The following is a 55,971-nucleotide window of genomic DNA, read 5'->3' as shown; positions in this document are numbered from 1 at the left end:
GGGCCGCGGCCCGCGGGCCGAACGCGGTGACGTTCAGGCCGTGCTTCCGCGTACCTGTTCCAGCAGCTCCTGCAGACGCAGGCCCCGCCGCGCGTCCGGGTCCGCGGAACGCCTGCCGCGCACGGCCTCGGCGAACTCGCGGCGAAGCACCGGCCAGCCCTCCTCCGGATCCAACTCCGCGGCGTCGTAGACCAGTTCCTCCTCTTCGCCGTAGAGCTCGATCCTGGTGCGGGCGCGGGCGAGCCGTATCGCTCCGGACAGGGACGCCTGGCTGACCGCGCCGTTCTCGTGCTCGCAGGTCAGCTCGATCCACCGCCGCGAGTCCCCCGTACCGCGCACCTCGGCTATGGGGCCGACGGCGAGGTCGAGCAGGTCCAGGAGATGAGGCCCCAGATCGAGCAGCGCACCGTGCTCCAGACGCCAGGCGGTGGCCATCTCCCCGCCCAGGAAGGCTCCGTGTATGTAGCAGGAACGGGCGCCGGCGACCTTCAACCGCCGTGCCCGGGACAGGAATTCGCGGGTGCCGGGGTGGTACCGCTTGCTCAGGACGAGCTGCGAGACGGCTCCGGCCTCGTCCACGGCGTCGGCGAGCGCACGGGCCGAAGCGAGGTCCTCCCCCAGTGGCTTCTCCAGCAGCAGCGCCCGGCCTGCCCGGGCGGCACGTACGGCCAGCCCGGCCTGGACCGCGGGCGGTACGGCGAAGGCCACCGCCTCGCACACGTCGAGGAGTTCGGCGAAGGAGGCCGCCACGGACGCCCCGTACGGCCCGGCGACCTCTGCCGCGGCCTCGGGCCTGCGCGCCCACACCGACACCAGTTCCGTCTCCGGACCTGCCGCCAGCATCCGGGCGTGCATGGTGCGGGCCCAGGGCCCGGCGCCGACGAGTCCGACGCGTACGGGGTCACCGGTCCACGGCTCGGCCCCGGTCGTCCCGGTCCCGTGCCCGGGCTCGGGTTCGGGCTCGGTGGCCGCGCCGGTCCCTGCCCCCGCCCCGGCCTCCGTCACGGTCTCCGTCTCCGTCATGGGCGTTCCTTCCGGGATCAGCGGCCGAGGGCGGCGAGACGGGCGTCGGCCCGCTCGGGCGAGTAGAGGTCCTCGACGACGACGGCGGCGGCCCCGAGAAGACCGGCCCGCTCGCCGAGCCGCGAGGTGACGACGCTCAGATGTGCGGTCGTGCGGGGCATGGCCCGCTGGTACAGCAACTCCCGTACGCCGGTGACGAACGGCGTGCCCGCGAGATCGCCCGCGATCATCAGCACACCTGGGTTGAGCAGCGTGACGACGGTGACGAGCACTTCACCGACCCTGCGTCCCGCCTCCCGTGCGAGCCGCACCGCGTCCGGCTGTCCGGCGGCCAGATGGTCGCGTACGCCCGTGCCCGAGGTGGTGGTGACGCCGGCGTCGGAGAGCTGGGCGGCCAGTGCGCGGCCGCTGGCGACGGCGGCCAGACAGCCGTAGGAGCCGCACATGCACAGCGCCTCCGGGCAGTCGTGCAGCCGGATGTGGCCGATGTCGCCCGCGCCGCCGTCGGTTCCCCGGTAGAGCCGCCCGTCGGCGACGACACCCGCGCCGATGCCGGTGGAGACCTTCACCAGCAGGAAGGCCGTGCAGTCCGGGTGGCCGGCGCGCTGTTCGGCGTAGGCCATCAGGTTGGCGTCGTTGTCGACGAGTACGGGCACCTCCGGCACACCGGCCACGGGCCCGTCGGCGGCGGTGTGCCGCGCCCACGCCTCCTGGAGTCTCCGCCGGATCGGGTATCCGTCCCAGCCGGGCATGATCGGCGGCTGCACGACCAGACCGGAGGCCCAGTCGACGGGGCCCGGTACGGACAGTCCCATGCCGCACACCCGCTCGTGCGGCGTGCCCGTCTCCTTCAGCAGAGCGGCGAACCACTGCGCGAGGACGTCGAGTACGTGCTCCGGGCCGTCCGCGATCAGCATCTCGCCGGAGCGTTCGGCCAGCACGTTGCCTGCGAGGTCGACGACGGCGGCGCTCGTGTGCCGGGTGCCGAGGTCGGCGGCGAGCACGACGGCGTGTTCCGAGTCGAACTCCAGCCGTGTGGAGGGCCGTCCGCCTCCGGAGCTCTCGACCGGTGCCGCCTCGCCCTCGCGCAGCCAGCCCGCCGCGAAGAGCTGGTCGAGGCGGTGTCCGACGGTGGACCGGGAGAGCCCGGTGGCCCGTTGCAGGGCACCTCGGGTGGTGGCGCTGCCGTCCCGTACGAGCCGCAGCAGATGTCCCGCGCTCGCCTGGTTCCCGGTCGCCGCCTTTCCGGCCACGGGCTTTCCGGTCGTCGTCCTTCCGGCTGTCGGCTTTCCGGTCATCGCTCCTCAGCTCTTGTCCGCACCGCTGGTGAGGCCCTCCGTCAGCAGCCGTTCCGCGGCGAGGAAGAGGAGCACCACGGGAACGGTCAGCACGACCGATCCTGCCATCAGCACGGTCTTGGACACCTCGATGCCGTTGGCCAGTTGCTGGAGACCGAGCGAGACCGTCCAGTTCTCCGGCGTGGCCGCGAGGAAGAGCAGAGCGAAGAGGAACTCGTTCCAGGCGATCATGAAGATGTACAGGCCGGTCGCCATCAACGACGGTGCGGCGAGCGGCAGTACGACCTTGCGGATCGTCTGCAGGCGCGAACAGCCGTCCAGGGCGGCGGCCTCCTCGATGCTGAAGGGGATCGTCGCGAAGTAGTTCCTGAGCATGTAGATCGAGACGGGCACGGTCTGCGCGATGTAGACGATCGCGAGCCCGACGATGCTGCCCTGCAGCCCGATCTTCGCGAACATCACGAAGAGCGGCACGGCCAGCAGCGTCGCCGGGAAGAGGTAGACCGCGAGGAAGAGCGCGCTGAGATGCCGCCCGCCGAAGAAGCGCAGCCGGCTCACCGCGTACGAGCCGGGAATCGCCGCGAGCAGTGTCAGCACCACGGCGCCGACCGAGGCGAGCGCGGAGTTGTAGAGCATGTCCAGGAATCCCTGGCCGCCCTCGGCGGTCGGCCTGAGGACCTCCTCGTACGTGCTCAGGGTGAACTCCTTCGTGGACACCCACAGCCGGCCGGGGTCCAGCAGGAGCGCGTCGATGGGTTTCACCGACAGCAGCACCATGTAGTAGAAGGGCACCAGCGTGATCAGTGCGAGGAAGACGATCACGACCCAGCGGAGCACGCCGAAGAGACGCTCTTCGAACCGGGCCCGGCTGAAGGGGACTTGGGTGCTCACGAGGACTCCTCCTGGACCTTCCTGCCGAAGAACGCGAAGTAGAGGCCCAGCAGCGCCATCAGGATGACGGCGAGCACCAGCGCCTGGGCCGCGGCGGCGCCCACGTCGAAGCGTGCGGTGAGGAATTCGTAGACGCGCACGGCGACGACGTCGGTGCCGGAGCCGCCGCCCGTCAGCAGATACACGTCGTCGAACTTGTTGAACTCCATGATGAAGCGCAGCACGCACAGCAGCGCGACGACGGGCATCAGCTGCGGCAGCAGGACGTGCCGGAAGCGCTGGGTGGGCGCCGCGCCGTCGACCTTCGCGGCCTCCTCCAGGCTGTCCGGCACCGCCTGGAGACGGGCCAGCAGGAAGAGGAACGCGAAGGGGAAGTAGCGCCAGGTCTCGAAGGCGATGACGGTCAGCAGCGCGAGCGGCACCTCGAAGTCGAGCCCGAGCAGTGAGACTTCGTAGGAGCGGGTGGAGAGGAAGGCGACGGGGTCGTCCCAGCCGAGCAGCTTCGCACCCCACTCGTTGACGATGCCGAACTGCGGGCTGAGGGCGATCTCCCAGACGAACGCGACGGCGACGACGGGCGCCACGTACGGCAGCAGCATCGAGCCGCGCACCAGGCCCCGGCCCCGGAAGGGCTTGCGCAGGGCCAGCGCTGCGACGAGGCCCAGCGCGATCGAGCCGGCCGTCGAGCCGACGGTGTAGAGCAGCGTCGTCCACAGACTGGTCCAGAACCCGGGAGAGCCGAAGACGGCCTGGAAGTTCTCCAGCGTCCAGTCCCCCAGCAGCCCCATTCCCTGGATGTCGACGAGCCTGGCGTTCTGGAAGGCGAGCAGCACCGTCCACAGGATCGGCAGCACGACGACGACCGTCACGACGACCACGGTGGGCGTGACGAAGGCCAGCCCGGCGCGGTTCTCCCGGCTGCTCGCGGTGAGCGGACGGCGGGGGCCGCCGGGACCGCGCGGGCCGGGGAAGCGGCGGGGGCGCCGTCCGTCCGCGGCGGCGCCGGCACCGGACGCGTCGCCGGGACGCGGGGCGCCGTCCGGTGCGGTGGTCGTGGAATGCGTCATCGTGTGCGTACCTCGGGTGTGTGCGTACCTCGGGTGTGCGTACTTCGGGTGTGCGTGCCTGGAGTGACGTGGGTGCGGGGACCGCTCATCGCAGGGACTGCCGTAGCGCGTCGACCTCGTCCTGGGACTCGCGGGCCGCCTCCTCCGGCGTGGTCTGGCCACTGGTCATGGCGCCGACGGCCTTGGGTACGGGCAGTTCGCCGTTCGTGGCGCCGACGAGCGCGCCCTCGCCCTGGGTGAACCCCCAGCGGCGCATCACGCTGACGCCGTCGGCCAGTTCGTCCAGCAGCTCGTCGGGATAGATCGAGTTCAGCGGCTTGCGGACCTCCGCCTCGACGCCGAGGCGGCTGGAGTGCCAGGCCCGGGTGTACTTGTCCGGGTCGTCCGGAGTGCCTTCCCGCACGGGGATCTTGCCTTCGGGGGCCATCCCGAACCAGTCCTCGTAGCCGTCGCTGAGCATGTACTTCACGAACTCGCCGGCGGCCCCGGTCTCGGCGGTGCGGGTCAGCGCCCAGGAGGTGATCTCGCCGAACTGGACCGGCTTACGGCCGTCCGGTCCCTTCAGGGCCGTGGTGATGCCGCTGTTCTCTGCGAGGAACTCCTTGTTCTCCTTGCACTCCTGGCAGTTCGGCACGGCGTCGGCGCGCTGCCCGGACAGCTCGTCGAGCAGGAACGAGGACCACACCATCATCGGTGACCTGCCCGCGAAGTAGGTGGCACGGGTGGTGTCGACGGTCTGCGTCCCGGGAGCTCCGTGCTCACGGGCCAGTTGGTCGTACGTGGCGAAGGTGCGGCGGCACGCCGATGAGTCCAGCGCCACCTCGCCCTCGGTCACGAGTTGGCAGTCGTTGGCGAGCGCCAGGTCCTCGAAGCTCTGCTGGGTGAAGGCGTCGGAGGGGTCGGTGGCCAGCGAGATGCCGTGCATGCGGCCGCGGTCCAGCTTCCGGGCGGCCTTGAGGATCGTCGCGTAGCTGTCGGGTGCGGGAAGACCGGCCTTCTTCAGCAAGTCCTTGCGGTAGACGAGGAGTTGGAGCCACGCGTCGGACGGGACGGTGAGCCGGTCCGGGCCGCTGGAAGTCAGCTCGAGGGCGTTCGGGTTGAAGGTGCCGCGGCCCAGCTCCTTGACGATGTCGGCGGGGGCCTTGGTGTTCAGCAGCCCGTTGCCGTACATCTGCCAGGCCTGGCCGAGCGGCAGCGAGCCGATGACGTCGGGCAGATTGCCGGACGCCGCCGCGGACATGATCAGCTGCGGGAGCTGGCCCTCGTCCACGCCGACGAGTTCGACGCGCACTCCGCTCTTCTTCTCGAAGCGGGCCACCATCTTCTTCTCCGCCGCCATGCGAGCCGGCAGGTTCTCCAGCGTCCACACGGTGATCCGGTTGTCCGCCTTGCCGGGCCCGGCCTGTGCGTCGGCCGAACATCCCGCGAGCAGCGCGGCGCTCAGCGATACGGCCACGGCTGCCGCGGCCGGCTTCCTCGCGCTCGAACGCCGCCTCCACATACGCACCTCTGCCTCGTACTCATCAGGCTTCCGCTTTATCGCCATGCATCTCAGCACCACTTCTGTCTTTTAACAAGACGTAACTCTCATGTACCTTCGACGGAACTTGAGAGGCCCACGTCAGAGCCCCACGTGAGAGAACCAAGTCTTCGGAGTGCGTTGTGGAGCAAGTCGTCCAGTTCACCGGCCCACGGCAGGTGGAGGTCGCGGAGCACGAACGAGTGCCGCTGCCGTCCGGCCATGTGCGGCTCCGCACGCTCTACTCGGGCATATCCGCGGGCACCGAACTGACCGCGTACCGGGGCACGAACCCGTATCTCACCCGCACCTGGGACCCCGAGGCCCGGCTCTTCCGGGACGGCGCGGCCGGCATCGAGTATCCGGTGACCGGCTGGGGCTACTCCGAGGTCGGCGAAGTCACCGAGATCTCCCCCGAGTCGGCGGAGCTGCCCGGCATGCCCCACGTCGGCGACCTGGCCTGGGGCATCTGGGGCCACCGCAGCGAGGGCGTCGTACCGGCGGAGCGGCTGGCCGGGCACACGCTTCCCGCCGGGCTCGAACCTCTCGCCGGGGCGTTCGCCCGCGTAGGGGCCATCGCGTACAACGCGGTGCTCGGCACCGGCATCAATCTCGGCGAGGACGTGGCGGTGTTCGGGCAGGGCGTCATCGGTCTGCTGACCACCCGCCTCGCCCGGCTCAGCGGCGCCCGCGTGACCGCCGTCGACGCTCTCGGCGTACGGCTGCCCGTCGCCCGCCGCTACGGGGCGGACGTCACCCTGGACGCCCGTGAGGACCAAGTCGCCGAACGCATACGGGAGTCGACCGACGGCCGGGGCGCGGACGCGGCCATCGAGATCAGCGGCTCCTACGCCGCGCTGCACGAGGCGCTGCGATCGGTCGCGGTGGGCGGACGCGTCGTCGCATCCGGCTTCTACCAGGGCGATGGTGCGGGGCTGCGCCTCGGCGACGAATTCCACCACAACAGGGCGCAGTTGATCTGTTCGCAGATCGGGGGCGTACCGCAGGAGCTGTCCGGGAGGTGGAGCGTGGAGCGGCTTCAGCGGACGTTTCTGCGGCTGGTCGCCGAGGAGCGGGTGGATGTGAAGTCGCTCGTCAGCCATGTCGTCCCGGTCGCGGACGCGGCGGACGCCTACGCCCTGCTGGACGAACGCCCGGCGGACGCCCTGCAGATCGTGCTCGCGTTCTGAGCCCGGCGGGACGGGCGTCCGCTCCGTTCACGCCCACGGCCATCCGGCCACCCGACCCACCCGACCCACCTGATGCACCTATGCACCGACGCACCCCGCGAAAGGCCCGGCCATGTTCACAACCGCCTGCCAGGAGCAACTGCTCCCGGGCGAGACCCTGCAGCAGAAGTGGGAGGTGGCCCGTGCCGCGGGCTACGGCGCCATCGAGCTGCGCGGAAGGGGCGACTTCGCGTTCCGCGACCGGCTGCCCGAACTGCGCCGGGCGCTGGCGGACGGCGTCGTCATGCCGACGGTGTGCGTGGAGATGCGGCACTTCTTCGGCGCCTTCGACGAGGACCTGCGGCGCGACGCCGTACAGCAGATGAAGTCGCAGCTCTCCGTGATCGGTGAACTGGGCGGCCGCGGGGCGATGACCCCCGCCTCGTACGGGATGTTCTCGCGGCGCCTGCCGCCCTTCGAGCCGCCGCGCAGCGAGGAGGAGGACCGCGAGGTGCTGCTCGCCGGGCTGACCGAGCTCGGTGAGCACGCACGCCGCGAGGGCGTCGCGCTCTTCCTCGAACCGCTCAACCGCTACGAGGACCACATGGTCAACAGGCTCGGCCAGGCAGTGGAGTTGATCCGTGAGACGGGGCTGGACTCCGTACGCGTCGGCATCGACAGCTACCACATGAACATCGAGGAGGCGGACCCTCCGGCGGCGATCCTCGCCGCGGCTCCCTACATCGGACACGCCCAGGTCAGCGACTCCAACCGCTTCCAGCCGGGCGCGGGGCACCTGGACTGGCCTGCCTGGCTCGGCGCGCTGGACGCCGCGGGATACGAGGGAGAGCTGGCCGTCGAGTGCCGGCTGACCGGCGATCCCGCCGAAGCGGTCGGCTCCGTACCGGCGTTCCTCGCCCGGGCCGCAGCGTGAACGCCGCCGCGCCGGCGTCCGCGTCGGCGACGTCGGGGACCGCGCACAGCACCGCACCCCCCGACTCGCTGCCCCCGCACCGGTTTCCGGGGAGTGCGGAGCGGGCCCGCATCAGACGCGGCGCGCACCGCGTGCTGCTGGGCAACTGGACCGGCGCCTCGACGGTGCCGTCCCGCGGCCTGTATCCGCACCAGTGGAGCTGGGACTCGGCGTTCATCGCGATCGGGCTGCGCCATCTCTCGGCCGTACGGGCACAGCGCGAACTGGAGACGCTGCTGGGCGGCCAGTGGGAGGACGGCCGCATCCCGCACATCGTCTTCAACCCCCGTGTGCCGCCCGACGCCTACTTCCCCGGTCCCGACTTCTGGCGTTCCTCCTCGGCGGGGGCCGCCGCGACCGGTGGCACGGGCGCGGCGAGGGGTGGTCCGGGCGCACCGCGCGGAGTCGAGACCTCCGGGATCGTCCAGCCGCCCGTGCACGCGCTCGCGGCCTGGCTGGTGCATCTGGCGGACCCGGCGACCTCCCGGCGCCGCGGCTTCCTGGGGCGGGTGCGCCCGCGGCTGGCCGCCTGGCACCGGTACCTCGCCGAGCGGCGCGACATCGGCGGGGGCGGGCTGGCCGCGGCGGTGCATCCGTGGGAGCCCGGCATGGACAACAGCCCCTGCTGGGACGGTCCGCTGGCCCGTGTCGAACCGGCCGCCGCGGATTCCTTCCGCCGCGCCGACCTCGCACACGGCGCCGCAGCCGACCGGCCCACCGACCTGGACTACGGGCGTTACGTGGCCCTCGCCGCCGGCTACCGGGACCACGGGTACCGCGACGCGGACGCGCCCCATCCGTTCGCCGTCGAGGACCCCTCCTTCAACAGCCTGCTCATCCTCTCCGAGCACGCGCTCGCCGCCATCACACGAGAACTCGGCGGCGACCCAGCACCCCACCGTGAGCGTGCCGCCGCGCTGACGGACGCCCTCGTGCGGCGGCTGTGGTCGCCGGAGGCGGGCCAGTTCCTCTGCCGGGATCTGCGGGACCTGCGCGGCGGACCGCGCGGCGGCGGGCCGGACCAGCGCCCGGCGAGCCCCCCGTCAAGGGCATCCCGCACAGCGCCTGCGGGCGCGCTCGTGGACGCACGGAGCGCCGCGGGACTCCTCCCGCTGATCGTGCCGGGCCTGCCGCGCCACATCACCGCCGCCCTGCTGCGCACCCTCGCCGGTGAGCACTTCGGGCTGGGCACGAGCGTGCGGCTCCTTCCCAGTTACGACCTGCGCGGTCCGGCCTTCGATCCGTCCCGCTACTGGCGCGGCCCGGCCTGGTTCAACGTCAACTGGCTGCTGGAGCGCGGTCTCCGCCGCTGCGGCGAGACGGAGCGCGCCGACACGCTGCGCGCGGACGTGCTCGGTGCGGCAGCCGCGTCCCGCTTCGCCGAGTACCTCGACCCGTACACCGGAGCGGCCCGTGGCACCCGTGACTTCAGCTGGACCGCGGCGCTCGCCCTCGACCTGCTGAAGGAGCCGGATTCAGGCCATGAGTCCGTACCGGAGGTTCAGCAGGCCGGATTCACGTCAATGAGCCCAGCAGAGTCCACGCGTGAGTCACCCCAGTCGTCCGAGTCCAAGCCCGAGCCCGAATCCGAGTCCGAGGAAGGACCCGACCTGTGAACGCGACCGAGCACCGCCTGCTCGTGCACGAAGGCACCTTCGCCGTACTGGGCCCGTCCGGGGACGTGAGCGGACCCCCGGGCCGGTTCCTGTCCAGTGCGCAGTCCGAAGGCACGGTCCCCGAGGGCCTGTTCGTGCGTGACGCGCGGCATCTGAGCCGCTGGCAGCTCACGGTGGACGGCTCGTCCCCGGCGGTCCTGGTGTCCGCATCCGAGGGTGGCGCCGCCGTGCTCACGCCGCACGGCACCCGCGAGGAGCCGCCGGCCTACACGGTCTTCCGCGAACAGGCCGTTGTGAGAGGCGAGTTGACCGAACGCATCCGGCTCACCAGCAACCTGGGCGAAGCCACGACCGCGCGGCTCACGCTCACGGCCGACGCCGACTTCGCCGACCAGTTCGAGCTGCGCTCGGACCACCGCTCCTACGACAAGCCGCACTCGGTCCGTACGCACGAAGTGCTGCCGGACGGCGTGGAGTTCGGCTACCGGCGCGGCGAGTGGCATTCCCGTACGAGCATCACCGCGGACCCCGCGCCGCTCACCGTCGAGGAAACCGGCAGCTCCGCACGGCAGTTGAGCTGGCTTCTGGAGCTCCCGCCGCACGGCACGGCCGAGTTGACGCTGCGGGTCACGGCACATCCGCACGGCGCCCCGGTGCACGGCGGTCCGGCGACGGTGCGGGGCGGTTCCGCGTCCGCACCGGCGGGCGACCCGGCCGCCGCCGTCTCCTGGCTGCGGGCGCGCACCGAGGAGTTCACCTCAGCGGAGCCCGTACCCTCACGGCTCACCGACTGGCCGGAGCTGGCCCGGGCCTGCGAACAAGGGCTCGCCGACCTGGCCGGTCTCCGCGTGACCGCACGCGGCCCCGAAGGCGAGGAACTGCTCATACCCGGCGCGGGAGTTCCCTGGTTCCTGACCCTCTTCGGCCGGGACTCCCTCCTCACCTCGCTCTTCGCCCTCCCCTACCGGCCGCAGCTCGCCGGTCCCACGCTGCTCGCACTCGCCGCCTCCCAGGCGCGCGAGGAGGAGCCCGGACGTCTCGCGCAGCCCGGCAAGATCGTGCACGAGCTGCGCCACGGGGAACTGGCCCACTTCGGGCAGGTCCCCTACGGGCGCTACTACGGCTCCGTGGACTCCACGCCGCTCTTCCTGATCCTCCTCGGCGCGTACAGCGAACAGCTGCGCGGGAACGGCGCGGGCACCCCGGACGACGGGACCGGCTCTCCGGGCGGGACCGCCCTCGCACGCCGTCTCGAACCCCATGCACGCGCCGCCGTCGACTGGATGTTCACCCACGGCGGCCTGGACGAACACGGTTATCTCGCCTACCACGCACACGAAGGCGGCCTCGCCAACCAGAACTGGAAGGACTCGCCGGGCGCCGTGTGCACCGCCGACGGCACACGCCCCACGGGCGCCGTCATGGTCGCCGAGGTGCAGGGCTACGCGTACGACGCGCTGTGCCGCACCGCAGGGCTGGCCCGTACGGTCTGGCAGGACGAGGCATACTCCGAACGGCTGTCCAAGGCGGCAGCGGCGCTGCGCGAACGCTTCGAGGCGGACTTCTGGATGCCGGAGCAGGACTTCCCCCTCCTCGCACTCACCGGAGGCGCCCCCGGCCGGAATCCAGCGGAAGGCGGCCGCGCCGACATCCTCGCCTCCAACGCGGGCCATCTGCTCTGGTCCGGGATTCTCGGCCAGGAGGCGGGCGAGCGGGTGGGCCGCCGGCTGCTCCGGGAGGACTTCTTCTCCGGCTGGGGCGTACGCACGGTGGCCGCCGGCCAGGCCCCGTACCACCCGCTCTCCTACCACCGGGGCAGCATCTGGCCGCAGGACAACGCCGTCATCGCGCTCGGGCTCGCCCGGTACGGGCTGCACGAGGAGGCCCGCACGCTCGCCGGCGGCATGGTCGAGGCCGCCGCCAGGCAGAACTACCGGCTGCCCGAGGTGCTCGCCGGCTACGGGCGAGGCGACCACCCGGACCCCGTCCCCTATCCGCATGCCTGTTCTCCGCAGGCGTGGGCCGCCGCCACGCCGCTCGCGCTGCTCACAGCCGTGGGGGACGCGCCGGGCACCTGACACCCCCGCGCAGTCCCTCACCCGCCGCCCCTGGCCGCCGTCCCCCCTGCGGCCGGGGGCGGCCTCTTCGGCGGCCTCTTCGCGTCCGCGGCTCCCGGTGCTGCGTATTCCGGGCAGATCCGGGCACCGGGGAGGAACACACAGGACGAACGAGGCCTGCGGAGGTCCGCATGAGCGAGCACACCTACCGGGTGACCGAGATCGTCGGCACGTCCCACGCGGGCGTGGACGCCGCTATCCGCAACGGGATCAGCCGTGCTTCGGAGACCCTGCGCCATCTGGACTGGTTCGAGGTCACGCAGGTGCGCGGCCAGATCGAAGAGGGGCAGATCGAGCACTACCAGGTCTGCATGAAGGTCGGGTTCCGGCTGGAGGACGGCGAGTCCGCAGGAGGCTGACACGCCCGCCCGGACCGGCCGTCGCTTGACTTCAACTTGAGTTCAACTTCTAGGTTCGCTCTCGTCAGCCGCGCACACGACGACGGAAGGACGAGGGCGGACCATGGAGTTCTCACACCCCGACACGGAACTGGCCGGCCAGCCGATCGGCTACTGGAGCTGGGCGGCGCACAAGGCCGTCGTCGGTCACATCCGCGAGGCGCTCGCGGCACACGGGGTCAGCCAGCCTCAGTGGTGGGTACTGGCGCAGCTCGCCGGAAGCGAGCACGGCCGCACACGCGAGCAGTTGACGGCCGTCCTCAGCGGCTACCTGGACGTGGGCTCGCACCTTGACGCGGAGATCGACGCCGTCGTCGCCCGGGACTGGGCCCGTCAGGACGACGTCGAACGGCTGCGGCTCACCGCGGAAGGCAGTGCTCTCCACGCCGAACTGGCCACGCTGCAGCAGTCGTTGCGCGACCGCATCCACTCGGACATCACGGACGAGGAGTACGTGCGGACGCTGAAGGTCCTGCAGCGCATGATCCGCAATGTCGACGGCCGGTTCTGGCACCACTGACGTACGCGACGCCACGGACGGGCACAGACGGGTCCGGGGCCGCCGGAGCGCGGCCGGCACGCCCGGGCACGGCGGGTTCAGGACTTCGGCGACTCCGGCTTGATCACGGTCACTCCGGGTGTGGCGGGCACCGGGATGTCCATCTCCATCAGCGCGGCAGGCGCCTCCGAGAGATCGATGGTGCGCCGTACCAGCAGCTCCGGCTTGAACACACCCGACTCGACAAGGCCGAGCAGCCCCGGGTACTCGTGCGCCTGGATGCCGTGGCTGCCGAGCACCTCCAGCTCGTGTGCGACGACCCGGTCCATCGGGATGGCCGGCGTGCCTTCGTCGGACGGCAGCAGACCGACCTGCACATGCCGTCCGCGCCGCCGCAGGCTCCGTACGGACGCGCAGCAGGTGCGCGGATCGCCGAGGCAGTCCAGGGACAAGTGCGCGCCCCCGTGGGTGACTTCGACGACACCGGCGGCGGCGTCGTCCACGCTGGAGACGTCCACTGTCGCTTCCGCGCCGAGGTCGCCGGCGACCTTCAGCGCAGCGGCGGAGATGTCCACCGCCACGACCCGTGCGCCGCTCGCCACCGCCACCATCACCGCGGAGAGCCCCACGCCGCCGCAGCCGTGCACGGCGACCCACTCCCCCGGGGTGACGCGGCCCTGCCGGATGACCGCACGGTAGGCCGTGCCGAAGCGGCAGCCCAGCGCGGCCGCCGCGGGGGCCTTGAGGGAGTCGGGCAGCGGGACGAGGTTGCCGTCGGCGTTGTCGATCGCGACGTACTGGGCGAAGGAACCCCAGTGGGAGAAGCCCGGCTGGGTCTGCTGCTCGCACACCTGCTGGTTCCCCGTGACGCACTGCGCGCAGGCGCCGCAGCCGCAGACGAAGGGCACCGTCACGCGCCGCCCCACCCAGGGCAGCCCCGATCCGGAGCCCGCGGCGACGACGGTCCCCGCGAACTCGTGGCCGCCGACATGCGGCAGCTTCACATCGGGGTCGTGACCGCGCCACGCGTGCCAGTCGCTGCGGCACAGGCCCGTGGCGTCGACTTCGATCACCACACCGCCTGGGGCAGGTGCGGGGTCGGGTACCGAACGGAGTGCGGGGTGGTGCCCGAACTCCTCGTAGACGATGGCCTTCACAAGGAGGGAGTCTCCCAGTCACGTGACGTGCACACGCGCTTGCCTATCCGTTCCGGATAAAACTCCGGCTGGTCCTGACCAAGCCCTGTGACAGGGGACTTCAACCGCCCGAAGTATCCAGTTCCGCCTCCGCGCCGACGCCTGTGGCGCAGTCGTACGGGTCGTCGAGCCAGCCGTCGGGCAGCACGACCTTGTTGCGCCCGTGGGTGCGGCCGCGCGGGCCGTCCGCGCCGTGCGGCCACGGCTCGTCAGGGTCGAGGGCGTCGAGCAGCCCGGCGAGTTCGTCCAGCGAGGCCGCCACCGCGAGCCGGCGGCGGGCCTGCGAACCGAGCGAGAAGCCCTTGGTGTACCAGGCCACGTGCTTACGGAAGTCGATCACTCCGCGTGCCTCGTCGCCCAGCCACTCCCCCAGCAGCGTCGCGTGGCGCAGCATCACCCGCGCCACTTCGCCGAACTGAGGCCGCGCGTACGCCTCTTCGCCCTCTCCCGCGAACGCCGCGACGAGATCGCCGAACAGCCACGGCCGCCCGAGACAGCCCCGCCCGACGACGACACCGTCGCAGCCGGTCTCGCGGACCATCCGCAGCGCGTCGCCTGCGGACCAGATGTCGCCGTTGCCCAGTACGGGGATCTCGGGCACCGCCTCCTTGAGGCGGGCCACGGCGTCCCAGTCGGCGGTGCCGCCGTAGTGCTGTGCGGCGGTGCGGCCGTGCAGGGCGATCGCGGTGATCCCCTCGTCGACGGCGATGCGGCCGGCGTCCAGATACGTCAGGTGGCCGTCGTCGATGCCCTTTCGCATCTTCATCGTGACGGGGAGGCCGCCCGCGTTGCCGACCGCCTCGTGCAGGATCGCGCGCAGCAGCGGCCGCTTGTACGGCAGGGCCGAACCGCCGCCCTTGCGGGTCACCTTCGGCACCGGGCAGCCGAAGTTGAGGTCGATGTGGTCGGCCAGGTCCTCGTCCGCGATCATCCGGACCGCCTTGCCGACGGTGACCGGGTCCACCCCGTACAGCTGGATGGACCGCGGGCGCTCGCTGTCCTCGAAACGCACGAGCTGCATGGTCTTCGCGTTCCGCTCGACGAGCGCCCGCGTCGTGATCATCTCGCTGACGAAGAGGCCCTTGCGGGCACCGCTCACGGAATCTGCCGCGGGACTCGTCCCGCCTCCCCCCTGGCCGCCTTCGGCGAACTCCCGGCACACGGTCCGGAACGGCGCGTTCGTGATCCCGGCCATCGGCGCCAGCACGACAGGCGGCTGGACGGTGTGGGGACCGATGTGGAGCGGCGGCGTCATGACGGCGGCGTCCTCCGGGACGTTCGTACGGACGGTGCGGTCGCGGGGCCGCCCGTGTGCGCGGCATCGCGTTGCATGCGCGGCCGGGCGGGCGCGCGGTCTCCCATTGTCCCGCATCGGCGGGGCGGCCTTACGAGGGGCGTCGGAGGGGGCGGGGGCCGCACGGAGCAGGCCTGACCTTGGATGGATGGGGGTTGGACTGACAGATATTGAAATCTGTCATCTGTCATGCCATAGTTGTCACCGCAAGCCGCCCCGCTCAGCGGAGCCCCGGCGGCACACCGGCACCCACCACCCCAAGGAGCGCTCCATGCAGACCCGCGTCCTCGGAAAGAACGGCCCCCGCACCTCGGCTCTCGGCCTCGGCTGCATGGGCATGTCCGCCCTCTACGGCGACACCGACCGTGCCGAATCCGTCGCGACCGTCCACGCCGCCCTCGACGCGGGCGTGACCCTGCTGGACACCGGCGACTTCTACGGCATGGGCCACAACGAACTGCTCATCAACGAGGCCCTGCGCACCACATCGGCCGCCCACCGCGAACGGGCCCTGATCAGCGTGAAGTTCGGCGCCCTGCGAACGGTCGAGGGCGGCTTCACCGGCTACGACGGCCGCCCCGAGGCGGTGAAGAACTTCGCCGCCTACTCGCTCCAGCGCCTCGGCACGGACCACATCGACATCTACCGGATCGCCCGCCTCGACCCGGCCGTCCCCGTCGAGGAGACCGTCGGTGCCATCGCCGAGCTGGTCACGGCCGGTCACGTGCGGCACATCGGCCTCTCCGAGGTCGGCGCCGAGACCGTTCGCAAGGCCGCGTCGGTGGCTCCCGTCAGCGATCTGCAGATCGAGTACTCGCTGATCTCCCGCGGCATCGAGGACCAGATCCTCCCCGCCTGCCGCGAACTGGGCATCGGCGTCACAGCCTACGGAGTGCTCTCCCGCGGCCTCATCAGCGGCAACTGGTCCAGCCAACGGGAGCTCTCGCCGGGCGACTTCCGCAGCATGAGCCCGCGCTTCTCCGGCGAGAACCTGGAGCGCAACCTCACGCTCGTCGAGGCGCTGCGCCGTGTCGCCGACGGAAAGGGGGTCACCGTCGCCCAGACCGCCATCGCCTGGGTTCTCTCGCGAGGCGAGGACATCGTTCCGCTGATCGGCGCCCGTACCCGCGAGCGGCTGGCGGAGTCCCTGTCGGCGCTTGACGTTACTCTCGACGCGGACGATCTCGACGCCATCGAGCAGGCGGTCCCCGCCGGTTCCGCCGCCGGCGACCGGTATCCGGCGGCCCAGATGGCGCACCTCGACAGCGAGAAATAGCCAGAACAGGGGGCCCGATGGTGTCGGAAGCGCTGACTGCGGAGCGTGTTCTCGAGGCCACCGAGGAGGTGCTGCGCCGCTACGGGCCCAGCAAGGCCACGGTGGTGGACGTCGCGCGCGCCCTCGGCGTCAGCCACGGCAGTGTCTACCGCCACTTCCGCACCAAGGCCGCCCTCCGTGAGGCGGTCACCCAGCGCTGGCTGGACCGCACCAGCGAGCTGCTGACCCCCGTCGTCGACGACTCCGCCCCGGCTGAGGAGCGCCTCGACCGCTGGCTCACCAGGCTCTTCGAGGCCAAGCGCCACAAGGCGGGCGGAGATCCGGAGCTGTTCGCCACGTACTCGGTCCTGACCGGCGACATGAGCGCCGTCGTCGACCGGCACATCGGCGATCTGGTCGGCCAGCTCGCCCGCATCATCGAGGACGGCCGCCGGGAGGGCGTCTTCGCCTCCGACTCGGTCGGCTTCCCGACCGAGGCCGCCCGTGCGGTGTTCCAGGCGACGGGCCGCTTCCACGACCCGGCGTACGCCGCGGAGTGGTCGCGCCCAGGCATCGACGAAGACTTCGCAGCGGTACGGACGTTGGTCATCCGCGGCCTCCGCGCCTGACCGGGACGGGCAGCGCGGGCCCCGTACTCCGACGGACGGATTCGGCACCGCGGAACCGGTGTTGACGGCCTCCTGTCGTGAGCCATCGGCCCGCAGCCCGTTGTCAGTGGCTCCGAATACCCTGAGTGACGACTGGATCACCCAGAAAGAAAGGCGCATCATGACGGTAATGCTTGAGCGACCCACGTCATCGACGCCCATAGAGACCCCCGACGGCCCGCCCGGTTTCGAGGCGCTGTGCCGGACGCTGCTGAGCATGGACGTGCCCGACGGTTACCGGGCGGAGATCATCGGGGGAAACATCGTCATGTCACCGTGGTCGAAGGGATATTACTTCGGGGTCATGGAAGCGATTCGGGAGCAGCTGAGGCCGCACCTACCCGAGGGCGAGACCTGCGGCGACGCTCCGTTCCTCTTCACCTTCCCCGGTGAGGAGCGTGCGTACGGCCCCGATTTCTACGTTGCGGCACGGAACGCGTTCGACACCACGAAGCGGTACATCGACGGCGACGCACTCTCACTGGTCGCCGAACTCACCTCGCGGTCGACGCGCACCGCCGACTGGGAGGACAAACTCCGGGTCTACGGCAGGACCCGCGTCCCCGTGTATCTGCTCCTGGACATGGAGGAGGAGTCGGCAACGGTCTTCTCGACGCCGTCGGCGAAGGGTTACACGGCCCACACGACCGTGCCGTTCGGGAAGACGCTGCACATTCCCGAGCCCTTCGGCTGCGAGCTGGACACCACCGGCTTCGCGGCACCGACCGCAGACGGCGGCGAGCAGACAGAGGCCGGCTGAACAGCGTGAAGGGCCGGTTCCGCCGCGGCGGAACCGGCCCTTCACGTTCGTACAGCTCAGCGGTCAGCAGCCCAGCAGCCGCCCGGCCAGGTAGCTCTCCATCTGGTCGAGCGAGACGCGGTCCTGCTTCATCGTGTCGCGCTCGCGCACCGTGACGGCGTTGTCGTCGAGGGTGTCGAAGTCGACGGTGACGCAGAAGGGCGTGCCGATCTCGTCCTGACGGCGGTAGCGGCGGCCGATGGCGCCGGCGTCGTCGAACTCGATGTTCCAGTGCCGGCGCAGCGTCTCGGCGAGGCCGCGCGCCTTCGGCGACAGCTTCTCGTTACGCGACAGCGGAAGCACGGCCACCTTGACGGGGGCGAGCCTCGGGTCGAGCCGCATCACGTTGCGCTTCTCCAGCTTGCCCTTGGCGTTGGGCGCCTCGTCCTCGATGTAGGCGTCGAGCATGAATGCGAGCATCGCGCGGTTGACGCCTGCCGCAGGTTCGATCACGTACGGGACCCAGCGCTCCCCGGCTTCCTGGTCGAAGTAGGACAGGTCCTGCCCGGAGGCCTTCGAGTGCGCCGTGAGGTCGAAGTCGGTGCGGTTGGCGACGCCTTCGAGTTCCGAGAACTCGTTGCCGCCGAAGTTGAACCGGTACTCGATGTCGGCGGTGCGCTTGGAGTAGTGCGAGAGCTTCTCCTGCGGGTGCTCGTACCAGCGCATGTTCTCTTCGCTCAGGCCGAGATCCGTGTACCAGGACCAGCGCTGCTGCATCCAGTACTCGTGCCACTTCTCGTCGTCGCCCGGCTTGACGAAGAACTCCATCTCCATCTGCTCGAATTCGCGGGTGCGGAAGATGAAGTTGCCCGGCGTGATCTCGTTGCGGAAGGACTTGCCCGTCTGCGCGATGCCGAACGGCGGCTTCTTGCGCGAAGTCTGCTGTACGGCAGCGAAGTTGGTGAAGATGCCCTGCGCCGTCTCGGGCCGCAGGTAGGCGACGGAGCCGGCGTCCTGCGTCGGGCCGAGGTGCGTGGAGAGCAGCCCGGAGAACTGCTTGGGCTCGGTGAAGCCGCCCTTGTTGCCGCAGTGGGGGCAGTTGACGTCGGCGAGACCGTTGGCCGGAAGCCGCCCGTGCTTCGCCTCGTACGCCTCCTCCAGGTGATCCGCACGGAAGCGCTTGTGGCAGGAGGTGCACTCGGTCAGCGGGTCGGTGAAGGTGGCGACATGGCCGGATGCCTCCCACACCTGCGGTGCCAGGATCACGGACGAGTCGATGCCGACGATGTCGTCCCGCGATGTGACCATGGCGCGCCACCACTGACGCTTGATGTTCTCCTTCAGCTCCACACCCAGCGGCCCGTAGTCCCAGGCGGCACGCTGACCACCGTAGATCTCGCTGCACGGGTACACGAAGCCACGGCGCTTGCTCAGGCTGACGATGGTGTCGATCTTGTCGGCGGCCACAGTGCTCTCTTCATCAACGGCGGACGGAATACTTCAGGTTACCGAGCCATGAGGGGGGCGGATCAAATCGGTTCGGCTATCGGTACGGCGATCGATTCGCGGGCGCCCGTGCACGCTCTCCACCGGCCCGAATCCATCGCATCATTTGACAATCGTTTCCAAGTAGTCTGAAAATGACTGTCATGAACGCTTCCCGTCGTCTGATACGCGCGCTCGCCGCCGCCACCGCTCTCGGCGTCGGCTCTCTCGCCCTCACCGCCTGCACGAGTGGCCCGGGCAGCGAGGAGGAGGCGGACGGGAAGGTGAACGTCGTCGCGTCCTTCTATCCCCTCCAGTTCCTCGCCCAGCAGATAGGCGCCGGGCACGTCGAGGTCGAGTCCCTCACCAAGCCCGGCTCCGAGCCGCACGACCTGGAACTCAGTCCTCAGCAGACCGGCCGGCTGACCGACTCCGACCTCGTCGTCTACCTCAAGGGCCTCCAGCCCGCCGTCGACGAGGGCGTCCAGCAGGCCGAGCCGGAGCACGTGGCCGAAGCCTCCTCGTACACCTCGCTGGAGAAGCACAGCGAGGACGTCCACGGCGAGGACCAAGACAAGGACCACGAGGGCCACGGCGAGGACCACGGCCACTCGCACTCGGACTCCGGGCAGGGCGGCGACCCGCACGTCTGGCTCGATCCCGTCCGCTACGCGCAGATCGCCGAGGGCGTGGGCAAGAAGCTCGCCGAGGCCGACCCGGCGCACAAGAAGGACTACGAGAAGAACACCCGCGCCCTGACCGAGCGCCTGCACTCCCTCGACAAGGAGTTCAAGAAGGGTCTGTCGCGCAAGAAGACCGACACCTTCATCACCACTCACGCCGCCTTCGGCTATCTCGCCGAGCGGTACGGGCTGCACCAGGCCGCCGTCTCCGGCATCGACCCGGAGTCCGAGCCGAGCGGCGCCCGCATGAAGAAGCTGCACAAGATCGCCAAGGCGGACGACGTCGACACGGTCTTCTTCGAGTCGAGCGCCAGCGACAAGACGGCCAGGACCCTGGCGAACGATCTGAACCTGAGGACCGGGGTACTCAGCCCACTGGAGACCGTGAAGAAGGGCCAGGACTACTTCTCGGTCATGCACCAGAACCTCTTCGCGCTGCAGAACGCACTCGGCGCCCCCTGAGCCCACGGCACTCCGCACTCCCCGGCTCCGCCCCGCTCCTCCCATCACCGACCACCGAGGGAAAGGCCCCTCCCATGGCCGCACCGCAGCCCGTGATGTCCCTCCGGGCCGCCACCGCCTCACTGGGGGCGCGCACCGTGCTGCGCGGCATCGACCTGACCGTCGGCAGCGGCGAGGTCGTCGCCCTGCTCGGCGCCAACGGCTCGGGGAAGTCGACGGCGATCCGTACCGTCATCGGTCAGGTGCCGCTCTCCGGGGGCGAGCTGGAGCTGTTCGGCACCCCGTTCGCCCGGTTCCGCGACTGGCGCCGCATCGGCTACGTGCCGCAGCGGTCCACGGCCGCCGCGGGCGTGCCCGCCACCGTGCGGGAGGTCGTCTCCTCCGGCCGCCTGGCCCGTACGAGGCTGCGCCCGCTGGGCCGGGCGGACAGGGCCGCCGTCGCCCGTGCCCTCGACGTCGTCGGACTCGGACACCGCGCCAAGGACTCCGTCAACGCCCTCTCCGGCGGCCAGCACCAGCGCGTACTGATCGCCCGGGCGCTGGCGTCCGAACCCGATCTGCTGATCATGGACGAGCCCCTGGCCGGCGTGGACCTGGCTGCCCAGGACGTACTGGCGGAGGCGCTGCGCGAGCAGGTGGGACGCGGTACGTCCGTACTGCTCGTCCTGCATGAGGCGGGCCCGCTCGCACCGCTCATCGACCGCGCGGTGCTGATGCGCGACGGGCTGGCCGAGAGCGTCGCCGACCCCGAACGCCTGCACGACCTGGCCTGCCATCCGCACGACACCCGCGACGCCGCCGCAACGGCCGCGGCCATCCAGAGCGGACTCTCCGTGAGCGAAGCCAACCCCGGGACGCACGCATGACCGAGCTGCTGCACTACCCGTTCATGCAGCGCGCCCTGCTCGCCGCACTGCTGGTGGGCATCGCGGCGCCGGCCGTGGGCATCTACCTCGTACAGCGCCGCCAGGCGATCATGGGCGACGGCATCGGTCACGTCGCGCTCACCGGCGTCGCGCTCGGCTTCCTGCTGGGCACCAGCCCGGTGTGGATGGCGATCGCCGTCGCCTCGCTCGGCGCGGTCACGATGGAGCTGATCCGCTGGTACGGGAAGGCACGCGGGGATCTCGCCCTCGCGATGCTCTTCTACGGCGGCCTGGCGGGCGGTGTCATGATCATCAACTTGGCCCCGAACGGCTCCAACGCCAGCCTCACCACATATCTGTTCGGCTCGATCACCACCGTCTCCGACTCCGACGTGGTCGCGATCGTCTGTCTGTCGGCGTTCGTCCTGGCCTGCTCGCTGGGGCTGCGGCGGCAGCTGTTCGCGGTCTGCCAGGACGAGGAGTTCGCTCGCGTCACCGGTCTCCCGGTGCGGCTGCTGAACCTGCTGCTCGCGGTCACCGCCGCGGTGACGGTCACCGTCGCCATGCGGGTGGTCGGCCTGCTGCTGGTGAGCGCGCTGATGGTGATTCCCGTGGCCGCCGCGCAGCAGGTCACGCGGGGCTTCGCCGCCACGCTGGGGCTGTCCGTGATCTTCGGGGTGGCCGTGACCCTGTCGGGGACCACCATGTCGTACTACGCGGACGTGCCGCCCGGCGGCAGCATCGTCGTACTGGCCATCGCTGTGTTCGCCCTGGTGACGGCCCTCGCGGCGCCGCTCGCGAAACGAAGGGCGGCGCTGCACGGGCACCCCGACCGAGGAGATCCGGACCACCGGGGCTCGGGCGACGGGGGCTCGGGCGGCCTGGGCTCGGACCACGGGGTGACTGTCGCCGGCGGGACCCGGCCGGGTGGCCGGTCAAGGCCCCAGGACGGGGACGGAGCATCCTCCCGGGACCAGGCCTCCGCCCGCGACGGCAGGGGCGCCGAGGGCGCGGCGTAGTGCCCACGCCCGGCCACCGGTTTCCGGGCGTGGGGCCCCGTACCCGCAGTGCCTGGCACAATGACCGGGCAGGTTCAGTGAGCGAGCGAGACGAGCGAAGGAGACAGCGTGACCACCGCAGGTCCCCCTGTCCGCGGCCGGTCGACGCGGCAGCGTGCCGCAGTCTCGGCGGCACTGGCTGAGGTCGAGGAGTTCCGCAGTGCGCAGGAGCTCCACGACATGCTCAAGCACCGCGGGGACTCGGTCGGGCTGACCACCGTCTACCGCACGCTGCAGTCCCTCGCCGACGCCGGCGAGGTCGACGTCCTGCGCACCGACGAGGGCGAATCGGTCTACCGCCGGTGCCACAGCGACGACCACCATCACCATCTGGTGTGCCGCCGCTGCGGCAAGGCCGTCGAGGTCGAGGGACCGGCCGTGGAGAAGTGGGCCGACTCCATCGCCGAGGAGCACGGCTTCGTGAACGTCGGTCACACCGTCGAGATCTTCGGTACGTGCGGGGAGTGCGCCGCCGCGAAGTGACGCCGCCCTTGGTCACGCCGCTGACGGACCGCGCTGAAGGACCGCGCTGAAGTGACCGCGCGAGGGCGCAAGCCCTGCCGGTCACCCCGGCCGGTCGTCGCCGAGGCGGAACGCGGCCACGTCGACCGCCAGGGTGGCGGCGACGGCCAGCCCCATGCCCAGCACCGCGCCGCCCACGCCCAGCACGGGCGCACCGGCCCCGAGTACCAGCACGGCGAGCGCCCCTCCCCCCACTAGCAGGCCGTGGCCGGCGGTGCCGGTGCCCGTCAGCCGGTGCAGCAGGCCCAGAGCGACGAGGACGACCGCCACAGGGACCGCCACGGCCAGGCCGGCGGCCCGGGCGCTCAGGTCCCCGTGCTGCTCGGCGGCGTCCAGCGCCGCCTCCAGCCCGGCACCGAGCGCCGCCAGCGCGGCGAAGGCCACGTAGTGCCCGTAACCCCAGACCATCGCGGTGCGCAGGGTGGCCAGCCCGGATTCACGGCCGGTGAAGTAGATCCACCACAGGCCGAACACGAGGAGCAGGCCGCCGGCGGCGACGAGCATGACGGAGACCGACAGGCCGTGAGCCGTCACGGCCGACTGCATGCCCGCGAAGGCGCCGAAGATGACCTCGCCGAGCACGATGATCGTGAACAGGCCGTACCGTTCGGCGATGTGCCCGGGATGCCATCCGCCGGATTTCCCCCGGTACTGCGCCCATACCGGTACGACGAGCTCCGCCGCCACCAGCACCACGAAGGTGACGGGCGCCCAGACGCCCGGGGCCCAGAGCCTGGCGATCCACCCGCACTGGACCACGGCGATGCCGGTCGCGACGCGCAGCGCCCCGCTGCGGCCCTGGGGGTGTTCGGCGGCGGCCCGCAGCCATTGCGCGACCATCGCGGTGCGCATGACGACGTAGCCGATCACGACGAGAAGGAAGTCGCCGTCCTTGAACGCGGAGGGCACCCCCGCGGCCAGTACGAGGACCCCGGACATCTGCAGCAGCGTCAACAGCCGGTAGAGCACGTCGTCCGTGTCGTACGCCGAGGCGAACCAGGTGAAGTTCATCCAGGCCCACCAGATCGCGAAGAACACCGCGGCATATCCGGCCAGGCCCGAGGCGAAATGCCCCTCGACCAGGGCGTGGTGGAGCTGGGCCGCCGCCTGGGACACCGCGACCACGAACGTCAGGTCGAAGAAGAGCTCCAGGGGGGTCGCCGACCGGTGCTCCTCGCCCGGGTCCCGCCCGCGCATCGTCCGCCGCAGCCGCCGGGGCCGCTCCGTCGCGGTGCTGTCTCCGCTCATCCGCCTCTCCTGCCGCGCGTCCCGCACACCGCGGCCGCTCAGACCGCTCACACGGCGTCCTCCGACGACGCCGGACGCCGCGCTCTGCGAGGGGCGACGGGTCAGGACGTGACCGATGTGCACACACGGTACGCGTATGACTACATGGAGTCATGACGGGCAGAGACGCCGGGAGAGAGGGTCACCACATGAAGGTCGCAGTGATCGGTGGAACCGGGCTGATCGGATCGCAGGTCGTGGCGGACCTGAACTCGGCCGGACACGAAGCCGTACCGCATTCCCTGTCCACGGGCGTGGACGTCATCACCGGACAGGGCCTGGAAGCAGCCGTCGCGGGTGCGGACACCGTCGTCAATCTGACGAACTCCCCGACCTTCGACGAGGCGTCGTCCGCCTTCTTCCGGACCTCGATGGACAACCTCCTCGCCGCGAGCGGGAAGAGCGGGACCGGGCACTTCGTCATCCTCTCCATCGTCGGCGTGGAGCAGGTTCCGGAGCTGGACTACTACCGGGCCAAGGTGCTCCAGGAGGATGCCCTCAAGGCCGGGCCGGTCCCCTACTCGATCGTCCGCGCCACGCAGTTCATGGAGTTCGTCGAGGCGGTGATGTCCTGGACCGTCGACGGCGGCACCGTCCGCCTGCCACGGACGCCCCTGCAGCCGGTCGCCGCGGCCGACGTCTCGCACTACGTCGCCGAAGTCGCCGCCGGCGCTCCCGCGGGCGGCGTACTGGAGATCGCCGGCCCCGAAGTCCATCCCCTCGACGAACTCGGGCGGCTCACGATCAGGGCCAAGGGCGGCGGACGGTCTGTCGTCACGGATGACTCCGCCGGCATGTTCGCCGCCGTACGGGGCGACGTCCTCACTGCTCCGGCGGGCGCGCGCATCGCGCCCACCAGCTACACCGACTGGCTCTCCCGGGCACGCTGACGTCGGCCCCGCGCGCCCCCGCAAGCCCCGCGCTCGACGCAGGCCCGCAGGCCCGCAGGCGACGCAGCGACGCGCCCTAGGAGCTCTTCGCGTCCCCGCCGTTCCCTCGTGCCCCGCCGAAGCGGCGGTCGCGCTTGGCGTATTCGAGACAGGCCCGCCACAGGTCACGGCGGTCGAAGTCCGGCCACAGCACGTCCTGATAGACCATCTCGGCGTAAGCGCTCTGCCAGATCAGGTAGTTGGACGTGCGCTGCTCGCCGGACGGACGCAGGAAGAGGTCCACATCCGGCATGTCCGGGTAGTACAGGTACCTGGCGAGGGTCTTCTCGTTCACCTTCGACGGATCGAGCTTCCCGGCCCGCACGTCCTCGGCGAGCGCCTGCGCCGCGTCCGCGATCTCGGCACGCCCGCCGTAGTTGACGCAGAAGTAGAGCGTCATCGCGTCGTTGGCGACGGTCTGCTCCTGCGCGACCTGCAGCTCGCGCACCACCGACTTCCACAGCTTCGGCATCCGGCCCACCCAGCGGATGCGGATGCCCAGTTCGTCCATCTCGTCGCGGCGGCGCCGGATGACGTCACGGTTGAAGTTCATCAGGAAGCGCACCTCTTCCGGCGAACGCTTCCAGTTCTCCGTGGAGAAGGCGTACAGGGAGAGGTTCTTCACGCCCATCTCCAGGCAGCCCTTGAGCACGTCGAGCACGACGCCCTCGCCGACCTTGTGCCCCTCCGTACGCGGCAGACCCCGCTGCTTGGCCCACCGTCCGTTGCCGTCCATGACGCACGCCACGTGGCCGGGGACCAGCTCCGGCGGGATCTCGGGCGGGCGTTCGCCGGAGGGGTGCGGCTCGGGCGTGACGTACTCGCGACGCTGCCTCTGCAGCATTGCGCGGCGTGCCATGGTCGTTCAGCTCCAGGGATGGACGGGTCGGCGTCACAGGGCGGGAAGCGCCGGGAGCGCCGGGACACGGGCGAGCGTAGCCGACGCCGGTCCGCCCCTGCTGGTCAGGACGCCGGTCAGGACTGCCGGGCCTCCGGCTCGGCCGACGGCTCCACCGGCGGCTGCGGCCCGGACTGCGAATGCGCCTGTGCCTGTGCCTGCGGTCCCGGGGGGAAGCCCGTCGTGCGGTCGACGTAGCGCAGCGAGCGCAGCCCGCGCTCCATGTGCCAGTGCAGATACGCCGACACCAGCCCGGTGCCCTCCCGCGCGTGCCTGGCCTCGCTCGCGTCGGCCGTCTCCCAGTCCCCCGTGAGCAGCGCGCCGAGCAGCCGCAGCGTCTCCGGGGACGGTACGACGCTGCCGGGCACCCGGCAGTCGCCGCACACCACGCCTCCGGAGGCGACGGAGAAGAACCGGTTGGGGCCGTGCAGCCCGCACTTGGCGCAGTCGTCGAAGCTCGGCGCGTAACCGCCCATGGCCAGCGAACGCAGCAGGAAGGCGTCCAGCACCAGACCGGACGCGTGCTCGCCGGCGGCCAGCGTGCGCAGCCCGCCCACCAGCAGCAGATACTGCTGCACGTTGGGCTCGCCCTCGTGGTCGGTGAAGCGCTCGGCGGTCTCCAGCATGGCCGTACCGGCGGTGTAGCGCGCGTAGTCGGCGACGATGCCCTGCCCGTACGGGGCGATGGTCTCTGTCTGGGTGCACAACGGCAGCCCGCGGCCGACCAGTTCACTGCCGCGTGCGAAGAACTGCACATCGACGTGGCTGAAGGGCTCCAGCCGCGCCCCGAACTTCGACTTCGTGCGCCGCACCCCGCGCGCGACCGCACGCACCCGGCCGTGCCCGCGCGTGAGCAGCGTGATGATCCGGTCCGCCTCACCCAGCTTCTGGGTGCGCAGCACGATGCCGTCGTCGCGGAACAGACTCATGCGGGCCAGTATCCCGTACGGCCGCGTCCGGGCACCAAGCACGGCGGCCGGCCCCGGCAGCACGGCGGTGCCGTCAGCACAGCGGCGCGTTGAAGCGGATCAGGGACCACCGGCCCTCGCGCAGGCGCAGGGTCGTCGGTGCCGTGTTGGCGAGTTCGGGGAACGTCCGCCGGTACTCGGACAACGGGATGCCGAGGACCGTGCACAGCACGAGCCGGATAAGGGTGTTGTGCGACACGGCCAGCACGGTTCCGTCCGGATGCGCGGCAGCGATGTCGTGCAGGGCCGCCAGGCCCCGGCCGGCGGCGGCGGCCGGGTCCTCGCCACCGGGCAGAGGCGATCCGGCGGGATCGCGGTGGAAGGCCGCGAGCCGGTCGCCGAAGGCCCGCCGCATCTCCGCCCTGGTCATGCCCTCGCCCTCGCCGAAGTGCAGTTCCCGCAGGCGCGGTTCGCAGCGCAACGGGAGGCCGGCCGCTTCGGCGGCGGGCGCAGCGGTCCGGCGGCAACGGCGCAGCGGTGAGCTGAGCACCGCCGCGAACTCGCCCTGCCGGGACGCCCACCGGGCGAGGTCACGGCCCTGCGCGGCGCCTCGTTCGGTCAGCTCCACGTCGCTGCTGCCCGCGTATCGGTTCTCCGCGTGCCACACGGTCTCGCCGTGCCGCACCAGCACCAGTTCCGTCACGTGAGACTCCTCCGCACAGCGTGCGCGGCCAGTTCGGACGGGAGCCAGCCGCGCCGCTCCAGCTCCCGTACGAGCCGCCGGTAGGACCGCAGCAGGGGCTCCTGGTGCTGTCCGCGGGGTACGAAGGTCTCCCGTGTCCGTACCATCGCACGGCTCGCGGCGGCGATGCCCTCGGCACCGGTTCCGCCACCGCCCCCTCCCCCGGCGCCGCTCCCTCCCGCGGCACCTTCACCGAATCCGGGGGACGCGGCGAGCAGGGCCATGCCGAACGCCGAGCCGTGCTCCCGCGTGACGCGCGCGGACCGGCCGAGTACATCCGCGCGCAGCGCCGACCAGACGCGGCTGCCGCTGCCGCCTCCGCCCAGGGTGAGGCCGCCGCCGGTGGGCACCCCGAGCAGGTCCAGCCGGTCCAGTGCCAGGCGTTCCACGAACGCCACACCTTCCAGCAGGGCGCGGTAGTGCTCTGTCTCGTCCAGCCGGGCACCGGGGTTCTCCAGCAGGAATCCGTGCGCCGCGGGTGCTGCGAAGGGGAAGCGCTCGCCCGTGCCGGGCAGCGGGTAGGCCACGGTGCCCGCGGGCCCGTGCTGCTCCGCGGCCGCGTCGAGGGCGGCGAACCGCCCGGAGGGGAAGACCGTCTCCAGGGCGCGCCCGCCGGCGCTGGAGGCGCCGCCCGGCAGCCAGAGTCCGGTGGGTGAGCGGTGCGCGTAGACGGCCCCGTCGGGATCCCGGGGCAGGTGGGGACTGACGCCCTTGACCACGACGGTCGTACCGAGCACCGAGTTGACGTCCCCGGCACCGGTGGCGCCGACGGCCAGCTGGGCCGCGCAGCCGTCGGTCATGCCCGCCGTCACCCTCGCCCCGGCCGGCAGACCGGTCCGTTCCGACGCGGCGTCGCAGACCAGGCCCAGGGTGGTGCCCGGAGCCACCACGTCCGGCAGCACCTCGGGCGGGACCGCGAGGGCGTCCAGCACCTCCCAGGGCCAGTCGTCCTCGGTCAGGTCGAAGCCGGACTTCAGGGCGTGACTGCTGTCGGTGGGGGTCGCGTGGCCGGTAAGGCGCCGGTTCACGTAGTCGTTCTGGTGTGTGAGCCGTGCGCGGTGGGTGCCGGCGCCCGTCCCGTGGCCGTACTCCCGCAGCAGCCGGCACAGCTTCGGCAGGCCCCAGGAGCGCTGCATGCGCCCGTACCCCAGCCGCTGCCAGATCTCGCCGCCGCGGGCGTCGGCTTCGGCCGCCTCCTGTCCGGCGCGCCCGTCGTCGTACATCAGGCCCGGGGTCAGCGCCTCACCGCCGGCGCCGGTCAGCAGGACCGTCCCGGAGGTGGCGTCGACCGCCACGCCGCCGATCCTGGCGGGCGGCACATCCCGGAGTGCCTGACGGCAGGCGGTCGCGGCGGCGGTCCACCACTCCTCAGGCGACTGGGTGTGCCGCACGCCGTCGCGGTGGCTGGTGAGCGGGACCGTGCCACGGCCGAGCACCCGGCCCTCGCGGTCGGCCGCGAGGGCGCGGGCGCCCGTGGTGCCCAGGTCGATGCCGACCCATACGTCGGGGCAGCTCACGAACCGCCTCCGGGGACGGTGCGCGCCGGGTGCGACGGCGGACCGCCGGGACCGGCCGTGCCGAGCAGCCCCGTCACGCCGTGCTGCCGGTGACGGCCGCAGGGGTGCCGGCGGCACGGCGCTGCTCGCCGGGGTCGCTGGGGTCCTTCAGCCGGGTCGACAGGACGGCGACCACGAGGTAGAGCGCGCCGAAGACGATCGCGACGCCGCCGCCCCCGACGAACGGATAGAAGACCGTGACCAGGAACGGCCCGACGAACGCGGCCCCGCCCGCACCGAAGTTGAGCACGGCGAGCGACGCTCCCTTGTCCTTGTGCCGCACCATCGACGGCATCAGGGCGGACAGCGGTACGAAGCCGGCGAGCAGCACGCCGTAGACGCAGCCCAGCACGACGGCGACGGTGAAGCTCTCGCTGGCCAGCGAGACGAAGTACCACAGCGGCGTGGCGACCGCGCAGCCGAGACAGCCGAAGACGGTGACGGTGCGGCGCCAGCCGAAGTAGTCGCCGAAGACGCCGAAGAAGAGGTTGGCGGCGATGTTGGCGCCGTAGGTGATGGCGGTGAGGGTGGAGAGCTGGGCGATGCTGAGGAAGCCGTCCGCGTCCCCGGCCGTGCCGAAGGTGAACGGGAACATCGCGAAGAAGCCGTACTGCGGTGCGGTGTTGACGATGCGCACCAGCCCGCCGGCGAGAGTGCGCTTGTCGCGCCACAGGATGTCCACGCCCTCCAGCAGCCTGCGGTAGCTGCGGGGCTCGGTCACCGACGAGTCGGCGATCGGCTGCAGCCCCTGGGGTTCCCGTACGGCGAAGGAGCCGATGGCACCGCCGATCGCGACGAGGACGAGGGAGAGCACGAGGGTGTCCCGCAGGCTCATGCCCAGCGGTCCGATGGCCAGCGCGGCGACGCCCGCGCCGAGGGTCGGCAGGCCGCCGGTGAAGGCGAACCAGAACCAGCCGGCGACCGATCCGCGCATCCGCTGCGGGCTGGTCGTCTGTGCCCACACCAGGAACGCGAACGCGAAGAGCGGGTAGGCGAAGCCGCGTATCCCGTAGACCGTCGCGATGAACGCCAGGCTCTGGCTGGGTATGGCGAAGAAGAGGAAGACGATCTCGAAGACGACCCACCAGGCCGCTCCGAGCCACATCACCCGGCGCGGGCCCCAGATCGCGGAGAGCGTGCCGGAGAACCAGGACGCGATCATCACGGCGATGCCGTAGGCGGTCACCGTGGCGAAGGACGCCTGGCCGCCGGCGAGGCCGCCGCCGTCGGGCTGCTGCAGATAGTCGGTGAGGTAACTGATCTCGACGCCGTCACCGATCATGTAGATGAAGACGCCGACGAATCCCCACACCAGCGGCCGGGGGATGCCGATGCGTTCGATCCCGCGGGGTACGTAGCCGGGGGCGTCCGGCGCGGACGCGGCTGCCGGTGCGTCCGGCCCGTCCTGCCCCTCCGGACTGCGGGGCTGCCGTGCGGTGTCGGTGCTGCGGGCTGTGCCGAGTGCGGCCTGTGTTGTCTCCGGCTCGTTCATGGGTCTCCCCTGTGCGGGTGCGGTCCCTGCGACGGATGTGGTCCTTGCCGGACCAGCCGGCCGGGGAGCCAGTGCCCGTCCGGCACTGGGCACCCTGGCGCAGTTCGGTGTGTGCGGCGCCCGCGAACGGATCGCGGTCTGCCTCCACCGGACGCACCGTAGAGCGTGTTTTTTTCACACGCAATACGTTAAGAGCGATCGGTCTCCGCGACGTGCACCCTCACCGCCTCGCGGAGCTCCGCCAGCACCTCCGGTGCCGCGCCGTCGTCGACCACGAGGTCGTCGTAGCCGGAGAGCGGAGCCAGCTGGTGCAGGGCGGTCCGCGCCAGCTTCCCCGAGTCCATCAGCAGCACCCGCTTGGAGGCCGAGGCCAGCATCGCCCGCTTGACCTGGACGATCTCCTGCTCCTGGTGGAACGTCATGGTCGTGCTCATCGCCGACGTGCTCACGAACGCGACGTCGACGTGGACCCTGGCGATCGCCTCGGTGCAGGACAGCCCGTTGAAGGAGTCGTGTGTACGTGAGTACTCGCCGCCCAGAGCGATCAGCCGCATGTCCGTCACACCGCACAACTCGTCGATGGCCCGCCGGTAGTTGGTCACCACGGTCAGGGGCGTGAACTGCTCCAGCCGCCGGGCGAGCTGAAGCGCGGTGGTGGAGTCGTCCAGCAGGAGGGAAGTGCCGGGCTCCACCAGCCCGGTGGCGCACCGGGCGATCGCCTGCTTCTGCTCCAGCCTCGCGCCGAGCCGGTATTCCACGTCGCTCTCGAAGACCGAGGAGGGCTGCGCGGAGACGCCGCCCCGGAACTTGCGCAGCAGACCGCGCCTGGCCAGGTCGTCCACATCCCGGTGCACGGTCATCACACTGACGCCGGTCAGTTCCGCCAGTTCGTTCGCCGTCGCGGAGCCGTTCTCCGCCACGTACTCGGCGATCGTCTGCTGGCGGGACTCCTGTGGCCGTGCCGCACGGCGTCGAGAACTCATGGACACAGTCTGCCGACCGAGGGCGCGCGGCGGGGCCGCCGGGGCGGGGCCGCCACCGGGAACGGCGTCCGGGGACTCGTCAAATAACATCCTGGATGTTAATTTCACGTTCGGGACGAGGGATCTCGTCCCGTGCCAGCCCACACCAGCGGAGAGGTGCCCCATGCAGGACGGTCGGCTGCAGGCGGTGGTGTTCGACATGGACGGTGTCCTCGTCGAGAGCGAACACCTGTGGGAGGAGAACTGGACCCGCTACGCGGAAGCCCACCACACGCCCTGGACGCCCGAGGACACCCGTTCCGTGCAGGGGATGAGCGCTCCCGAGTGGGCCGCCTACCTGTGGCGGCTGACGGGCCGTCCCGCCGGCGGCCCCGAGGGCACCGAGCGGAGCGTCGTGGACGGGATGGTCGCGGACTTCGAGAGCGGACGCGTGGACCTGCTGCCCGGCGCCGGACGGCTCGTCGCCGCCGTCGCCGGCCGCGTACCCATCGCGCTCGCCTCGTCCGCGCCACGCCGGCTCATCGACGCCGTCCTGCACGGACACGGGCTCGCCGGAAGCTTCTCCGCCACCGTCTCCAGCGCGGAGGTCGACCGCGGCAAGCCGCACCCCGACGTCTACGCAGAAGCGGCCGGACGTCTCGGGTTCACCGGCGCGGACTGCGCGGCCGTGGAGGACTCCGGCAACGGCATACGCGCCGCCCACGCCGCCGGCATGACCGTGGTCGCCCTGCCCAACCCCACGTATCCCCCGCCGTCCGACGCGCTCGCCCTGGCGGCCGGCCGCGCGGCGGACCTCGACGACGTCGGCCGGCAGCTGGACCGCCTGCTCGCCCCCGCCCGCGACGCGGAGAGGACGGCCTGATGCGGCCCCTCGGTGACGCCTCCACCTTCAAGTCCGACTGGATACGCGGGCTGGTCGCCGCCCGCGGCCGTACGGTCCGTGCCGTGCCCGGCGCGTACGGGGTGATGAGCCGCAGCGCACCCGAGCCGGGCCGGGTCGGGGTCGTCATCGGCGGCGGCTGCGGCCACTACCCGGCCTTCGCGGGGCTGGTCGGGCCCGGGCTCGCCGACGCGGCCGCCATCGGCGACGTCTTCACCAGCCCCAGCGCCGAACAGGTCTACCGGACCGCGCGCGCCGTGGACGGCGGCGCGGGTGTGCTGTTCTCGTTCGGCAACTACGCGGGCGACGTCATGCACTTCGGACTGGCGGCCCGCCGCCTGGCCGCCGAGGGCATCGCTTCGCGCACGGTGCTCGTCACCGACGACGTGGCGAGCGGCCCCGCGGACCGGCCCGAGGAGCGGCGCGGCGTGGCCGGCGGCTTCTTCGTGTTCAAGACCGCCGCGGCGGCCGCACACCGCGGGTACCCGCTGGAGCGGGTCGAGGCCCTCGCCCGGCACGCCAACGCCCGTACCCGCACCTACGGTGCCGCCTTCGCCGGCTGCACACTGCCCGGCCACGACGAGCCGCTGTTCACCGTCGAATCCGGTGCCATGGAGCTGGGGCTCGGCATCCACGGAGAGGCGGGCGCCGAGACCGTACCGTCGCTCGCGCCCGGTGACCTCGCCGACGTGCTGGTCGATCGCGTGCTCGACGAACTGCCGCCGGGACGCAGGGTCTCCGTTCTCCTCAACGGGCTGGGCCGCACCACCCCGGAGGACCTGCTCATCTGCTACGGCCGCGTCCACGACCGGCTCGTCGCCGCGGGACGGATCCCGTACCGGCCCGAGGTCGGCGACTTCGTCACCTCCCTCGACATGGCAGGCATCTCGCTGTCCGTGATCGTGCTCGACGACGAACTCGCCGCGCTCTACGACGCCCCCTGCGAGTCGCCCGGCTTCACCCGGGTCGCGGGAGCGCCCGGCGACCGCGAGGCGGCGGGCGGCGACGCCGGTGGATCCACCGCGGCCGACGTTCCCTCACCGGCCGCGCCCCCGGACGGCCCGGTCGGGCCGCCGCGCGGTGTCGCCGCGGAGGTGCTCGCCGCCGCCCTGGCGGTCGTACGGGAACACGAGGACGAGCTCGGCCGGCTCGACGCGGTGTGCGGTGACGGCGACCACGGCCAGGGGATGGTCCGGGGGCTTCGCGCCGCGGTCGCGGCGGCGCAGGCCGGCGCGGTGGATCAGGAGACTCCGGACGCCGTGGACACGGGCGCTGCGGATGCGGACGCCGTGGACAGGGGCGCTGCGGACGCGGACGCCGTCGACAGGGGCGCTGCGGATGCGGACAGGGCCACCGACGCGGACACGCAACGCGTCGGCCGTCACCTGCTGCGCGCCGGCACCGCCCTCTCCGACGCCGCCGGAGGCGCCTCCGGCGCGCTGTACGGAGTGCTGCTCACCGAGATCGGCGCCGGCCTCGGCCGGTCGGCCGCCGGGCCGGTCACCCTGGACGCCGTGGCGGCCTCGGTCGACTCCGCCTTCGAGGCGGTACGCGCACTCGGCGGCGCGGAGGTCGGTGAGAAGACTCTGCTCGACGCCCTCGATCCGTTCCGCGCCAGCCTTCTCGCGCAGTGCGGCAGCGGCACAACGCTGGCCCAGGCGTGGGCCGCCGCAGCAGACGAAGCCGACCGCGGCGCGCGGGCCACCTCGGATCTCGTGGCGCGCCGCGGCAGGGCAGCCCGGCTCGGCCCCCGCGGCCGTGGCCACCCGGACGCCGGTGCCACCTCGCTGGCCCTCATGCTCGGCGCCGCCGCCCAGGTCCTGGCCCGGCGGGCCGGTGCCCGCACCGGTGCAGGCACACACCACGTGGAGGAACGTTGAAAATCGCTGTAGCGGCCGACGACGCCGGTCTCGAACTGAAGAACATCCTGAGCCGGATGCTCTCGGAGGACCCCCGGGTCACCGAGGTGCACGACCACGGCGTGCACGTCCCGGACGACGACCGTCCGTACCCGCCGCTCGGGATCGCCGCCGCCGAGGCCGTGGCCCGCGGCGAGGCCGACCGCGCGCTGCTGGTCTGCGGCACCGGCATAGGCATGTGCGTCAGCGCCAACAAGGTGCCCGGAATCCGGGCCACCGTCGCCCACGACGCCTACTCCGTGGAACGCTCGGTGGAGTCCAACGACTGCCAAGTCCTCGCCATGGGCGCCCGTGTCATCGGGCCCGAACTGGCCAAACGCGTGGTCGGCGAATGGCTCGGCCACACCTTCGACCCGGCCTCCCCCAGCGCCGCCAAGGTCGCCCGCATCAGCGCGTACGAGCAGAGCTGACCCGGCACCACCGACGAGCACCGAGCACTCAGGAGCGACCATGCGCGTACTTGCCGCGGGCGACCACTTCGTGTCCCCCGAGCTGCTGGAGACATGCGTACGGGACGAGGCCGGCGACGCCGTCGACCTGGACGTGCGCCGCCTGACCCTGCCCTGGCCCGTCGAGCCGTTCGGCCCGGTCGGCGGCGTACGGGAAGCCAGCGGGGACGAGGAGACGCTGATCAAGTCCCTCGACGGCGTGGAGGTCTGCCTCACGCAGATGGCGCCGTTCACCGAGGCGGTCTTCGCCGCCGCACCGGACCTCCGGCTGGTCGCGGTCTGCCGGGGCGGCCCCGTGAACGTGGACCTCGCCGCGGCCACGCGTGCGGGTGTGGCCGTCAGCTACGCGCCGGGGAGGAACGCGAGCGCGGCCGCCGAGTACGCCGTGGGCATGATCCTCGCCGCGATGCGGCACATCCCCGGCGCCGACTCGGAGCTGCACGCTGGCCGCTGGCGCGGTGATCTCTACGCCTACGACAAGGCCGGTCTCGAACTGTCCGGCACGACCGTCGGACTCGTCGGCTACGGCGCGATCGGACGCATAGTCGCCCGCGTGCTCCTGGCCTTCGGCGCCCGCGTCCTGGTCAGCGACCCGTACGCCGACGCCGAGGCCCTGGCGCAGGACGGCGTGACACTCGTGGACCTGGACGAACTGCTGCGCGCCAGCCCCGTGGTCAGTCTGCACGCCCGGCTCACCCCCGAGACCCGGCACCTCATCGACGCGCGGCGGCTGGCGCTCCTCCCCCGTGGCGCAGTCCTGGTCAACACCGCCAGGGGGGAACTGCTCGACCACGAGCCGCTCGCGGCGGCGCTCGGCGACGGCCGGCTGCGGGCCGTCGCACTCGATGTGTACGACGTCGAGCCGCCCCCGGCAGACTGGGCGCTGCGCGGCCTGCCGGGCGTCGTCGCCACTCCGCATCTGGCCGGGGCCACCCGGCAGACGGCCGAGCGTGCCGCGCGCATCGTGGCGGGAGAGGCCGCACGGCACGTGCGCGGCCTGCCGCCCGCACACCTGGCGAACCCCGAGGTGACCGGAGGCAGCGCATGATCATCGGTGTCGACATCGGGACGACGCTCACCAAGGCCGCAGTCTTCGACGACGCGGGCCGCTCCGTCGCCGAGGCCGACGCGCCCTCCCGTCTGAACCACCCCGGCCCGCAGCGCGTGGAACAGGACCTGGACGAGGTCCTCGCCACCGTCACCTCCGTCGTGCGCCGGGTCGGCGCCGAGCACGGGGGCACGGTCGACGCCGTGGCGCTCACCGGTCAGGGCGACGGCCTCTGGCTGCGCGACGCCGAAGGCGAGGCCGTGCGGCCGCCGGTTTCATGGCTCGACGGCCGCGCCAACGACCTCGTGGAGCGCTGGTGGGAGGACGGCACCGCCGCCGAGGTGCACAGGCTGACCGGTCAGGCCGTCTTCCCCGGCTGCCCCGCTCCGCTGCTGGCCACGCTGCGCGAGGAGGAACCGGAGTCGCTGGAGAGGGCGGCGGTCGCCGGATACTGCGTCGACGCCGTCGCACAGCGGCTCACCGGGGAGATCACCGTCGACGTCTCCGACGCGTCCATGCCCTTCCTGGACGTACGGACCGGGCGGTACGACGACGACGCGATCGCCGCCTGCGGGCTGCGGGACGTGCGGCATCTGCTGGCGGACCCGGCACCGTCCGGCCGGCTTCTGTCCCTCGACGCGCGGGGTGCGGCGCTGCTGGACCTGCCGGAGGGGACGCCCCTGACGGCCGGGCCCTTCGACCTGCCGGCGAGCCTGTTCGGCAGCGGCCTGACCGAGCCGGGCGACGGCCTGCTGACCGTCGGCACCACGCTCGCCTGCCAGGTCCTCACCGACCGCCCGGCGATCGGCGCATCCGCGCCGGACCAGGAGCCCGCCGGGATGTGGCTGTGCACCGCGGACCCCGCGCTGTGGTCACGCGGGATGCCCGCGATGGTCGGGACCGCCAGCATCGACTGGCTGCTGAGGCTTCTGAAGCTGAGCACCGACGACGTCGCGGGGCTGCTGCGGCAGAGCCCGCCGGGCGCCCGCGGGGTCTCGGCGCTGCCGTTCCTCGCCGAGTCCGGCGAACGCGCGCCGTTCGTCGCGCCGCGCGCCCGCGGCCAGTTGACCGGCGTCACGTTCACCACCGAAGAGGCGGACGTCGTCCGCGCGGTGTGCGAATCGGTCGCGTACGCCGCCCGGCACTGCATGGAGGCCGCGGGACTCGACGGACGGCTGGCCATCTGCGGCGGCGGCAGCCGGTCCGACGAATGGACCCAGGTCTTCGCCGACGCCCTGGCCCGTCCCGTCCTGCCGCCCTCGGACCACGCCGTCGGCTGCCGCGGCGCGGCCGCCGTGGCCGCCCGGGCGCTCGGCGAACCGGTCAACACGGCGGGCTGGCTGGACGGTGACCGCGCCGTGCTGCCGCGCATGGAGCACCGGTCGAACTTCGAGGACGGCTACGCGCGCTACCTGACGCAGCTGGAGAGCGCGCGCGAGCTGTGGTGACCCGCTTCCGAGTACGCAGCACGATGCTGTCGTCTCGGAACAGACTCTTGCGGCACGGTAGTTCAGCCTCTGCTGTGGCGGTAGCTGCTGCGGAGGGCGAGCAGTTCCGCGACAGCCTCCAGCCGCCGCGCAGCAGTCTCGCCGCGGCGTCGGCATCGGCGTGTTCATGGCTGCTTCACAGTCACGGTGTAGATGTGGACAGTGGCCCGGTACTTCTTGTCGGGTGCGGGGCTGCCACTCGGAACGGGGGACGGGGTGACTGCTCCGCCGGCGCCGCCACCGCCCGCGCAGGCGCCGCGGGGGCACTCGATGAGGCGGATCTTCGTCGTGCCCTTACCGACGGCCTTGAACTGGAAGAGATCAGTTCCGCTGCTGCCGCCGACCTCGTCATCATCGTCGCCGTCGAGCTTCTCGTCCTTTCCGATGCTGTCGACGACTGCGGCGTCCGGCTTCGGGGACGTCAGATGCCACCACTCCCCCATCGCGGTGTCGACCGGGACGGAGAGCGTGAACTCCTCGCCCCTGTCCACCTCCACCTTCTTCTCACCTACCTCGTAAGTGGTGGGGCCCGTAGGTCCGCAGCCGGTGAGCGCACTCATCAGCAGCAGAGGAAGGGCGAGCCGGGTCGGGATGCTGCGCATGATGCTCACTTCATAGTCGGCGGCCGGCACGTGAACCCTTGTCGCCGGCAACTGGCTGGTACGGAACGGCAGTCGGCGGGGATCGCTGCGCTGCACTCCTGCCGCAGCGGGCCGAACCGGCGTGGCCCGAGCAGTGGCCGGACACATCGGCGACGGCGATCGCCGAGCGGAACGGCTGGGACCGCGGCCTGACGGTGCCTTATGAATGGACTCTGCTGTCTCGTGTCCCGTGCTGATCGATGCCGCGTCCGGCGAACAGTCGCCTCACCTTCCAGGGCCCCACCAGCAGAAAAAAGATCCCCAAGCTGAAGACCGCGATGCCCGAGGCGCTCGCCCAGAGAACTGCCTGGCCGTCGGCCTTGACGGCGACGGTCTTGGTCGCCCGCACCGCGACGGCCTTGCCCTCGTCCACGTCCTCGGCGAGCTCGATCTCGCCGGTGCCACGCGAGCCACCGGCCAGCTTCCAGGTGCCCGAGCAGCGGTCCGAGCCCTTGCTGCTCGAGGGCGGGATGCAGTTCTGCACCTTCGCCGTGGTCTTCTCCCCGGTGAGGTACGTCCTGCCGACCCCGTCCAGGCCGAACAGCGCGTAGCCGGCGAGGAACAGCCCGAACGTCACGTTGCCTACGATCAGGGCCCACTTGGTCATCGTCGCCCTGCGCTGCTGTGTCATTGCCGCATCCTCGTCCCCCGGGGCTCTGGTAATCAAAGCGTGCTTACCAGAGATCAGATGACAACCGCCAACTCGCGGTGCCCTGTGAGCCCGCAGCCGGCGAGAGTTCTCAACTGCACTACGGGAAGGGCGAGTCGGTTCAGAGCGCTGCGCATGACCCCATTCTCAGCCGGGCCGGCAGGCCGCCGCTCCGGGGCCATAGGTGGTCGGCCCCGTAAATCCTTCGGGGATTGACTCCGGAACCTGTCTCGTGCGTGGGCCCCTGGGCAGGTGCCGCCGTGGCAACGGGGGTTGTGACGGATCTTGTGAGCCATCGCCGCATTTCAGAGGGCACCCGCGCTGTTCTGCCGGCGGCGAATCCCGGCCCGGCCGGAGCCGACGATCATTACGGTCCAGTCTCATGACGACGATTACCACGCGCACGGTCGAGTACCCGGCGGACGGTCTGACGATGATCGGGCACCTCGCGCTCCCCGACGGTGTCGACCGGCGGCCCGCGGTGCTGCTCGGACCAGAGGGCATGGGGCTCAGCGACGTCGAGCGCCGCCGGGCCGATGCTCTCGCCGAGCTGGGATACGTAGCGCTGGCCTTCGATCTTCACGGCGGGCGCTATCTGGGTGACCCCGATGAGATGCTGGCCCGTTGCATGCCGCTGCTCGCCGACCCCGACCGGATGCGGGGCATCGGCCATGCGGCGCTCGACGTGTTGCGCGCCGAACCGCGGACCGACCCCGACCGGATCGCCGCCGTCGGCTACGGCACCGGGGGCGCCATCGGGCTGGAACTCGGGCGCGGCGGCGTCAGCCTGCGCGTGATCGGGACAGTGAACGCACTGACCACAGGCCGACCGGGCGAGGCGGCGCGCATTTGCTGCCCGGTGTGGGCGGGGGTCGGGTCGGAAGACCCGATCATGCCGCCCGCGCAGCGGGACGCGTTCAGCGCCGAGATGCAGGCCGCGGGCGTCGACTGGCGCCTCGTGGTCTACGGCGGCGCCTTGCACGCCTTCCACCACCCGCCGGTCGACCATCCCGTGGTCCCCGGCGTCGGCCACCACCCGCGGCACGCGCAGCGAGCCTGGCGCGATGTCGTCGACCTGCTCGCCGAGTGCCTGCCCGTGACGGAGTGATCTGGTTCACCACCTCCGACCTGGACGATCTACTGGCCGGGCTCGACCGGCACACCGCCGATCACCAGGAAGAAATCTCTGCCGGACGGGCAACGTGATCAGCCCCGAAGGTTTACGGAGCCGACCACTGAGGCGGCACCGGCGTGCCATCGTCCAGGGCGTGGGAGAGCTGGGCGTGGAGCAATTCGGCCTCCGACGGGGAGAGGTGGAGGTCGAGGTCGGAGTGGTAGACGCCGTCGCGCAGCAGCCACAGCGGGACGCTGACGCGTCCGTCCTCCGCGCGGCGCACCGGTTTGGCGGGGACGCGGTCGATGCGCCAGCCGCGCGACGTCGGCGTCACGGCTGCGCCTCGCCGCGCCATGCCGTACGGAGAACGGCGGCGAGCCTGCGCGCGGTGTCGACGTTGCAGTTGCCCAGCGCCACCAGCGGCAGTTGAGGCCTCGCTGCGAAGGCGGGCAGCTCGACGCCGACCGAAGGCAGCGTGATGCCGTGGGCCGCCAAGGCATCACGGAGATCGCTCACGCAGTCCTGGACGTCGTCCGGATCGTTGCCGGGGTCGTCGACGGGGCCGGGGTCCCAGCCGAGGTCGTGGCCGTACGTGCCGTGCATGTGCCGCACCTTCCCATGCTGTGTGTGACGAACACCTCACACTGTGCTGCCATTTCGCGTAGCGTGCCAGTGTTCCGGGCTCCCGGCCGCGACGTGCGGAAGCGAGACGCGGCGCGGTGGAAGTGCGGGAAACCGCCGGTCCCGGCGGGAACGACCGAGAACTGCGCACCAACGGCGGTGAACCATGCCCGGCCCCAAGGACATCGACGGTTCTGCGAGCCTTCCGACCTTCTACGGCAAGGAGTTGCGCTGGAAGCGGGAGCAGGCCGGACTCACGCAGCAGAAGCTGGTCGACGGCAGCTTCTACGGCTCCAGCCACCTCAGCGAGATCGAACGCGGGGAGCGGCGCATGCCGCTCGATCTGGCACAGCATGTGGACCAAGTGCTGAGCACGGACGGGTTCTTCGCGCGAAGGTGCGAGGACGTACGGAAGGCGAAGCGGAGCGGGCACGCGAGCTATTTCGAGACCGTACTCGAAGGGGAGAAGCGCGCGGAGACCATCGAGGAGTGGTGTCCCACGCTTATCCCGGGGCTCTTGCAGACAGAGTCGTACGCGCGAACGGTGCTGGAAAGTACCCAGGTGCTGGGGTTCTCCGAAGAGATCGACCTCAAAGTCGACGCCCGGCTGGCGCGTTCCAGTCTCTTCGATGAGGAGGAATCCCCGATGTACTGGGTGGTCCTCCATGAGTCGTTGCTACGGCATCCCATTCTTCCCCGGCGGGAGATGGCCCACCAGTTGGACCACATCGCGGAGTTGGGGAAGAGCCGTCGGCTCATTCCACAGGTTCTCCCGTGGAATTCCGGGGTGCATCCGCTGATGCTCGGCGGCGTCACAATCATGACCTTCGCCGATGCCCCGCCCATGGTCTACACGGAGGCCACATACAGCGGGAACACCATCGATGATCCGCGCCTCGTGCAGAAGTACCGGAGGTCGTACGATCTGCTCAGGGCCGTCGCACTGCCACCGATGGCGTCCCTCGCCATGATCGAGGCAGCAGCAGAGGACTTTCGAAGTGACAAGCAATCGGATTGACTTGAGCACCGCCCGCTGGCGCAAGAGCAGTCACAGCAACCCCGACGGCGGGAACTGCGTCGAAATCGCCGCCGGTCTCACCGACGTCGTCCCCGTACGGGACAGCAAGACCCCCGACGGCCCCGCCCTCCTCTTCGGCGCAGACGCCTGGTCGTCATTCATCAGCCGGGTGAAGACCGGGAGTTGACGCCTCCGAAGCGGGTAGCTTCGGCTGGCGCTCGGCCCGGCTCCGGCTCCCGAGCCCGGCGATCACCTGCGTCGCGACGGTGACGGCGACGGCGATCAGGACGGTCACGGAGAGGATCTGGACGTAGCCCTCCACCAGCGTCCACTTCTCTCCCAGCTGGTGACCGGCCAGTATCAGGGCGGAGTTCCAGACCAGGCTGCCGAGCGTGGTCAGTACGAGGAACACCCGCAGGGGCATCCGCTCCACTCCGGCAGGGACGGAGACGAGGGTCCGGCCGATCGGCACGATGTGGCCGAGGAGGACCGCCTCGGTGCGGTGCCTGGCGAACCACTCCTCGATGCGCACCAGTTGGCGCGCCTTGACCAGTGGCAGTTTCGCCCAGACCGCGTGCAGGCGGTCACGGCCGAAAAGCCTGCCGATCCCGTAGAGGACTCCGGCTCTCACGATCGAACCGAGCGTTGTCCACAGCAGCACCGAGCCCGGAGTAAGTGCCCCTTGTTTGAGGGCGAACCCGCTCAGCGGCAGAGTCACTTCGCTGGGCAGCGGCGTGAAGGGGTTCTCCAGCGCGATGGTCCAGCCCGCTCCCGGACCGCCCCATGTGTCGATCAGATCGGCGGTCCAACTCGCGTTTCTCTCTGCGGACTCCTTGTCCAGGGTCGAGGACGTGCCGGTGAAGCCCCAGACGGGCCACCACTTGAGGGTGGCTGTGTCCTCAAGTGAGGGTCGGCGGAACTCGACGTGGTCGCCGGTCGACGAGAAGCGCACCTGTTCCCAGCCGTCGAAGCGCTCCGTGACGTCGACGTCCCAGTCGCCCAGATCGTCCGCCGTCGTGACGGCGGCGATCGAGTCGTCCGGGGGGCTTCCGGCCGGACAGCCTTCGCCGTAGTCGGCGACGGCCGCGAGGGTGCCCTTGTGGGTGGCGAGGGTGATGCTCGTGCAGTCGTGCTCCTTGCTGCGGTGGATCAGCCGGGGTCCGGACCAGGAGCCGCCGCGGACGGTCTGGTGCCGTTCGACCAGGCCTCGTGCCCCGTAGGCCAGCTCGACCTGCCGCCCGTCGTCCAGCGCGATGCGTGCGCTGCCGTCGGCGGCCTTCAACCGGCCTTCTTCGTCGGCCGGTTCGTCCAAGGCGAACCATCCCCCCGACAGCAGCACGACAAGGACGACGACGCACACGCCCGCCGGCAGGGCACGCAGTCCGCGCATCGGCACCTTCCCAGCTTTCCCGTTCGGTCGACGGAAGACTGAGACTCGCCGCTACGGGCTGTCGGTTCCACGCGCTGAGCCGGCTGTTCGTCTGGCCGGCCGGTGATGCGAACGAAGCGTTCTGGTCCTTGCGGGGGCATACGGGCGGGCGCGCGTGGCTAGGATCACGTGGGGCCCGGCGGACCGCCGGGGGGGGGCGGGGGCGGGGGTATGACGACATGAGCACAGCTGGTGGCGGCGCACCGGGGGGCGGCCCTGGGGGCAACCGATGGCCCGGGCCGGGATTACCGCAGCCGGGCCTCCGGCCCGGTCCGAACGTGCCGCCGCAGGGCGGCTGGGGACCGCATCCGCCGGGGCCGCCGACGCCTCCGCCGCGCCCGGCACGGCGACCGGGAGTCCTGCGGTACGTCTTCGACCCGTTCCGTGCGGCGCAGGCGGTCTTCCGTCCGTCGCGTCCCGGTGTCGTCGAGGACCCGACGGTTCGCAAGCTCCAACTGTGGCGCGCCGTGGCGGGTTTCGCAGCCTGGGTGTGGCTCACGGTCACGTACAGCGCGATCAGCGACGCGGGGAAGGTGACCGATGTCGTCTTCGAGCGCTTCAACCAGAGCTGGATCAGCGTGCTGGTGCTGATCTGCACGTTCCCGGTCGTCGTCGGCGCCTTCTGCGCCGCGGCCGGCAGCGGCCTGCGGCAGACCTATCTGCGCCGGGCCCTCAGACCGCTCGGCGCGGTGGCGGCCGTGGTCGCCTCCATGTTCACGTTTCCGCTGGCGATGGCGCCGGAGTTCGAGAGTTTCCGGGACTTTACGGGTATCCCCGGCAAGGTGGTCATCTCGTTGCTGGCCCTGTGGTCGCTCGGCTTCGCGATCTACGGAATCGGGCTTTCGCTCGTGCATGTCTTCCGCACGGCCGACATTCACGAGGTCGTGCCACCGGTCCTCGCCACCCTCCTGGTGTGGGAGATGGCGATCATGGACGTCGCCACGGGCGCCTACGGGAACGTACCGCCACTCGCCCGGATCGCCTTCATGATGGGCGCACCGGTGACCGTGACGGCACTGGCCGCCTGGGAGCTGCACCGGCTGCGCCGCCGCCACGGGCTGCGCCTGCGCACGGCACTGCGAGGCTGAGGACGGCTCGGCCCTGAGCCCCGGCGGTCCCCGGGCCCCGGCTCGCGCTCAGTGCGGCGTACGCGCTTGAGTCAGCAGCCGGTCGACGTCGGCCTCGTCGATGCGCAGCGACCGGCCGACCGCCGCGAGCGCCTCGCGCTCCGGCGGGCAGTACGGGCCGTCCGCCAGGGCGATACGCGCCCCGTGCAGCAGCAGGGACTCGCGGCCCGCGGCGGCCAGGTGGGGTGCGAGCGGGGCCAGGGCCTCGTGGAGTTCGATCTCCGCGGAGACGCTGTCCGCCGTGGCGTCGCGCTCGGCGGAGAGCGCGGCCAGCAGCGTCAGCAGCTGGTCCTCCGTACAGCCCGTGTAGCCGGCGCTGCGCACGGTGTGCACGGCCGCCTCACGGGCCGCGCGGCTCTCGCAGCCGCCGGCGGTCAGCACGGTGAGCGCGATGGCGTGGACGGCGTCGCGCAGCAGCAGTGAGAGGCGCTGGGTGGTGGGGTGGTCGAGGGCTTCGGTGCCGAAGTGGCCGTGGCAGGCGGCGCATTCGAGCACCGGGGCGACCTCGCCACGTGCGAGCAGCGGCACCCCCAGCAGTACGAGACGGCGCCTGCCGATGCGCCGGCGGTAGCTGCGGTCGCCGCCGCAGGCGGGGCAGAAGAAGTCCCCGTCGTCCACGGTGTGCCAGCTGGTGCGTACACCTGCCAGACGTCCTCCCGGACCCTGTCCTCGCTGGTCACGGGAACATCCTGCGCCGCCCACGCCCTACCTCCGTCACGGTTCGGCCACGCTGCCGATGAGCGTGATGTTAACCACAGCGGAAGGGCGCCGTCAGCACCTCGTTCCGGACGATTCGCGGCCGGCACGGCGCGTGCCGGGAGGGGGAACGGCCGCGGGCCTCACCCGTAAGTGGGTGAGGCCCGCGGAACGCTGCGGTGACGCGGTCGAGCCGGGCGGGCGAGGCGGCCCGCCGCCCGCGCACGTGCCCGTACACGTCCCGTACGCGTAGCGCGAACGCACCGGCTCGCGGCACCAACTCCCTCAGCGCGCGGCGCGGTTGACCGCCGAGACGACGGCCTTGATCGACGCCCGCACGATGTTGGCGTCGATGCCGACGCCCCACAGCACCTGGCCGTCGATCGCGCACTCGATGTACGCGGCGGCCTCGGCGCCCGCGCCCTCGCTCATGGTGTGCTCGACGTAGTCCAGCAGCCGTACGTCGACGTCGACGGCCTGCAGGGCGTCGAAGAAGGCGGCCAGCGGACCGTTGCCGCTGCCGGCCAGGACGGTCTCCTCGCCGTCGACCGTGGCGTCCACGGTGACCTCGTCCTGCCCGTCGACCGTCGTCGTGGTCTGCCCGTCGCGCAGTGCGATGCGGCCCCAGGGGGCCTCCGGGACGGGCAGGTACTCGTGCTGGAAGATCTCCCAGATGTCGGCGGGGGTGACCTCGCCGCCCTCGCTGTCCGTGCGCTCCTGGATGATCTTCGAGAACTCGACCTGCATCCGGCGGGGCAGGTCGAGGCTGTGCCCGTCCTTCAGCACGTAGGCGATGCCGCCCTTGCCGGACTGGGAGTTGACGCGGATGACGGCCTCGTACGAGCGCCCCACGTCCTTGGGGTCGATGGGCAGGTACGGCACCGCCCACTCCAGCTCGTCGACGCTCTTGCCCTCCCGCTCGGCGCGTACCTCCATCGCCTCGAAGCCCTTCTTGATGGCGTCCTGGTGGGAGCCGGAGAAGGAGGTGTAGACGAGGTCGCCGACGTAGGGGTGCCGGGAGTGGACGTCCATCTGGTTGCAGTACTCGGCGGTCCGCTTGACCTCGTCGATCTGCGAGAAGTCGATCTGCGGGTCGACGCCCTGGCTGAAGAGGTTCATGCCCAGGGTGACCAGGTCGACGTTGCCGGTGCGCTCGCCCTGCCCGAACAGGCAGCCCTCGATGCGGTCCGCGCCGGCCATGATCGCCAGTTCGGCGGCGGCCACGGCGGTGCCGCGGTCGTTGTGCGGGTGCACGGACAGGCATACGTGCTCGCGCCGCGAGAGGTTGCGGGACATCCACTCGAAGCGGTCGGCGTGCGTCGAGGGCGTCGAACGCTCCACCGTGGCGGGCAGGTTGAGGATGATCTCGCGGCCCTCGCCGGGCTGCCACACGTCCATGACGCTCTCGCAGACCTCCAGGGCGAAGTCCAGCTCGGTGTCGGTGAAAATCTCCGGGCTGTACTGGTAGCCGAAGGCCGTGCGGTCGTCCAGCAGCTTCTCCGCGTACTCCGTCACCAGACGGGTGCCGTCGACCGCGATCTGGCGGACCTGCTCGCGGGTGCCGCGGAAGACGACCTCGCGGAAGACGGGCGCGGTGGCGTTGTAGAGGTGGACCGTCGCATGGCGGGCGCCCTTCAGGGACTCCACGGTGCGCTCGATCAGTTCCTCGCGGGCCTGGGTGAGGACGGAGATCGTCACGTCATCGGGGATCGCGTCCTCCTCGATGATGGAGCGCACGAAGTCGAAGTCGGTCTGGCCGGAGGCGGGGAAGCCGACCTCGATCTCCTTGTAGCCCATCGACACCAGCAGATCGAACATCGCGCGCTTGCGGGCGGGCGACATGGGGTCGATCAGCGCCTGGTTGCCGTCGCGCAGGTCGGTGGAGAGCCAGCGGGGGGCCTTGGTGATGCGGTTGCCGGGCCAGGTGCGGTCGGGGATGTCGACGGCCTCGTACGGGCCGTACTTGTGGACGGGCATCCCGGACGGCTTCTGCCGTACCGTCGCGGCCGTGATGGGCGTGGGTGCTCCGAAGGAATCCGAGCTGGACGAAGCAGTCATGTGCGTGGGCTCCTGATCGCGGAGAGAGGTCCGCGTGATTGGGCTTCGAGGGCCGACGGTGGCAGCACCGGTCTCCGCGGGGAGGGGGTCGGCCTTACGACTACAGACCCTCGCCGCGGCAGCTAAGAAGAAGCAGCCCGAAACGCATGATTGGCGAGTCTAACGGAGACGGCGTGGATACCCGAGGCCGTATCACCATGCGGGACTGTGCATCGGTTCACACCGCGCGGGTGCCGGTTCACGGCGTACGGCACCGGTCCGCACCGGAGCGGCGGGTGACGGAAGCCCCGAGTCACGGACTGTGCACGCGAGTTGGGCGCTTCTGTTCCCTTCGTACCCCTTTTTCACGCCAATTCGCGCAGCAAGGAGTGACAGGGCGATGACCCTGTGCCACGTTCCATATATGAACGCACACTCAGCGCACACATGTTGTCCACGTTCCGTGAACGTCGTCTTCTGCACCATCGTCCCCCCGCACCTCCTGGACCACCTCTCCCGTTCCGGCGATCCCGCGCTCTACGAACCGGCCCGCCGCACCCTGGAGCGGGACGCGCTGCAGCGCACCCGTCGCCGGATCACCACCGTCCGCATGGCCGCCGGCACGGGCGCGGGGCCGGCCGCGGAGGAGACGGCCGGGGAGCCCGCGGAGAAGAAGCCGCGGCGCACGATCTTCGACGCCGGGCAGAGTGAGCAGCTGCCGGGTGAGAAGGTGCGGTCCGAGGGCGAGGAGCCCGTGGACGACGCCAGTGTGAACCGCGCGTACGCGGGCCTCGGCGCGACGTTCGACCTCTACCTCAGCGTCTTCTCCCGCTATTCGATCGACGACGCGGGCATGCCGCTGGACGCGACCGTCCACTACGGCCGGGACTACGGCAACGCCTTCTGGGACGGCGAGCGCATGGTCTTCGGGGACGGCGACGGCGAGGTCTTCCGCGACTTCACGCTGCCCGTGGACGTCATCGGCCACGAACTGACCCACGGCGTCACGCAGCACACCGCGAACCTCGCCTACTTCGGCCAGTCCGGGGCGCTCAACGAGTCGCTCTCCGACGTCTTCGGCTCCCTCATCAAGCAGTACGGGCTGGGCCAGACCGCGGACGCCGCGGACTGGCTCATCGGCGACACCCTCTTCACCGACCGGGTCGAGGGCACGGCCCTGCGTTCGATGAAGGCCCCCGGCACCGCGTACGACGACGACGTCCTCGGCAAGGACCCGCAGCCGGCGACCATGGAGGACTACGTGCACACCGGCTCCGACAACGGCGGCGTGCACATCAACTCCGGCATCCCCAACCACGCGTTCTACCGGCTGGCGACGGAGCTGGGCGGCCACGCATGGGAGCGTGCCGGACAGATCTGGTACGACACGCTCACCTCCGGCAGCCTCTCCCCGGACGCGGACTTCGCGGCGTTCGCGGGCGCCACGGTGGCGGCGGCCGCGGGCCGCTACGGGGAAGGCGGCGCGGAGCAGGAGGCGGTGCTCAAGTCGTGGTCGCTGGTGGGGGTCACACCGGCCGACGCGTAGGAAGCAACGGACACGGAAGAGCCCGCGGCGCAAGAGGCGCAGCAGGGGCAAGGCCGCAGCAGTCGAGCGAGGATGGAGACATGCGTATCACCGTCACCCGCACCGGCGGCTTCGGCGGCCTCACCCGCCGGGCCACCCTCCGCACGGACGGCAGACCGGACGCCGCCGAGCTCGCCGCCCTCGCGCGCAGCGCTCTGGCCGAGGGCCGGGCGGAGCCGTCCACGGGGGTGCCCGACGGCTTCCACTACGAGATCGAGACGGACGACGGCACCACGTACTGCGCCGACCCACGCCTCACCGAGGCCCAGTCGGCGCTGATCGGCAAGGTGTTCCGGGAGGGCGGCACCGACCGCGGGTGAGCGGCTTGCCGGACGTGGGGATGCAGGGGATATGAGGACGTGGGCCCGGACGCTTCCCGGGCTCACGTGCTACACGACCTGCACGTACTGCGTGTCCTCCTGCACGTGTCCTAGAAGCCCAGCCTGCGCAGCGCCTTGGGGTCCCGCTGCCAGTCCTTGGCGACCTTCACATGCAGATCCAGATAGACGGGCGTGCCCAGCAGGGCCTCGATGTGGCGGCGCGAGGTCGTGCCGACGTCCTTCAGACGCTTGCCCTTCGGGCCGATGACGATGCCCTTCTGGCTGGGCCGCTCAAGGAAGATGTTGGCGTGGATGTCCAGCAGCGGCCGGTCGGCCGGGCGGTCCTCGCGCGGCAGCATCTCCTCGACGACGACGGCGATGGAGTGCGGCAGCTCGTCCCGTACGCCCTCCAGCGCGGCCTCGCGGATGAGTTCGGCGACCATGACCTGCTCGGGCTCGTCCGTCAGATCGCCGTCCGGGTAGAGCGGCGGGCCCTCGGGGAGCATCGGGGCCAGCAGGTCGGCCAGCAGGGAGACCTGCCGGCCTTCGGTGGCGGAGACGGGCACGATCTCGGCCCATTCGATCCCGCATTCCTTGCCGAGTCTGTCGACGGAGATCAGCTGCTCGGCCAGCGCCCGCGAGTCGACCAGGTCGGACTTGGTGACCACCGCCACCTTCGGGGTGCGCTTCAGCCCGGCCAGTTCGTTCGCGATGAAGCGGTCGCCGGGGCCCGTCCGCTCGTCGGCGGGCAGGCAGAAGCCGATGACGTCGACCTCGGCCCACGTCGTGCGTACGACGTCGTTGAGCCGCTCCCCCAGCAGCGTGCGCGGCTTGTGCAGGCCGGGGGTGTCGACCAGGACGAGCTGCGCCTCAGGGCGGTGAACGATGCCGCGGACGGTGTGCCTGGTCGTCTGCGGGCGGTTGGAGGTGATCGCGACCTTCGTGCCGACCAGGGCGTTGGTCAGGGTCGATTTGCCCGCGTTGGGGCGGCCGACGAAGCACGCGAACCCGGAGCGGTGCGGTGCCTCGGCGTCGTCGGCTGCGGGAGAAGCTGGGGAGGGCGCATCCATGGCGACCATTGTCCCCGATCGGGTGAGTGCCCCCGACCGTGGCGCAGGCCCGGGGCCCGCCGGGTGGCGGCCGGGCGGACGCCGGGCGGAGTCAGCCCCGGCCGGACCTCCGGCGGACGCTCAGCCCGCCGCTCAGCCCGCCGCCACCGTCGCGCGCAGCTCGCCGTCCGGGCCGGCCAGCAGCACCGTGGTCGCCTGCCCCGACAGGTCGTGCACGGCCGACAGGTCCGCGGCCGGAATCAGCTCCGCCTCCGTGACGACCGCCGCGGCCTCCAGCGACTTCGCGCCGGAGGCGACCGCCATGGCCACGGCGGTCTGCAGGGCGCTGAGCCGCAGTGAGGCCAGGTCCACGGAACCCGCCACATACGTACGGCCCGTCTCGTCCCGCACGGCCGCGCCCTCCGGAACGCCGTTGCGGGCGCGGGTGCTCCGGGCCAGCGTGAGGAGCTTGCGGTCCTCGGGGTCCAGTACCTGATCGCTGCGGTCACTCATACGACCGAGCATATGCGGCCACCGCCGGGGCCCTGGAGGCGACGTCAGGGACGGTCGAGCAGGAGCCGCTCGCGGCGCGGAAGACCGGCGACCACGAGGTCGTAGGAGTCCTCGATCATGTCCCGGACCATGCGCTCCGGAAGTGAGCCGTCGAGCGTGACGGTGTTCCAGTGCCGCTTGTTCAGGTGGTAGCCGGGCGTGATGGCCGGATTGGCCTCGCGCAGTTGGACTGCCAGCTCCGGTTCGCACTTGAGGCTCACCTGCAGCGGGCTGTCGTCGAGCACGGAGATGGCGAAGATCTTCCCGCCGACCTTGAAGACCGACACCTCCGGGGAGAACGGGAAGTCCTCTCTCGCCCCGTTCAGCTCCAGGCAGTACGTCCGCAGCTCGTCCGCGTTCATGGGTTCAGGGTCCCACCGCGAGCGGGCGGCCGCCCGGGAGCGGACCGCTTCGCGCGGGCAGGGCGCCGCCTCGCCCCGGTGGGGCACCCCGCACGGGCAAGGCGGGCCGCGGCTCCGCTCACGCGTTGGCAGGCTCGTCCGCGGAGGACTCGTCGGCGTCCTCGGCCGAGCGCACCGGCTCGACCAGCACCGTCACGATCCTGTTCCGGCGCCCCGCCGGCGCCTCCGCCGTCAGCCGCAGCGCCGTCAGCGCCGGGTCGGAGCGGTCGTCGGTGACGTCGACCGTAGCTGTCGCACCCGCGATGGGCACACGGCCCAGCGACTTCGCCAGCAGCCCCCCGACCGTCTCCACGTCCTCGTCGTCGAGGCCGACCAGGTCGTACAGCTCGCCCAGGTCGCCGATGTCGAGCCGCGCCGTGACGCGGTAGCAGCCGTCGCCCAGATCCTCCACGGGCGGCAGTTCACGGTCGTACTCATCGGTGATCTCCCCGACGATCTCCTCCAGGATGTCCTCGATCGTCACGATCCCGGCCGTGCCGCCGTACTCGTCGATGACGACCGCGACATGGATGCGGTCCTGCTGCATCTCGCGCAGCAGATCGCCCGCGTTCTTCGTGTCCGGCACGAACGCCGCCGGACGCATCGCGGTGGAGACCAGCTCCGTCTCGGCCTCGCGGCTGATGTGCACTCTGCGTGCCAGGTCCTTGAGATAGACGATGCCGACGACGTCGTCCTCGCTCTCCCCCACCACCGGGATGCGGGAGAAGCCGGAGCGCAGCGCGAGCGTGAGCGCCTGCCTTATCGTCTTGAACCGCTCGATGGTGATCAAGTCGGTGCGCGGCACCATCACTTCACGCACGATCGTGTCGCCGAGCTGGAAGACGGAGTGCACCATCTTCCGCTCCTCGTCCTCGATCAGGGACTCCTGCTCGGCGAGGTCGACCATCGCGCGCAGCTCCGCCTCACTCGCGAACGGGCCCTTGCGGAAGCCCTTTCCGGGCGTGAGCGCGTTGCCCAGGAGGATCAGCAGCTGCGGCACGGGGCCCAGAACGCGCACCAGCGGCACCAGCACGTACGAGGCGGCCGTGGCCGTGTTCAGCGGATGCTGACGCCCGATGGTCCGCGGTGAGACCCCGATGGCGACATAGCTGACCAGCACCATCACGCCCATCGCGACGGCCAGCGACTCCCACGTCTCGTCGAAGACCCGCACGGAGGTGAACGTCACCAGCACCCCGGAGGCGACCTCGCACGCCACCCGCACCAGCAGCGCCAGATTGAGATAACGCGTCGGATCGGCTGCGACGACCGCGAGCCGCTCGGCACCGCGGCGGCCCTGGCGGACCGCTTCCTCCGCGCGGTAGCTGGTCGTACGGGCGAGACCGGCCTCGGCGCAGGCCGCCAGCCACGCGACCACTAGCAACAGGACCGCCGCAGCGATCAGTTGGGCCGTCACGACGCGGTGGTGGGGGCGGGGGAGGGACCCGTCAGACCGCGCTCGCCGCGCCAGCCGTCCAGGATCGCGGACTGCAGACCGAACATCTCGGCCTTCTCGGAGGCCTCCTCGTGGTCGTAACCCAGCAGATGCAGCACTCCGTGAACGGTCAGCAGCTGGAGCTCCTCGTCCATCGAGTGCTGCGTCGGGGCGTCGGCGCCCTGCTGCTCGGCGACTTCGGGGCAGAGCACGATGTCACCGAGGAGCCCCTGCGGCGGGTCCTCCTCCTCGCGCACGGGCGGGCGCAGTTCGTCCATGGGGAACGACATCACGTCGGTCGGACCGGGCAGATCCATCCACTGGAGGTGGAGCTGCTCCATCGCGCCGGCGTCGACGAGGATCACCGACACCTCGGAGAGCGGATGGATGCGCATGCGGGTCAGGGCATAGCGGGCGATGTCGAGGAGCGCCTGCTCGTCGACGGTCCGCCCGGACTCGTTGTTGACCTCGATCGTCATGGCGGGCCGACTCAGTGCTTTCCGTGGCCGTGACCGGAGCCGGGGCGGTGACGGTCGCCGTCGCCGGACCTGCCGCCGGGGTGGCCCGGACCGCCCGCGCCCGCACCGTCCGCCCGTACGTCGTAGCGCTCGTACGCGTCGACGATGCGGCTGACGAGCTTGTGCCGCACGACGTCGGAGCTGTCGAGCATGCTGAAGTGCACGTCGTCCACGCCGTCCAGGATCTCCCGCACCTGGCGCAGCCCGCTCTTCGTGCCGCCGGGCAGGTCGACCTGGGTGACGTCACCGGTGATCACGATCTTCGACTCGAACCCGAGCCGGGTGAGGAACATCTTCATCTGCTCGGGATTGGTGTTCTGCGCCTCGTCCAGAATGATGAAGGCGTCGTTGAGGGTGTTGTGCGTCAGCAGGTAATCCTGAGTGACGTACAGCGAATCCTCCGCCGCCACCTGGATGCACACCGCCTCCTCGCGGCCTGCCGGCTCGATGCTGTCGATGAAGCGCATCGGGCGCCCGCCGCCACCGGCCGCGTGGTACTTCTCCCGTTTGCGGGAGAGGCGGAACGGCTCGATCCCCGCCGGGAGCCGGATGTCCACGACATGGGCGTCGTACCGGTACCCCACATTCCGGTTCTTCGCACGGCCGGGAGAACGGCCTGCGGCCGCCCTGCGCCGCGTGTAAGCCACTCCTCCGAGGGACTGGACGAGCGAGACGACATCGTCGCGGAGCAGGATCGACGTCGTCGTGTACTGGACCCGGCACGTGCGGTCGGTCTGGGCGACCGGGCCGCCGTCGGAGTCGAGCAGCCCCTGGAGCAACGCGAGCCGGATCTCTGCTGAGTTGTACAGGTACGCGTCCGGCACGAGCTTCGTGTTCGAGCGGCTCCCCAGCAGATCCAGCTCCCGCATCACACGCGTGACCGGGTTCTCCAGAGTGACGACGTCCCCGGGCTTCTTGACCCGGTTCAAAATGTAGTCAGGCCCGCGCTTGTGCCGCACAGCGACGCCGGGCAGCGATGCCTCCAGAGCCTCGGCGAGCTCCGGATCCGCAGTGGAGAACGACGGGGTGGTGGAGCCGGTGAGACATCCGTCACCGAGCAGCAGCCCCATGGCGTAGGGGTCCATCGGCACTTCCTGCTCGGGGAAGGCGGCCGGGGCGGTGAGCAGCGGCAGCTCGTACCGGCGGGCATGGGCGGCACGGAGCTTGCCGACCATCTCCTTGGTCTCGAGAACCCTCCACGGCCGGTCCCGGCGGCGGTCGGCCGCAGTGCGGACCGTCCACAAGTGCTCACCGCAGCACAGTGTCCAGGAACCGTCCTGGGCGGTGACGCGGTAGATGTCCTTCTCGCCCTGCGGGTAGACACCGAGCACTGGAGTCGGTGCTCCGTCCGACCCTGTGACCATGTCGCCAACCTGGAGTTCCCCGATGGGACGCCAGCCGTCGGGCGTCAGGACCTTCGTGAACACGGGCTGGGCCCTACCCCTCATGTATGCGAGCGGCGCCACCTCGATCGTCCCGGCCGCCATCAGGCGCGGGATGGAGTCGGGGTCGAGCATGTCGTGCAGCGCGTCGTAGAGCGGGCGCAGATACGGGTCGATCTTCTCGTAGAGCGTGCCGGGCAGGAAGCCGAGCCGCTCCCCCGCCTCGACCGCCGGCCTGGTCAGGATGATCCGGTTGACCTGCTTGGACTGCAGCGCCTGCACGGCCTTGGCCATCGCGAGGTAGGTCTTGCCGGTGCCGGCGGGGCCGATGCCGAAGACGACGGTGTGCTTGTCGATCGCGTCGACATACCGCTTCTGGTTCAGCGTCTTGGGGCGGATCGTGCGGCCGCGGTTGGAGAGGATGTTCTGCGTCAGCACCTCGGCGGGGGTCTCGCCGCCGGAGCCCTTGCCGTCCTGCTGGTCGCGGAGCATCGAGATGGAGCGCTCGACCGCGTCCTCGGTCATGGGCTGGCCGGTGCGGAGGACCAGCATCATCTCGTCGAAGAGCCGCTGGATGAGGTCGACCTCCGCGGCCTCGCCGGACGCGCTGATCTCGTTGCCCCGTACGTGGATGTCGGCGGCTGGGAACGCCTGCTCGATCACACGCAGCAGGGAGTCACCGGAACCCAGCACGGTCACCATCGGATGCTTTGCCGGAACGGTGAAGCGGGCCGTGGCCTGAGGTGCCCGCGGGGACCCCGCCTGATTCGTCGTTGTCTGCGTCATGGGTGACCCGGTGGGCCTTCCTCATCCCTCTCTGTCTCTCCTGGCGATTGGCTTTCCAGAATACGACGCGGCACTGACAAGTCAGAACGCGATTTCCGCCGCAGGCCCCGGTGGGCACCGCCGGTGACGGCCCATGCGGCACCGCGCGGCGGCTGCTCCGCGTGCCCCGCAGGTCCCGCGGCTATACGGGTCCGCCGGCGCGGCCGAAGCCGATGGTGGGGAGCGCGCGGCGGCGGGCGGCGGGGGCGGGGCAGCCGGTGAGGACTGCGTCGAGGAAGCCGTACCTGCCCTCGCCGGAGCCGGCTCCGTCCGGCTGCTCCGCAGTACGCAGCCGGCTCCGCCACGCCGCGATCTCGGGCCAGCCCGGCGCCGAGAGCGATCCCCCGAACTCCTGGACGGAAAGCGCCGCCGTGAGCCCCGCGAAGGCCAGCCGGTCCGGGAGCGGCCAGCCGGCGAGGGAGCCCATGACGAAGCCCGCGGCGAAGACGTCGCCCGCGCCGGTCGTGTCGAGTGCGTCGACGGGGATGCCGGGCACCTCGGCGGTCTCGCCCGTACGTCCGTCGACGGCACAGGAGCCGTGCGCTCCGAGCGTGACGACGGCGAGCGGCACCGTCTCGCTGAGCGCGCGGGCGGCGGCTCGGGGGCAGCGGGTGCGCGTGTAGCGCATGGCCTCTTCGGCGTTGGGGAGGAAGGCCTCGCAGTGCTCCAGGCCGGGAAGGGCGCCGAGGTCCCAGTCGCCGGTGTCGTCCCAGCCGACGCCGGCGAAGATGCGGCTGCCGCGGCGGGCCGCGGTGGCGATCCACTCCTGGCGGTCGCCCGGCACGAGGGAGGTCACGCAGGCGCGGGCGGGAGGCGGGCAGTCGGGGGCCTCGGGGTCGATGGGGGCGCCGCCCAGGCCGAGGGCAGCAGCGGAAGAGGACGCGGTCTCGCGGGGCGGCGCCTCGTGTCCGTGGGAGATCATCGTGCGTTCGCCCTCGTACGCCATGGAGACGGTGACCGGTGAGTGCCACCCGGGGACGGTGTGGGAGAGAGCGAGATCGATGCCCTCACCCTTGTCCAGGGCTTCGCGGCAGTAGTCGCCGTACATGTCGTCGCCGAAGGCCGCCGCGAGGGACGTGCGCAGGCCGAGCCGGGCCAGGGCGGTGGCCATGTTGGCGACGCCGCCGGGGCTGGAGCCCATGCCCCGCGCCCAGGACTCGGTGCCGCGTACGGGTGCGGAGTCCAGGCCGGTGAAG

The 55,971-nt window shown here is 71.2% G+C and carries 54 protein-coding genes (1 of these 54 running past the window's edge); 25 read left to right on the top strand and 29 right to left on the bottom strand.

Annotation, left to right across the window (positions count from 1 at the left end; genetic code table 11):
- Positions 1-33 precede the first annotated feature (33 nt).
- The 5 genes from AN215_RS17475 to AN215_RS17455 form a co-directional block, all read right to left on the bottom strand.
- A complete protein-coding gene (locus AN215_RS17475; RefSeq protein WP_079123147.1) occupies positions 34-1,023 on the bottom strand; it encodes a Gfo/Idh/MocA family protein in 990 nt (329 codons plus the stop codon).
- A 17-nt stretch (positions 1,024-1,040) separates the two neighbouring features.
- Entirely contained in the window at positions 1,041-2,321 is a 1,281-nt protein-coding gene (locus tag AN215_RS17470) for an ROK family protein (protein ID WP_079123146.1), read from the bottom strand.
- 6 nt (positions 2,322-2,327) lie between these two features.
- Positions 2,328-3,212, bottom strand: coding sequence for a carbohydrate ABC transporter permease (locus AN215_RS17465; RefSeq protein ID WP_070011634.1), 885 nt, complete (start codon positions 3,210-3,212; stop codon positions 2,328-2,330).
- On the bottom strand, positions 3,209-4,279 hold the full coding sequence (locus AN215_RS17460) for a carbohydrate ABC transporter permease (RefSeq protein WP_079123145.1): 1,071 nt from the start codon (positions 4,277-4,279) through the stop codon (positions 3,209-3,211). Before AN215_RS17460 ends, AN215_RS17465 begins: the two co-directional genes overlap by 4 nt.
- Before the next feature lie 85 nt (positions 4,280-4,364).
- Complete coding sequence (locus AN215_RS17455; RefSeq protein WP_070011633.1) at positions 4,365-5,780, bottom strand: ABC transporter substrate-binding protein; 1,416 nt, start codon at positions 5,778-5,780, stop codon at positions 4,365-4,367.
- Positions 5,781-5,941: 161 nt separating this feature from the next.
- Here AN215_RS17455 and AN215_RS17450 point away from each other — a divergent pair, with 161 nt between their 5' ends.
- The 6 genes from AN215_RS17450 to AN215_RS17425 all read left to right on the top strand — a co-directional run bounded on the left by AN215_RS17450 (position 5,942) and on the right by AN215_RS17425 (position 12,591).
- Positions 5,942-6,988: a zinc-dependent alcohol dehydrogenase gene (locus AN215_RS17450; protein WP_070011632.1), complete on the top strand. Its 1,047-nt coding sequence runs from the start codon at positions 5,942-5,944 to the stop codon at positions 6,986-6,988.
- Positions 6,989-7,100: 112 nt separating this feature from the next.
- A complete protein-coding gene (locus tag AN215_RS17445) occupies positions 7,101-7,901 on the top strand; it encodes a sugar phosphate isomerase/epimerase family protein (RefSeq protein WP_070011630.1) in 801 nt (266 codons plus the stop codon).
- Positions 7,898-9,556 (top strand): MGH1-like glycoside hydrolase domain-containing protein, encoded by a 1,659-nt coding sequence (locus AN215_RS17440; protein ID WP_431306308.1) that lies wholly within the window; start codon positions 7,898-7,900, stop codon positions 9,554-9,556. The genes AN215_RS17445 and AN215_RS17440 overlap by 4 nt, the downstream gene beginning before the upstream one ends.
- The gene (locus AN215_RS17435) at positions 9,553-11,634 is read left to right on the top strand and encodes an amylo-alpha-1,6-glucosidase (RefSeq protein WP_070011629.1); all 2,082 of its coding nucleotides are present in this window, start codon (positions 9,553-9,555) and stop codon (positions 11,632-11,634) included. Before AN215_RS17440 ends, AN215_RS17435 begins: the two co-directional genes overlap by 4 nt.
- Before the next feature lie 170 nt (positions 11,635-11,804).
- Positions 11,805-12,032 carry a dodecin gene (locus AN215_RS17430; RefSeq protein ID WP_070011628.1) on the top strand — a complete coding sequence of 76 codons (228 nt, stop codon included), beginning with the start codon at positions 11,805-11,807 and terminating at the stop codon, positions 12,030-12,032.
- 103 nt (positions 12,033-12,135) lie between these two features.
- A complete protein-coding gene (locus AN215_RS17425) occupies positions 12,136-12,591 on the top strand; it encodes a MarR family winged helix-turn-helix transcriptional regulator (protein WP_070011627.1) in 456 nt (151 codons plus the stop codon).
- 77 nt (positions 12,592-12,668) lie between these two features.
- Here AN215_RS17425 and AN215_RS17420 read toward each other — a convergent pair whose 3' ends face one another.
- Both AN215_RS17420 and dusB read right to left on the bottom strand, forming a co-directional pair.
- Complete coding sequence (locus AN215_RS17420) at positions 12,669-13,727, bottom strand: zinc-dependent alcohol dehydrogenase family protein (protein ID WP_070011626.1); 1,059 nt, start codon at positions 13,725-13,727, stop codon at positions 12,669-12,671.
- Positions 13,728-13,827: 100 nt separating this feature from the next.
- Entirely contained in the window at positions 13,828-15,021 is a 1,194-nt protein-coding gene (gene dusB / locus AN215_RS17415; protein WP_070011625.1) for a tRNA dihydrouridine synthase DusB, read from the bottom strand.
- Positions 15,022-15,331: 310 nt separating this feature from the next.
- Here dusB and AN215_RS17410 point away from each other — a divergent pair, with 310 nt between their 5' ends.
- The 3 genes from AN215_RS17410 (at position 15,332) to AN215_RS17400 (ending at position 17,743) form a co-directional block, all read left to right on the top strand.
- On the top strand, positions 15,332-16,336 hold the full coding sequence (locus tag AN215_RS17410; protein ID WP_070011624.1) for an aldo/keto reductase: 1,005 nt from the start codon (positions 15,332-15,334) through the stop codon (positions 16,334-16,336).
- A 17-nt stretch (positions 16,337-16,353) separates the two neighbouring features.
- Complete coding sequence (locus AN215_RS17405) at positions 16,354-16,944, top strand: TetR/AcrR family transcriptional regulator (protein WP_070011623.1); 591 nt, start codon at positions 16,354-16,356, stop codon at positions 16,942-16,944.
- 169 nt (positions 16,945-17,113) lie between these two features.
- Complete coding sequence (locus AN215_RS17400) at positions 17,114-17,743, top strand: Uma2 family endonuclease (RefSeq protein WP_338057931.1); 630 nt, start codon at positions 17,114-17,116, stop codon at positions 17,741-17,743.
- 63 nt (positions 17,744-17,806) lie between these two features.
- Here AN215_RS17400 and AN215_RS17395 read toward each other — a convergent pair whose 3' ends face one another.
- Positions 17,807-19,189: a glycine--tRNA ligase gene (locus tag AN215_RS17395; protein ID WP_070011616.1), complete on the bottom strand. Its 1,383-nt coding sequence runs from the start codon at positions 19,187-19,189 to the stop codon at positions 17,807-17,809.
- A 173-nt stretch (positions 19,190-19,362) separates the two neighbouring features.
- On the opposite strand from AN215_RS17395, the gene AN215_RS17390 reads away from it, so the two are divergent.
- The 4 genes from AN215_RS17390 (at position 19,363) to AN215_RS17375 (ending at position 22,759) form a co-directional block, all read left to right on the top strand.
- Complete coding sequence (locus AN215_RS17390) at positions 19,363-20,352, top strand: metal ABC transporter substrate-binding protein (RefSeq protein ID WP_420856181.1); 990 nt, start codon at positions 19,363-19,365, stop codon at positions 20,350-20,352.
- Positions 20,353-20,426: 74 nt separating this feature from the next.
- The gene (locus AN215_RS17385; RefSeq protein ID WP_070011608.1) at positions 20,427-21,218 is read left to right on the top strand and encodes a metal ABC transporter ATP-binding protein; all 792 of its coding nucleotides are present in this window, start codon (positions 20,427-20,429) and stop codon (positions 21,216-21,218) included.
- Positions 21,215-22,237 carry a metal ABC transporter permease gene (locus AN215_RS17380; protein WP_079123144.1) on the top strand — a complete coding sequence of 341 codons (1,023 nt, stop codon included), beginning with the start codon at positions 21,215-21,217 and terminating at the stop codon, positions 22,235-22,237. Before AN215_RS17385 ends, AN215_RS17380 begins: the two co-directional genes overlap by 4 nt.
- 108 nt (positions 22,238-22,345) lie before the next feature.
- A complete protein-coding gene (locus AN215_RS17375) occupies positions 22,346-22,759 on the top strand; it encodes a Fur family transcriptional regulator (RefSeq protein WP_070011606.1) in 414 nt (137 codons plus the stop codon).
- Between the two features lie 81 nt (positions 22,760-22,840).
- Here the strand turns inward: AN215_RS17375 and AN215_RS17370 are convergent, their stop codons facing one another.
- Entirely contained in the window at positions 22,841-24,046 is a 1,206-nt protein-coding gene (locus AN215_RS17370; RefSeq protein WP_070011604.1) for a low temperature requirement protein A, read from the bottom strand.
- Positions 24,047-24,234: 188 nt separating this feature from the next.
- Here AN215_RS17370 and AN215_RS17365 point away from each other — a divergent pair, with 188 nt between their 5' ends.
- A complete protein-coding gene (locus AN215_RS17365; RefSeq protein WP_070011603.1) occupies positions 24,235-24,975 on the top strand; it encodes an SDR family oxidoreductase in 741 nt (246 codons plus the stop codon).
- A gap of 76 nt (positions 24,976-25,051) precedes the next feature.
- Here AN215_RS17365 and AN215_RS17360 read toward each other — a convergent pair whose 3' ends face one another.
- The 6 genes from AN215_RS17360 to AN215_RS17335 form a co-directional block, all read right to left on the bottom strand.
- Positions 25,052-25,873: an isoprenyl transferase gene (locus tag AN215_RS17360; protein WP_070011600.1), complete on the bottom strand. Its 822-nt coding sequence runs from the start codon at positions 25,871-25,873 to the stop codon at positions 25,052-25,054.
- 116 nt (positions 25,874-25,989) lie between these two features.
- Complete coding sequence (recO, locus tag AN215_RS17355) at positions 25,990-26,841, bottom strand: DNA repair protein RecO (RefSeq protein WP_079123143.1); 852 nt, start codon at positions 26,839-26,841, stop codon at positions 25,990-25,992.
- Positions 26,842-26,914: 73 nt separating this feature from the next.
- On the bottom strand, positions 26,915-27,523 hold the full coding sequence (locus AN215_RS17350; RefSeq protein ID WP_079123142.1) for a histidine phosphatase family protein: 609 nt from the start codon (positions 27,521-27,523) through the stop codon (positions 26,915-26,917).
- Positions 27,520-29,079 (bottom strand): FGGY-family carbohydrate kinase, encoded by a 1,560-nt coding sequence (locus AN215_RS17345; protein WP_070011598.1) that lies wholly within the window; start codon positions 29,077-29,079, stop codon positions 27,520-27,522. The genes AN215_RS17350 and AN215_RS17345 overlap by 4 nt, the downstream gene beginning before the upstream one ends.
- 73 nt (positions 29,080-29,152) lie before the next feature.
- Positions 29,153-30,610 (bottom strand): MFS transporter, encoded by a 1,458-nt coding sequence (locus AN215_RS17340; protein WP_079123141.1) that lies wholly within the window; start codon positions 30,608-30,610, stop codon positions 29,153-29,155.
- Between the two features lie 188 nt (positions 30,611-30,798).
- Positions 30,799-31,593, bottom strand: coding sequence for a DeoR/GlpR family DNA-binding transcription regulator (locus AN215_RS17335; RefSeq protein WP_070011597.1), 795 nt, complete (start codon positions 31,591-31,593; stop codon positions 30,799-30,801).
- 163 nt (positions 31,594-31,756) lie between these two features.
- Here AN215_RS17335 and AN215_RS17330 point away from each other — a divergent pair, with 163 nt between their 5' ends.
- The 5 genes from AN215_RS17330 to AN215_RS17310 are packed head-to-tail and all read left to right on the top strand — an operon-like array spanning position 31,757 to position 37,337.
- Complete coding sequence (locus tag AN215_RS17330; RefSeq protein ID WP_070011596.1) at positions 31,757-32,455, top strand: HAD family hydrolase; 699 nt, start codon at positions 31,757-31,759, stop codon at positions 32,453-32,455.
- Entirely contained in the window at positions 32,455-34,353 is a 1,899-nt protein-coding gene (locus AN215_RS17325; protein ID WP_070011595.1) for a dihydroxyacetone kinase subunit DhaK, read from the top strand. Before AN215_RS17330 ends, AN215_RS17325 begins: the two co-directional genes overlap by 1 nt.
- Complete coding sequence (locus AN215_RS17320) at positions 34,350-34,802, top strand: ribose-5-phosphate isomerase (RefSeq protein WP_070011594.1); 453 nt, start codon at positions 34,350-34,352, stop codon at positions 34,800-34,802. Before AN215_RS17325 ends, AN215_RS17320 begins: the two co-directional genes overlap by 4 nt.
- A 40-nt stretch (positions 34,803-34,842) precedes the next feature.
- A complete protein-coding gene (locus AN215_RS17315; protein ID WP_070011593.1) occupies positions 34,843-35,889 on the top strand; it encodes a 2-hydroxyacid dehydrogenase in 1,047 nt (348 codons plus the stop codon).
- On the top strand, positions 35,886-37,337 hold the full coding sequence (locus tag AN215_RS17310) for an FGGY-family carbohydrate kinase (RefSeq protein WP_070011592.1): 1,452 nt from the start codon (positions 35,886-35,888) through the stop codon (positions 37,335-37,337). The genes AN215_RS17315 and AN215_RS17310 overlap by 4 nt, the downstream gene beginning before the upstream one ends.
- A gap of 164 nt (positions 37,338-37,501) precedes the next feature.
- On the opposite strand, the gene AN215_RS17305 is transcribed toward AN215_RS17310, so the two are convergent.
- A complete protein-coding gene (locus AN215_RS17305) occupies positions 37,502-37,978 on the bottom strand; it encodes a protease inhibitor I42 family protein (RefSeq protein WP_171904212.1) in 477 nt (158 codons plus the stop codon).
- A 199-nt stretch (positions 37,979-38,177) separates the two neighbouring features.
- Positions 38,178-38,648 (bottom strand): hypothetical protein, encoded by a 471-nt coding sequence (locus AN215_RS17300; RefSeq protein WP_070011590.1) that lies wholly within the window; start codon positions 38,646-38,648, stop codon positions 38,178-38,180.
- Positions 38,649-39,048: 400 nt separating this feature from the next.
- On the opposite strand from AN215_RS17300, the gene AN215_RS17295 reads away from it, so the two are divergent.
- The gene (locus tag AN215_RS17295; RefSeq protein WP_070011589.1) at positions 39,049-39,774 is read left to right on the top strand and encodes a dienelactone hydrolase family protein; all 726 of its coding nucleotides are present in this window, start codon (positions 39,049-39,051) and stop codon (positions 39,772-39,774) included.
- A gap of 112 nt (positions 39,775-39,886) precedes the next feature.
- On the opposite strand, the gene AN215_RS17290 is transcribed toward AN215_RS17295, so the two are convergent.
- Positions 39,887-40,114, bottom strand: a complete 228-nt coding sequence (locus AN215_RS17290) for a hypothetical protein (protein ID WP_070031197.1) — start codon at positions 40,112-40,114, stop codon at positions 39,887-39,889.
- A complete protein-coding gene (locus AN215_RS17285; protein ID WP_338057930.1) occupies positions 40,111-40,383 on the bottom strand; it encodes a hypothetical protein in 273 nt (90 codons plus the stop codon). The genes AN215_RS17290 and AN215_RS17285 overlap by 4 nt, the downstream gene beginning before the upstream one ends.
- A gap of 184 nt (positions 40,384-40,567) precedes the next feature.
- Here AN215_RS17285 and AN215_RS17280 point away from each other — a divergent pair, with 184 nt between their 5' ends.
- Together AN215_RS17280 and AN215_RS17275 are read left to right on the top strand one after the other, a co-directional pair.
- Positions 40,568-41,419: a helix-turn-helix domain-containing protein gene (locus AN215_RS17280; protein WP_070011587.1), complete on the top strand. Its 852-nt coding sequence runs from the start codon at positions 40,568-40,570 to the stop codon at positions 41,417-41,419.
- Positions 41,415-41,606 carry a DUF397 domain-containing protein gene (locus AN215_RS17275; RefSeq protein WP_070012049.1) on the top strand — a complete coding sequence of 64 codons (192 nt, stop codon included), beginning with the start codon at positions 41,415-41,417 and terminating at the stop codon, positions 41,604-41,606. Before AN215_RS17280 ends, AN215_RS17275 begins: the two co-directional genes overlap by 5 nt.
- Here AN215_RS17275 and AN215_RS30880 read toward each other — a convergent pair.
- Positions 41,574-42,809 (bottom strand): DedA family protein, encoded by a 1,236-nt coding sequence (locus AN215_RS30880; RefSeq protein ID WP_079132941.1) that lies wholly within the window; start codon positions 42,807-42,809, stop codon positions 41,574-41,576. The genes AN215_RS17275 and AN215_RS30880 overlap by 33 nt on opposite strands.
- Positions 42,810-43,126: 317 nt before the next feature.
- Here AN215_RS30880 and AN215_RS17265 point away from each other — a divergent pair, with 317 nt between their 5' ends.
- Positions 43,127-43,936 carry a hypothetical protein gene (locus AN215_RS17265; RefSeq protein ID WP_275521382.1) on the top strand — a complete coding sequence of 270 codons (810 nt, stop codon included), beginning with the start codon at positions 43,127-43,129 and terminating at the stop codon, positions 43,934-43,936.
- 48 nt (positions 43,937-43,984) lie between these two features.
- On the opposite strand, the gene AN215_RS17260 is transcribed toward AN215_RS17265, so the two are convergent.
- Both AN215_RS17260 and leuA read right to left on the bottom strand, forming a co-directional pair.
- Complete coding sequence (locus AN215_RS17260) at positions 43,985-44,677, bottom strand: TerB family tellurite resistance protein (RefSeq protein WP_079123139.1); 693 nt, start codon at positions 44,675-44,677, stop codon at positions 43,985-43,987.
- Positions 44,678-44,956: 279 nt separating this feature from the next.
- A complete protein-coding gene (leuA, locus tag AN215_RS17255) occupies positions 44,957-46,729 on the bottom strand; it encodes a 2-isopropylmalate synthase (RefSeq protein WP_070014068.1) in 1,773 nt (590 codons plus the stop codon).
- A gap of 403 nt (positions 46,730-47,132) precedes the next feature.
- On the opposite strand from leuA, the gene AN215_RS17250 reads away from it, so the two are divergent.
- Positions 47,133-48,254 (top strand): M4 family metallopeptidase, encoded by a 1,122-nt coding sequence (locus tag AN215_RS17250; RefSeq protein ID WP_070014064.1) that lies wholly within the window; start codon positions 47,133-47,135, stop codon positions 48,252-48,254.
- A gap of 80 nt (positions 48,255-48,334) precedes the next feature.
- Complete coding sequence (locus tag AN215_RS17245) at positions 48,335-48,613, top strand: protealysin inhibitor emfourin (RefSeq protein ID WP_070014062.1); 279 nt, start codon at positions 48,335-48,337, stop codon at positions 48,611-48,613.
- 110 nt (positions 48,614-48,723) lie between these two features.
- Here the strand turns inward: AN215_RS17245 and era are convergent, their stop codons facing one another.
- From era to AN215_RS17210, 7 genes are all read right to left on the bottom strand, one after another.
- Positions 48,724-49,692: a GTPase Era gene (era, locus tag AN215_RS17240; protein WP_420856240.1), complete on the bottom strand. Its 969-nt coding sequence runs from the start codon at positions 49,690-49,692 to the stop codon at positions 48,724-48,726.
- 123 nt (positions 49,693-49,815) lie between these two features.
- Positions 49,816-50,175, bottom strand: coding sequence for a cytidine/deoxycytidylate deaminase family protein (locus AN215_RS17235; RefSeq protein ID WP_070014059.1), 360 nt, complete (start codon positions 50,173-50,175; stop codon positions 49,816-49,818).
- A 44-nt stretch (positions 50,176-50,219) separates the two neighbouring features.
- Positions 50,220-50,576, bottom strand: a complete 357-nt coding sequence (locus tag AN215_RS17230; RefSeq protein ID WP_070014057.1) for an MmcQ/YjbR family DNA-binding protein — start codon at positions 50,574-50,576, stop codon at positions 50,220-50,222.
- A 118-nt stretch (positions 50,577-50,694) separates the two neighbouring features.
- The gene (locus AN215_RS17225) at positions 50,695-52,032 is read right to left on the bottom strand and encodes a hemolysin family protein (RefSeq protein WP_070014055.1); all 1,338 of its coding nucleotides are present in this window, start codon (positions 52,030-52,032) and stop codon (positions 50,695-50,697) included.
- Positions 52,029-52,529, bottom strand: coding sequence for an rRNA maturation RNase YbeY (gene ybeY / locus AN215_RS17220; protein ID WP_070014053.1), 501 nt, complete (start codon positions 52,527-52,529; stop codon positions 52,029-52,031). Before ybeY ends, AN215_RS17225 begins: the two co-directional genes overlap by 4 nt.
- 11 nt (positions 52,530-52,540) lie before the next feature.
- Positions 52,541-54,736 (bottom strand): PhoH family protein, encoded by a 2,196-nt coding sequence (locus AN215_RS17215; protein ID WP_079123138.1) that lies wholly within the window; start codon positions 54,734-54,736, stop codon positions 52,541-52,543.
- A gap of 181 nt (positions 54,737-54,917) precedes the next feature.
- A protein-coding gene (locus tag AN215_RS17210; protein ID WP_070014092.1) for a carbohydrate kinase family protein crosses the window boundary here: on the bottom strand, positions 54,918-55,971 show its 3' portion. 104 nt of this gene lie beyond the right edge of the window; the window shows 1,054 of its 1,158 coding nt (coding positions 105-1,158); its start codon lies beyond the right edge, outside the window; the stop codon is at positions 54,918-54,920.

This window comes from Streptomyces abyssalis (assembly GCF_001751365.1).
GTDB classification, from domain to species: domain Bacteria; phylum Actinomycetota; class Actinomycetes; order Streptomycetales; family Streptomycetaceae; genus Streptomyces; species Streptomyces abyssalis.
Note: the sequence above shows the minus strand (reverse complement) of the source record. Positions and strands in the feature narration are given on the sequence as shown.

Bases quoted from the DNA above. Each gene is read 5' to 3' on its own strand.
- AN215_RS17475 (WP_079123147.1), bottom strand. From the start codon at position 1,023: ATGACGGAGACGGAGACCGTGACGGAGGCCGGGGCGGGGGCAGGGACC.
- AN215_RS17470 (WP_079123146.1), bottom strand. From the start codon at position 2,321: ATGACCGGAAAGCCGACAGCCGGAAGGACGACGACCGGAAAGCCCGTG.
- AN215_RS17460 (WP_079123145.1), bottom strand. From the start codon at position 4,279: ATGACGCATTCCACGACCACCGCACCGGACGGCGCCCCGCGTCCCGGC.
- AN215_RS17455 (WP_070011633.1), bottom strand. From the start codon at position 5,780: ATGTGGAGGCGGCGTTCGAGCGCGAGGAAGCCGGCCGCGGCAGCCGTG.
- AN215_RS17445 (WP_070011630.1), top strand. From the start codon at position 7,101: ATGTTCACAACCGCCTGCCAGGAGCAACTGCTCCCGGGCGAGACCCTG.
- AN215_RS17430 (WP_070011628.1), top strand. From the start codon at position 11,805: ATGAGCGAGCACACCTACCGGGTGACCGAGATCGTCGGCACGTCCCAC.
- AN215_RS17425 (WP_070011627.1), top strand. From the start codon at position 12,136: ATGGAGTTCTCACACCCCGACACGGAACTGGCCGGCCAGCCGATCGGC.
- dusB (WP_070011625.1), bottom strand. From the start codon at position 15,021: ATGACGCCGCCGCTCCACATCGGTCCCCACACCGTCCAGCCGCCTGTC.
- AN215_RS17410 (WP_070011624.1), top strand. From the start codon at position 15,332: ATGCAGACCCGCGTCCTCGGAAAGAACGGCCCCCGCACCTCGGCTCTC.
- AN215_RS17405 (WP_070011623.1), top strand. From the start codon at position 16,354: ATGGTGTCGGAAGCGCTGACTGCGGAGCGTGTTCTCGAGGCCACCGAG.
- AN215_RS17400 (WP_338057931.1), top strand. From the start codon at position 17,114: ATGCTTGAGCGACCCACGTCATCGACGCCCATAGAGACCCCCGACGGC.
- AN215_RS17390 (WP_420856181.1), top strand. From the start codon at position 19,363: ATGACTGTCATGAACGCTTCCCGTCGTCTGATACGCGCGCTCGCCGCC.
- AN215_RS17385 (WP_070011608.1), top strand. From the start codon at position 20,427: ATGGCCGCACCGCAGCCCGTGATGTCCCTCCGGGCCGCCACCGCCTCA.
- AN215_RS17380 (WP_079123144.1), top strand. From the start codon at position 21,215: ATGACCGAGCTGCTGCACTACCCGTTCATGCAGCGCGCCCTGCTCGCC.
- AN215_RS17370 (WP_070011604.1), bottom strand. From the start codon at position 24,046: ATGAGCGGAGACAGCACCGCGACGGAGCGGCCCCGGCGGCTGCGGCGG.
- AN215_RS17365 (WP_070011603.1), top strand. From the start codon at position 24,235: ATGAAGGTCGCAGTGATCGGTGGAACCGGGCTGATCGGATCGCAGGTC.
- AN215_RS17360 (WP_070011600.1), bottom strand. From the start codon at position 25,873: ATGGCACGCCGCGCAATGCTGCAGAGGCAGCGTCGCGAGTACGTCACG.
- recO (WP_079123143.1), bottom strand. From the start codon at position 26,841: ATGAGTCTGTTCCGCGACGACGGCATCGTGCTGCGCACCCAGAAGCTG.
- AN215_RS17340 (WP_079123141.1), bottom strand. From the start codon at position 30,610: ATGAACGAGCCGGAGACAACACAGGCCGCACTCGGCACAGCCCGCAGC.
- AN215_RS17335 (WP_070011597.1), bottom strand. From the start codon at position 31,593: ATGAGTTCTCGACGCCGTGCGGCACGGCCACAGGAGTCCCGCCAGCAG.
- AN215_RS17330 (WP_070011596.1), top strand. From the start codon at position 31,757: ATGCAGGACGGTCGGCTGCAGGCGGTGGTGTTCGACATGGACGGTGTC.
- AN215_RS17325 (WP_070011595.1), top strand. From the start codon at position 32,455: ATGCGGCCCCTCGGTGACGCCTCCACCTTCAAGTCCGACTGGATACGC.
- AN215_RS17315 (WP_070011593.1), top strand. From the start codon at position 34,843: ATGCGCGTACTTGCCGCGGGCGACCACTTCGTGTCCCCCGAGCTGCTG.
- AN215_RS17310 (WP_070011592.1), top strand. From the start codon at position 35,886: ATGATCATCGGTGTCGACATCGGGACGACGCTCACCAAGGCCGCAGTC.
- AN215_RS17305 (WP_171904212.1), bottom strand. From the start codon at position 37,978: ATGCGCAGCATCCCGACCCGGCTCGCCCTTCCTCTGCTGCTGATGAGT.
- AN215_RS17300 (WP_070011590.1), bottom strand. From the start codon at position 38,648: ATGACACAGCAGCGCAGGGCGACGATGACCAAGTGGGCCCTGATCGTA.
- AN215_RS17295 (WP_070011589.1), top strand. From the start codon at position 39,049: ATGACGACGATTACCACGCGCACGGTCGAGTACCCGGCGGACGGTCTG.
- AN215_RS17285 (WP_338057930.1), bottom strand. From the start codon at position 40,383: ATGCACGGCACGTACGGCCACGACCTCGGCTGGGACCCCGGCCCCGTC.
- AN215_RS17280 (WP_070011587.1), top strand. From the start codon at position 40,568: ATGCCCGGCCCCAAGGACATCGACGGTTCTGCGAGCCTTCCGACCTTC.
- AN215_RS30880 (WP_079132941.1), bottom strand. From the start codon at position 42,809: ATGCGCGGACTGCGTGCCCTGCCGGCGGGCGTGTGCGTCGTCGTCCTT.
- leuA (WP_070014068.1), bottom strand. From the start codon at position 46,729: ATGACTGCTTCGTCCAGCTCGGATTCCTTCGGAGCACCCACGCCCATC.
- AN215_RS17250 (WP_070014064.1), top strand. From the start codon at position 47,133: ATGAACGCACACTCAGCGCACACATGTTGTCCACGTTCCGTGAACGTC.
- AN215_RS17245 (WP_070014062.1), top strand. From the start codon at position 48,335: ATGCGTATCACCGTCACCCGCACCGGCGGCTTCGGCGGCCTCACCCGC.
- era (WP_420856240.1), bottom strand. From the start codon at position 49,692: ATGGTCGCCATGGATGCGCCCTCCCCAGCTTCTCCCGCAGCCGACGAC.
- AN215_RS17235 (WP_070014059.1), bottom strand. From the start codon at position 50,175: ATGAGTGACCGCAGCGATCAGGTACTGGACCCCGAGGACCGCAAGCTC.
- AN215_RS17230 (WP_070014057.1), bottom strand. From the start codon at position 50,576: ATGAACGCGGACGAGCTGCGGACGTACTGCCTGGAGCTGAACGGGGCG.
- ybeY (WP_070014053.1), bottom strand. From the start codon at position 52,529: ATGACGATCGAGGTCAACAACGAGTCCGGGCGGACCGTCGACGAGCAG.
- AN215_RS17215 (WP_079123138.1), bottom strand. From the start codon at position 54,736: ATGACGCAGACAACGACGAATCAGGCGGGGTCCCCGCGGGCACCTCAG.